The organism is Variovorax paradoxus (genome assembly GCF_902712855.1).
Taxonomy (GTDB): domain Bacteria; phylum Pseudomonadota; class Gammaproteobacteria; order Burkholderiales; family Burkholderiaceae_C; genus Variovorax; species Variovorax paradoxus_Q.
Genome location: NZ_LR743507.1, coordinates 1752327 through 1809633, shown reverse-complemented (window position 1 = coordinate 1809633; position 57307 = coordinate 1752327). Strand labels below are relative to the sequence as shown.

Here is a 57307-nt window from a genome sequence, read left to right as displayed (position 1 = left end):
TGACGAAGAAATAGCCGCCCACGTTGAGCACGGTGGGCAGCGCCACCGGCAGGTGAACGCGCCACAGCGTGCGCCAGAACGGCACGCCCATCGACTCGGACACCAGCTCGTACTCCCGGTCGAGCTGGCGCAGCGCGGTGAGCGAGGTCAGGTGCGCCACCGAGAAGAAGTGCGCCACGGTGCAGACCACCAGGATGGTCATGCTGCCGTAGATGGCGCGCAGCGGATTCGAGGGCGAGATGAAGAAGAAGATGTAGCCCACGCCCAGCACCAGCCCCGGCACCGCCAGCGGCAGGTTGGCCAGCAGGTTCAGCAGCTCGCGCAGCGGGCCGAAGTGGCGCGGCTTCTCGACGAGGTAGGCCGAGATGAAGGTGACGAACGCGCCGGCCACCGCCGCGCACACCGCCAGCCGCAGCGAGTTGAAGTAGCTGCCCCAGCCGCCGCCGTCCATGTTGCTGAAGTCGTAGTTCTTCAGCGAGGGTGTGAGCTTGTACGGCCAGTAGGTGGCCAGCGACGCGAACACCGCCATGCCGATCATCACCCCGATGGCGAGCGCCGTGAGCACGCAGAACGCGAGCAGCGCGCGGTCGCGCGACTTCACGGGCTCGGGCTGGTAGGGCGTCGCGCGCGCCGAGAGCGCAGCGGCCTGCCTGCTGCGCGCGCGCCGCTCGACCAGGAACGACAGCACCGCGGGAATGAGCAGCACTAGGCCGACGACCGCGCCCATCTGGAAGTTCTGCTGTCCCACCACCTGCTTGTAGATGTCGGTGGCGAGCACGCCGGTCTGGCCACCCACCACCTTCGGCACGCCGAAGTCGGTGATGACCAGCACGAACACCACCATTGCGGCCACGATCAGCCCGTAGCGCGACGACGGCAGCGTCACCGTGCGGAAGATGCGCCAGCGCGAGGCGCCCAGCGTCTGCGCGGCCTCGTACAGCCGGCCGTCGGACGTGGCCATGGCGGTGGTGAGGATCAGCAGCGCATGCGGCAGCGTCCAGAACACCGAGCCGAGCACGATGCCCAGCGGGCCGTAGATCGACGCCTCGCCCAGCAGCCCCTTGAACAGGCCCTGGTTGCCGAAGAGATACACGAGGCTGATGGCCGGCAGCAGCGACGGCGCGAGCAGCGGCACGAGCGCCACCGCGCGCAGCACGCCCTTGCCCGGCATGCACGACAGCGTGAGGCCATAGGCGTACACGTACGCAATGCCCGTGCAGATGACAGCGCTGATAGCGGCCAGCCCCAGGCTGTTGAAGGCCGATTGCACCAGCGCCGGGTTGTCGAGATAGCGCGCGAAGTTGGCCAGGCCCACGAACGCCCCCGCGCGGTCGAAGAAGCTCTGGCCGACCAGCGCGCCGACCGGCAGCGCGACGATCACGACCAGCAGCGCCACCATCAGCGCGACGGCTGCGCCGGTCAGCCAGCGCTCGCGGTCGAAGGCACTGCGTCTCGGCATCGTCACGGGCCGCGCGGCGATGGCGTCGGGTGTGCTGCTCATGCGGGAGCACCCATGGAACCGGCTTGGCCGGGCCGCCGGGTGCGCCCCCTCGAGGGGGGATCCGAAGCGACACGAAGTGCGCGGAGATTCGGGGGTGGGTTCATTTCACGCCAGGACCGACAGCGCGTTCAGCGGAAGCTGGATGTGCACCATGCTGCTCGGCACCAGCGGCTCGCTGCCGCCTCGCGCGTCTGCGGGCAGTTCGGCCTCGATCTCGATGCCCAGGGGCTCGCAGGCCAGCCGCGCCGAGGTGCGGTTGCCGAAGAACTCGGTATCGAGCAGGCGCGCGGCGAAGCTGTTGGTGCCCAGGTCGGTGCCGTAGCGCTTGACCACCACGTGCTCGGGGCGGATGCCCACTGTCGCCTGCGAGCCCACGCTGACATTGCCGGGCGCGCAGAACAGTTCGCTGTCGCGCACGCGCACCTTGCCGTCGGCCAGCACGGTGGCGGGCAGCATGTTCATGCGGCCGACGAAGCCGGCCACGAAGCGGGTGCGCGGCTGGCGGTACAGCTCGGCGGGCGTGCCGGCCTGCTCGATGCGGCCGTTGTGCATCAGCACCACGCGGTCGGCCATCGAGAGGGCCTCTTCCTGGTCGTGCGTGACCATGATGGTGACGATGCCCAGGCGCTTCTGCAGCGCGCGGATCTCGCTGCGCAGGCTGGCGCGCACCTGCGCGTCGAGCGCGGAGAGCGGCTCGTCGAGCAGCAGCAGCCGCGGGTTCGGGGCCAGTGCCCGCGCCAGTGCGATGCGCTGCTGCTGGCCGCCGGAGAGCTGCACCGGGTACTTATCGGCATGCGCCGCGAGCCCGACCAGGTCGAGCATCTCGCGCGAGCGCTTGGCCATCTCGCGGGCCAGCGCGCCCGTGGGATGCAGTCCGTAGGCGATGTTCTGCGCCGCCGTCAGGTTGGGGAACAGTGCATACGACTGGAACACCACGCCGAAGCCGCGCGCCGCGGGCGGCAGGCCCGCGATGTCCTGGCCGCCGAGCAGGATCTGGCCGCCGTCGGCACGCTCGATGCCGCAGACGATGCGCAGCAGCGTGGTCTTGCCGCAGCCCGAAGGGCCGAGCAGGCACACGAACTCGCCGGGCTCGATGTCCAGGTCGATGCCGTCGAGCACGCGCGTGGCGCCGAACGACTTGCCGATGCCGCGGAGGGAAAGAAAGCTGCTGCTCGTCATGGCCGGATACCGCTTCGTTTCAGTCGATCAGAGTGGCTTCTTCTCGGACTTGGACTCGTAGCGCTTGGACCATTCCGTCAGGATGCGGTCGCGGTTGGCAGCGGCCCAGGTGAAGTCGTTCTTGGCCAGCAGCTTCTCGACGTCGCCCGGCACGAACTCCAGCTTTTCCTGGATGCCCGGCAGCGCGAGCACGGCGAAGTTCTTCGCGTAGAGCTCGTTGGCCTGCTTCGTCACGGCCCAGTCGGCCAGCACCTTGGCGGCGTCCTGCTTCTTGCTGGTCTTGATGATCCCGGTGGCTTCCATGTCCCAGCCGAGGCCTTCCTTCGGCAGCACGATGTCGATGGGAGCGCCGTCGCGCTTGGTCTTGTTGGCGCGGTATTCGAAGGACATGCCCAGCGCGAATTCACCCGCACCGGCCTGGCGGCAGGGCTTGCTGCCCGACTGGCTGTAGATGCCGATGTTCTGGTGCAGCGCGTCCATGTACTTCCACGCCTTCTCTTCACCCATCATCTGGATCCATCCCGACACCATCAGGTAGCCCGTGCCCGATGCGGCCGGGTTGGGCATCGTGATCTGGCCCTTGTAGACCGGGTTCGTGAGGTCGGCCCAGCTCGTGGGCTTGGGCAGGTTCTTCTTGCTCGCTTCGGCGGTGTTGAAGCAGATGGCCGACGACCACACGTCCATGCCGACCCACTTGGGCGGGTTGGCCGGGTCGCGCATGGTGGCCTTCACGGCGTCGAGGCCCTTCGGCGCATACGGCTGCAGCATGCCTTCCTTGTCGAGCAGCATCAGCGATGTGGCGGCCAGGCCCCACACCACGTCGGCCTGCGGGTTGGCCTTTTCGGCCAGCAGCTTGGCGGTGACGATGCCGGTGGAATCGCGCACGAACTTCAGCTCGATGCTCGGGTTCTCCTTTTCGAAGGCGGCCTTGTAGGCCTGCACCTGGTCGGCCTCGAGCGCGGTGTAGACCAGCAGCTCGGTGCGGCCCTGGGCCGATGCGGCGAAGGCCAGCGAGAACAGGACGGCGGGCACGAGGGCGCGGCGGATTTGACGATGCAGCATGGTGGAGGTTCTCCTCGGGAGAAAGTAGGAATAGAGAGAGAGACAGGAAAAACGCGATGCCTGGAACCCCGGGCAAGGCAAGCGAAAGTACGCAGGCCCTGCTCGACGAATGGGGGCGATGCTGGCAGCGGCATGTGACAGGCATTTGTCAGATGCCGCAAAAAACCCCAAATCCACAAAACAGCGCCAGCCGCCGGCAGGGTCGTCATGCGCATGTCATCGCGCCCGGCCAGACTGCGCGGGCTATTGCCCGTTATTGCCCGCGCCTTTGCTCCGACCGCTGCGCTCCACGCCATGACCATCGACCTCGCCGAGATCGCCCGCCTGTTCGCCGAACGGGGCGGGGTCGCCTACGCGGGCGAGCCGGTGTCGCAGCTGGAGCACGCGCTGCAATGCGCCTGGCTCGCCGAACAGGCCGGCGCAAGCGATGCACTGGTGACCGCCGCGCTGCTGCACGACCTCGGCCACATGCTGATCGCCGAGCACCAGACGCTGTCGCGCTCGCCCACCGAACTGGGCATCGACGACCGCCACCAATACATTGCCCTGCCCCTGCTGCGCGGCGCCTTCGACGTCGAGGTACGCGAGCCGATCAGGCTGCACGTGGACGCCAAACGCTACCTGTGCGCCACGCGGCCCGGCTACTTCTCGAAGCTCTCTCCCGATTCGGTGCGCAGCCTCGCACTGCAGGGCGGCGTGATGGACGAAGCGGCGGCAACGCGATTCGCCGCGCATTCGTGGGCGGCCGATGCGGTGCGGCTGCGGCTGTGGGACGAAGAGGCCAAGGTCGAGGGCCTGGAAACGCCGCCGCTGGCGCATTTCCTGGCGACTGCGGCGCGGGTCATGCTCCCCTGACCGGACCCGGCCCCCGCCCCTGCCTCGCCCCTCTTTTCCTGCCGCCGGAACCGCGGCCGCTGGCCGCTTCAGGCCGGTTTAAGAAACATTTGTCTACTATGGCTTCCTCACGATGAATGGCGCTCGGGCGCCTGCGAGGAAAAACCGAATGTCTTCATCCGTCACCGCGCGTGCCGCCACCTTCGCGCAGGTACTGCGCCGCGTCTTCAGGCTGGCCGCGCCCTACTTCCGTTCCGAAGAGAAATGGCGCGCCCGCGCGATGCTGCTGGGCATCGTCGCGCTGAACCTGCTGTACGTGTACGTCGCCGTGCTGGGCAACCAGTGGTACGGCCGCTTCTACGACGCGCTGCAGAACAAGGACGCGGCGGTCTTCTGGCGTGAAGTGGGCGTGTTCGGATGGATCGCGTTCTTCAACATCGCGGTACAGGTGCTCAAGTTCTACGTGACGCAACTGCTGCAGCTGCGCTGGCGCACCTGGATGACGCGCGACTACCTCTCGCGCTGGATGGCCGACCGCACCTTCTATCACCTCGAGCTGGCACGCTACGCCGGCAACGACGGCCACGCGCCGGACAACCCCGACCAGCGTATCCAGGAGGACATGCAGCTGTTCACCGACTACACGATGACGCTGTCGATGGGCCTGCTGAATGCGGTAGTCACGCTGGTGAGCTTCGTCGGCATCCTGTGGACGCTGTCGGGCAGCTTCGACTTCTCCGTGGGCGGGAGCACCTACCAGATCGCAGGTGCGATGGTGTGGCTGGCAGTGGCCTATTGCGTGGTGGGCACGGTGATCACGCACTTCATCGGGCGGCCGCTGATCGGCATCAACTTCCGGCAGCAGCGCTTCGAAGCCGACTTCCGCCACCATCTGGTGCGGGTGCGCGAATACAGCGAAGCCATTGCGCTGGACAAGGGCGAGAAGGTCGAGCACGGCCAGCTCGACATGCGCTTCGGCAGCGTGCTGCGCAACTACCTGCAGCTCATCAAGCAGCAGAAGAACCTGATCACCTTCACCTCGTTCTTCGGGCAGGCGGCGGTGATCTTTCCGTTCCTGGTGGCGGCGCCGCGCTTCTTCAGCGGCGCCATCCATCTGGGCCAGCTGATGCAGATCTCATCGGCCTTCGGCAAGGTGCAGGACTCGCTGAGCTGGTTCGTCGACAACTACGACCGCGTGGCCATCTGGCGCGCCACCACCGACCGCCTGACCAGCTTCGACGACGCGATGCGCGCGCACGCCAGGCAGTCGATGCCGATGGCCCGCGACGCGGGGGCCGAGCTGCGCACCGATGACCTCTCTGTGGCGCTGCCCGACGGCACCGCCCTGCTGAGCGGCGCCGCGCTGGCGGTGAAGCCCGGCGACAGCGTGCTGCTGCAGGGTCCTTCGGGCAGCGGCAAGTCGACGCTGTTCCGCTCGTTCGCCGGCATCTGGCCGTTCGCGCGCGGCCATGTGAAGGTGCCGGAGGACGCGATGTTCATGCCGCAGCGCCCCTACGTGCCCGACGGCAAGCTGCGCGACGCACTCACCTACCCCAACCCGGCCGCCGACTTCAGCGACGACCAGCTGCGCCAGGCCCTGAACGACGCCCTGCTTCCCGACCTGACGAGCCGGCTCGACGAGAGCGACGCCTGGAGCCAGAAGCTGTCGGGCGGCGAACAGCAGCGCCTCGCCATCGCGCGCGTGCTGCTGAAGAAGCCGGCGTGGCTGTTCGCCGACGAGATCACCAGCGCGCTCGATGCGCAAGCCGAAGGCGTGCTGTACAAGCGCCTCGCGGCCACGGTGCATGCCGCGGGCGGTGCGATGGTGTCGATCGCGCACCGCGCGGCGGTCGGCGACTTCCACAACCAGCGCTGGACGCTGGTGCCGCAGGCCGAAGGCGCCGGCGGTGGTGCGCGCTACCGGCTCAGCACCTCGGGCCCGTCGCCTCAGGCGGCCGCGACGTAGCGCTCCCAGCCCTTCCTGCGCAGGTCGCAGGCGGGGCATTCGCCGCAGCCGTAGCCCCAGGCCTGGCGATGCACGCGGTCGCCGAGGTAGCAGGTGTGGGTCTCTTCCACGATCAGCTCGACCAGCGGCTCGCCGCCCAGGCGATGGGCCAGCGTCCACGTCTCGGCCTTGTCGATCCACATCAGCGGCGTCTCGATGACCAGGCGGCGCTCCAGCCCGAGCGACAGCGCGAGCTGCATCGCCTTCATGGTGTCGTCGCGGCAGTCGGGGTAGCCGGAGAAATCCGTCTCGCACACGCCGGTCACGATCACCTGCAGCCCGCGGCGATAGGCCAGCGCACCGGCCAGCGTGAGGAACAGCAGGTTGCGGCCCGGCACGAAGGTGTTGGGCAGGCCGTCCGCCTGCATCGCGAACGCGACCTCCTCGGTCAGCGAGGAGCCGCCCAGCTGCGCCAGCGCGGCCAGCGTGAGCACGTGGTCTTCGCCCAGGCGCGGCGCCCACTCGGGAAAGCGCTCGCGCATCTTCGCGAGGACGGTGCCACGCACGTCGAGCTCGACGCGATGGCGCTGCCCGTAGTCGAAGCCCAGGGTTTCGACGCGCTGGTACTTGGAGAGCGCATCGGCGAGGCAGGTGGTCGAGTCCTGGCCGCCGGAGAACAGGACGAGGGCGGTGGTGTGCAGGGGCATAGCGGTCAGCGGCCCGGCCGCTGTAGTCCAAAGGCGCGATTTTCGCAGCCGCCGCCGGGGCTGCGGATACGATGCCTCGGATGAGCACCAAACACCTCGTCGCATGGGCCGTCACCTTCGTGGTGCTGCTGGTCATCGACATGATCTGGCTCGGCGTCGTGGCCAAGGGCATGTACCAGGAAGCGATGGGCGACCTGATGTCGCCGAACCCGCGCCTGGGCTTCGCGGCGGTGTTCTACCTGGCGTATCCGGTCGGACTGCTGGTGTTCGCGATCGTGCCCGGGCTCGATCAGCAAGGGGTGCTGCGCGCCGCGCTGCTCGGCGGCCTGTTCGGTCTCTTCTGCTATGCCACCTACGACCTCACCAACCTCGCGGTGGTGCGCAACTGGCCGCTCGCGCTGTCGTTCATCGACATCGCCTGGGGCGCGGTGGTGAGCGGCGTGGCGGCGGGCGCGGGCGCGGCGGCGCTGCGCTGGTTCGCCTCGCGTTGAACGCCGGCGCGGCGTTTCCTGCCCAGGGCGTGCTCACACTGCTTCTGGCGTCGCGAATTCGGGTTGGCCGGCCCGAAATGGTGTGAACACGCCCTAGAGGAAGCGCTCGAGCAGCTTGCGCGACGCGCGATCGAGTGCCTTCACGTCGGGAATCCTGAACTGCACCCCGTGCGTGCTCGCGATGAGAAGCGCACCGCCTTCGAGCCGGCGGATGTCCTCCTCGGCCTTGAGCACGAAGCTGGTGTCGCCGCGGTCGGTGCTGACGGTCCAGGTGCTGGGGACGCCGAAGCTGGACACCTTGTGCAGCTGCAGCAGCGTGGGCGCGAAGTCGCGCACCGCGAGTTCCTCCTGCAGCAGCGCCATGGCTGGCGCCGGCAGCCCGGCCATGTCGTCGATCCAGACCAGCTCGCGGCCTTCGCTGCCCACCAGCGACACGCCGCGGTCGGGCGCGCTCAGCGGAAAGGCGCGCACGGGCGTGACGCCCGCATGGCGCTCGCCCTGGGCGTCGGTCAGCACGAGGCGGCCGAAGCTGTCGCGCGCGAGTTCGAAGGATGGTGCCGTCGTTGACGCGGAGTCGATGTCGATCATGGAATTGCCCTTTCGCTGGACACCGTGGAACCGGCTCTGCAGGGCCACTGGTGTTGCCCCCGGCGGGGGGAAGGCGGAGCGACACGAAGCGCGCGCAGCCCGGGGGAGAGCTTTGTGCTTTTCATGCGTCCCCCGCCGGATGGGCTGCGTGGACGATGGGCAACGGCGCCTGCGCACCGGCGCGCTCGTCGGCCGCGCCTTCGCTCGCGTCGTCGGCCTGGCGCAGCTGCGCCTGATACAGCCGCCAGTAGGCGCCCTGCTTCTCCATGAGCTGGTCGTGCGGCCCGACCTCGACCACTTCGCCGCGGTCCATGACCACGAGCCGGTCGGCCTTGCGCAGCGTCGACAGGCGGTGCGCGATGGCGATGGTGGTGCGGCCCTGCACGAGGTTGTCCAGCGCCTTCTGGATCTCCTTCTCGGTCTCGGTGTCCACCGCCGAGGTGGCCTCGTCGAGGATCAGGATGCGCGGATCGATCAGCAGCGCGCGCGCGATGCTGATGCGCTGCCGCTCGCCGCCCGACAGGCCCTGCCCGCGCTCGCCCACCAGCGAGTCGTAGCCGTGGGGCAGCCGCAGGATGAAGTCGTGCGCATGCGCGGCGCGCGCGGCGGCCACGATCTCCTCGCGCGTGGCGTCGGGCTTGCCGTAGGCGATGTTCTGCGCGATGGTGCCGAAGAACAGGAACGGCTCCTGCAGCACCAGCCCCACGTGGCGGCGGTAGTCGGCCACGGCGAAGCGGCGGATGTCGGTGCCGTCGACCTTGATGGCGCCGTCGGTCACGTCGTAGAAGCGGCAGATCAGGTTGACCAGCGTGCTCTTGCCCGAGCCGCTGTGGCCCACCAGGCCGATCATCTCGCCGGGCTCGATGACCAGGTCGAGGTCGTGGATGACAGCACGCGAGCCGTAGCGGAATCCCAGCCCGCTCATCTCGATGCGGCCCTGCACGCGCTCCACCTTCACCGGGTTGGACGGCTCGGGCACGTTGCTCACGTGGTCGAGGATGTCGAAGATGCGCTTGGCGCCCGCCGCCGCCTTCTGCGTGACCGAGACGATGCGGCTCATGGAGTCCAGCCGCGTGTAGAAGCGGCCGATGTAGGCGATGAAGGCGGTGAGCACACCCACCGTGATGCTGCCGCGCGCCACCTGCCAGATGCCGAAGGCCCAGACCACGAGCAGGCCGATCTCGGTCAGCAGCGACACGGTCGGCGTGAACAGCGACCAGGTGCGGTTGAGCTTGTCGTTGACCTGCAGGTTGTAGGCGTTGGCCACGCGGAAGCGCTCGGCTTCGCGGCGCTCCTGCGCGAAGGCCTTGACCACGCGGATCCCGGGAATGGTGTCGGCCAGCACGTTCGTCACCTCGGACCAGACGCGATCGATCTTCTCGAAGCCGGTGCGCAGGCGGTCGCGCACCACGTGGATCATCCACGCGATGAACGGCAGCGGCACCAGCGTGACCACCGCCAGCAGCGGGTTGATGGAGACCAGGATGACCGCGGTCATGACGATCATCAGCACGTCGTTGGCGAAGTCGAGCGCGTGCAGCGACAGGAAGACGTTGATGCGGTCGGTCTCGGAGCCGATGCGCGCCATCAGGTCGCCGGTGCGCTTGCCGCCGAAATAGTCCAGCGGCAGGGTCAGCAGGTGCTCGTAGGTGGTGGTGCGCAGGTCGGCGCCGATGCGCTCGGACACCAGCGCCAGCAGGTAGGTACGCGCCCAGCCGAGCCCCCAGCCGACCAGCGCCGCGATCAGCAGGCCGCCCAGGTACAGGCCGACGCGCATGGTGTCGATCTTCTGGCCGTTCTGGAACGGGATCAGGATGTCGTCCATCAGCGGGATGGTCAGGTACGGCGGCACCAGCGTGGCGGCGGTGGAGATCAGGGTCAGTACAAACCCGAGGATCAGCTGCTTGCGGTACGGCCCCGCGAAACGGCCCAGGCGCAGCAGCACCCAGGTGGAGGGCGGCGTCTGGATTTCGCCGTCGATCGCGCCGTCTTCGCCATCCGCCGGGTCGATGGCGGCCGAAGTCTCCTTGGCGACACCGGACGTTCGCTGTCCGAACAACTTGAGCAGGCGCAACGCGGCGACCTGCCCGCCGAGCGTGTAGCGCCAGCGGCCCAGCTGGCCCGCAGGCCCCGTCAGATCGAGGGTTCCGACGCCCGAATGGTCGGAAAGACGCAGTTCCAGCGCCGGATCGGTCAGTGGCCACTCACGCCATTCCCCGCCCGGCGCCAGTGAAATCAGCCTCCGGTCAGTGAGCGCGACCAAGCCGCTGGCGAAGCGAAGTTGGTCGTCGAGGTCAACCGTCAGTGTTACCAGAACGTTTTCCGCGACTGCGAGACGGTTTTTCAGCAGTGCTGAAGCCGCCTCGGTTTCGCCCTCCCGGGTGCCGACAGGATCGTGATGTTGCATTGTGTTTCTTTGACTCTTGCCCGTCGCGGGCCGCATGGACCGCGTCATGGCGCCCTTCGTCGGGCGCCGATTCTGACCGATCGCCATGGGCGCGCTTGAAGGCGCCGCGGTGCTCGGCCAAAGCACATCGAACGTTTGCATGACCCGTTTCGACGACATCCAACTGCTGCGCATCAACTATTTGCGCGGCCCCAATCTCTGGACCTACCGTCCGGTGCTCGAAGTCTGGCTCGACCTGGGTCAACTGGAAGACTACCCCTCCAACAAGATCGACGGTTTCACCGACCGCCTGACGGGCCTGCTGCCGGCGCTCATCGAGCACCACTGCGGCGTGGGCGAGCGCGGCGGGTTCATCCAGCGCCTGACCGAAGGCACCTGGTCGGGCCACGTGCTGGAGCATGTCGTCATCGAGCTGCTGAACCTGGCCGGCATGCCGACCGGCTTCGGGCAGACCCGCAGCACCTCGGAGCACGGCGTCTACCGCATGGTGTTCCGCGCGCGTGACGAGCAGGTCGCCCGCGTGGCGCTGGCGGAAGGCCACCGCCTGCTGATGGCCGCGATCAACAACGACCCGTTCACCGCTGCCGACGTGCAGAAGGCCGTCGACGCGGTCAAGGCCAAGGTGGAAGACTGCTACCTCGGCCCGAGCACCGCAGCCATCGTGGCCGCCGCCACCGACCGCGGCATCCCGCACATGCGCCTGAACAGCGGCAACCTCGTGCAACTGGGCTACGGCGCCAACCAGCAGCGCATCTGGACCGCCGAGACCGACTACACCAGCGCCATCGGCGAATCGATCGCCAGCGACAAGGAACTCACCAAGTCGCTGCTCGCGAGCTGCGGCGTGCCGGTGCCCGAGGGCCAGGTGGTGGAGAGCGCCGAGGAAGCCTGGGAAGCCGCCGAGGACATCGGCGTGCCGGTGGTCGTGAAGCCGTCCGACGCCAACCACGGCCGCGGCGTGTCGCTCGAACTGACCACGCGCGAGGAAGTCATGGCGGCCTACGCGGTGGCCGAGCCCGAAGGCAGCGACGTGATGGTCGAGCGCTTCATCCGCGGCCACGAGCACCGCCTGCTGGTGGTGGGCGGCGAGGTGGTCGCCGCCGCGCGCGGCGAGATCATCACCGTGACCGGCGACGGCCAGGCCACGGTGCGCGAGCTGATCGACAAGCAGCTCAACAGCGACCCGCGCCGCGGCGCCGAAGAGGAATTTCCGCTCGACGTGATCGTGCTGGACACCGACGCCAAGCTGCAGCTCGAGCTCAAGCGCCAGGAACTCGACGGCAACGCCGTGCCGGCCGCCGGCCGCGTGGTGACGATCCAGCGCAACGGCAACATGGCCAACGACTGCACCGACCAGGTCCATCCCGAAGTCGCGCACGCCGCCGTGCTGGCCGCGCGCGTGGTGGGCCTCGACATCGCGGGCATCGACCTCGTGGCGCAGGACATCTCGAAGCCGCTGGGCCCGCAGGGCGGCGCCATCGTCGAAGTCAACGCCGGCCCCGGCCTGCTGATGCACCTGAAGCCGGCTGTCGGTTCGCCGCGCCCGGTGGGCCGCGCCATCTGCGACCACCTGTTCCCGAACGACGCGCCCGGCCGCATTCCCGTGGTGGGCGTGGCCGGCTCGCGCGACACCGCCGTGCTGGCGCGCCTCGTGGCCTGGCTCATCAACCTGGGCGGGCGCCACACCGGCCTGGCCTGCCGCGACGGCCTGTTCCTGGAACGCCGCCGCGTCGACGCGCGCGACAGCGCCAACTGGGACGCCGGCCACCGCCTGCTGGTCAACCGTGCCGTGCAGGCCGTGGTGATCGAGAACGGCGCCGAGACCATCCTGCGCGACGGCCTGCCCTACGACCGCTGCGAAGTCGGCATCGTCACCGACCTCGACGGTTTCGAGGCGCTGGGCGACTACGACATCACCGAGAGCGACCAGATGGTCAAGGTGCTGCGCACGCAGGTCGACGTGGTGCTGTCCGAAGGCACCGCCGTGCTGAACGCCGCCGACGCGCGCGTGGCCGGCCTCGCGCCGCTGTGCGACGGTGCCGTCATCGTGTATGCGGCCGACCCGCAGGCACCCGCGCTCACCGCGCACCAGTCCGCCGGCGGCAAGGCCGTGCTCGTGCGCCAGGACCGCGTGGTGCTGGCCAACGGCAGCAGCGAATCGTTCCTGCCCGGCCTGGGCCGCCTGACCGTGTGGCGCGCCACCCATGCCGGCGTGAGCCTCGAGAGCCTGCTGGCCGCCGTGGCCGCCGCCTGGGCCATGGGCATTCCGCTGAACCTGATCGGTGCCGGCGTCGAAGCCTTTGAAGCCGACCTGCACGCAGCCCTCGCCTCGCTGCAGCTGTCGCAAACGCAGCCCCTTCAACCCCAGCTGGCCTGAACCGCCTCGCCAGTCCGCACGCACGCAGCCGCACGCCGCCCATGAAAGTCACCCGCACCCGAGCCCTTCGCGGCCCCAACCTCTGGAGCCGCCACACCGCCATCGAGGCCGTGGTCGCCTGCCAGGGCGACGAGAACGCCGTCAGCAAGCTCGAAGGTTTCGAAGACCGCCTTCGCGCGCGCTTCCCGACCATCGGCGAACTGCACCCGATGGTGCTCGGCCAGCCGCTGGCGCTGGCGCACGTGCTCGAGAACGCCGCCGTCGCGCTGCAGGCCCAGGCCGGCTGCGCCGTCAACTTCGGCCACACCTCTGCCACCCTGGAAGAGGGCGTCTACCAGGTCGTGTTCCAGTACAGCGAGGAGGCCGTGGGCCGGCGCGCCCTCGAACTGGCCGACGAGCTCATCGCCGCCGCACACGCCGACACCCCCTTCGATGCCGAAGCCGCCATCACCGAACTGCGGGACCTCGACGAATCCGAGCGCCTGGGCCCGAGCACCGGCTCCATCGTCGATGCGGCCGTGGCGCGCGGCATTCCGTACCGCCGCCTCACGCGCGGCAGCCTGGTGCAGTTCGGCTGGGGATCGAAGCAGCGGCGCATCCAGGCGGCCGAAGTCGACAGCACCAGCGGCGTGGCCGAGTCGATCGCGCAGGACAAGGAACTCACCAAGCAGCTGCTCAATGCCGCCGGCGTGCCGGTGCCGCTGGGCCGCCCCGTGACCGACGCCGAGGACGGCTGGGCCGCCGCCAACGAGATCGGCCTGCCCGTGGTCGTGAAACCGCAGGACGGCAACCAAGGCAAGGGCGTCACCGTGAACATCAACACGCGCGAGGAGCTGTTCGCGGCCCACGCGTCGGCCGCCGCGTACGGCGAGGTGATGGTCGAGAAATTCCTGCCCGGCTTCGACTTCCGCCTGCTGGTGGTGGGCGACCGCCTGGTGGCCGCCGCGCGCCGCGATCCGCCGCAGGTGATCGGCGACGGCAGCCTCACCGTGCGCCAGCTGGTCGACACCGTGAACCTCGACCCGCGCCGCGGCGAGGGCCATGCCACTTCGCTCACCAAGATCCGCCTGGACGACATCGCCATCGGCCGGCTCGAATCGCAGGGCCTCACGCCCGACAGCGTGCCTGCGCTGGGCCAGCGCGTGGTGCTGCGCAACAACGCGAACCTGTCGACCGGCGGCACCGCCACCGACGTGACCGACACCGTGCACCCCGAAGTGGCGGCGCGCGCGGTGGACGCGGCGCAGATGGTCGGCCTGCACATCTGCGGCGTCGACATGGTGTGCGAGAACGTGCTGCGTCCGCTCGAGGAGCAGCACGGCGGCGTGGTCGAAGTGAACGCCGCGCCCGGCCTGCGCATGCACATCTCGCCCTCGTTCGGCCGCGGCCGTGCGGTCGGCGAGGCGGTGATGGACACCCTGTTCGCGCACGGCGACGACGGCCGCATCCCGGTGGTCGCGGTCACCGGCACCAACGGCAAGACCACCACCGCGCGCCTCATCAACCACCTGCTCGCATCGAGCGGCCTGCGCACCGGCATGACCAACACCGACGGCGTGTACGTCGACGGCCGCCAGACCGACAGCGGCGACTGCAGCGGCCCGAAGAGCGCGCGCAACGTGCTGATGCACCCCGACGTCGACGCCGCCGTGTTCGAAGTGGCGCGCGGCGGCATCCTGCGCGAAGGCCTCGGCTTCGACCGCTGCCAGGTGGCCGTGGTCACCAATATCGGCAGCGGCGACCACCTGGGACTGAACTACATCACGACGGTGGAAGACCTCGCCGTGCTGAAGCGCGTGATCGTGCGCAACGTGTCCGCCGACGGCTACGCCGTGCTCAACGCCGCCGACCCGAATGTTGCCGCCATGGCCGCGGGTTGCCCCGGCCACGTGATCTTCTTCACCGCCGACCGCATGCACCCGGTCATGGCCACGCACCGCGCGCAGGGCAAGCGCACCGTGTACGTCGACCAGGACACGCTGGTGGCCGCCGAAGGCTCCTGGCGCGAACGCATCGCGCTGCGCGACGTGCCCATCACGCGCGGCGGCGCCATCGGCTTCCAGGTCGACAACGTGATGGCCTCGGTGGCCGCGGCATGGGCCGTGGGCCTCGACTGGGACACCATCCGCAGCGGCCTCGCCAGCTTCATGAACGACGCGGCCGGCGTGCCGGGCCGCTTCAACGTCATGGACTACCGCGGTGCCACCGTGATCGCCGACTACGGCCACAACACCGATGCCATGAAGGCGCTGGTGTCGGCCGTGGACACCATGCCGGCACGCAAGCGCTCGGTGGTCATCAGCGGCGCGGGCGACCGGCGCGACTCCGACATCCGCGACCAGACCGCCATCCTCGGCCAGGCCTTCGACGACGTGATCCTCTACCAGGACGCAGCCCAGCGCGGCCGCGCCGACGGCGAAGTGATGGCGCTGCTGCGCCAGGGCCTGCAGGGTGCGGCGCGCACGCGCTACATCGACGAGATCCGCGGCGAGTTCGTGGCCATCGACACGGCACTGGCGCGCCTGCAGCCGGGCGACCTCTCGCTGATCCTGGTCGACCAGGTCGAGGAAGCGCTCGCTCACCTCGCGCAGCGCATCGCGGCGGGGTAGAAGGGCTCGCCCCCAGGCTGCGCGCACTTCGTGTCGCTACTCCTTCCCCCTACCGGGGGCAACACCGGAGGCCCGGCAGAGCCGGTTCCTCGGTGTTCCTGAGCTCGCCCCCAGGCTGCGCGCACTTCGTGTCGCTTCGCCTTCCCCCTGCCGGGGGCAACACCGGAGGCCCGGCAAAGCCGGTTCCTCGGTGTTCCTGAACTCGCCCCCAGGCTGCGCGCACTTCGTGTCGCTTCGCCTTCCCCCTGCCGGGGGCAACACCGGAGGCCCGGCAAAGCCGGTTCCTCGGTGTTTCTGGAACGGGAACATGGGACGGCAGCCGTAGGCGGGGCTGGGGTTGCGGGATACGTCCGACATGGAACGGCGAGTACGGCACGGTCGAAGGGTGCGGCTGTCCCACAGGGGCGCAGCCCCGGCCGGCACCACACTGTGGCTCCAGTCGCGCACCTCGGAGGGCGCGGCGTCTCGTCACCAGACCAGGAGCCCGCATGACAACAACAGTCCGTTCCGTTCTTTCCACCGCTGCACTTTGCGCGGCAGGCAGCTTCATCGTCTTCGGCGCGCAGACCGCAGGCGCACAGGCACCGGGTTCCGAAGCCCGCATGCAGAAGGAACGCGCCACCTGCGACGGCGTGCAGCAAGACCGTGCCGCATGCCTGCGCGAAGCTGGCGCCGCCCGCCAGGAAGCGGGCCGCAACGGCCTCACCACGCCGAGCCCGGCGCGCGGACAGGTCAATTCGCTGGCCCGTTGCAGCGAGCAGCCAGGACCCGACCAGCCCGAGTGCGAAGCGCGCATCAAGGGCGGCGCACGCACCACCACCGAGGGCAGCGTGATGGGCGGCGGCGTCATCCGCGAAACCGTCACGCCCCTGCCGGCACAGCCCGCGCGCTGAGCCGGGCCATCGACTTCATCTTTTTTCCGGTCACGCCAAGGAGCCAACCATGAAAAGCCAGACACGTTCGATGATCTTCGCCCTGCTTGCCATCGGCAGCGTGGCCAGCGCCACGGTCGCATCCGCCGCGGGCCCGCGCCGGGGCGACGGCGGCGGCATCTACCAGCAGGAACTCGCCGTCTGCGGCCACAACCAGCAAGACCGTGCCGCGTGCATCCGCGAAGCCGGTGCCGCCCGTCAGGAAGCCGCGCGCGGCGGCCTGACCAGCGCACCCGACTACCGCGCCAATGCGCTCGCACGTTGCGGCCTGCAGCAACCGGCCGACCGCGCCGACTGCGAGGCCCGCGTGCTCGGCGGCGCGGGCAACACCCGTGCGGCCGTGGACGGCAGCGTGATGGGCGGGGGCGTGATCCGCGAGTCGGTCACGACCACCGTCATGCCGGCACCGGTCGTGATGCCCGGGCCCGCCGTCGTGATGCCGCCCCCGGTGCCCCGCCCGATCGAGCGCGCGCCCGCGCCGATGATCGCGCCCATGCCTGCACCGATCCGCTGAGCCGGCTCCGCCGCAACGGCATGGCAGGTAGCGCCTGCCATGCCTCGCGCAAAGCCTGCCGGCGGGCCTCGGCCATGCCCTTGACTGTCACACGACTGTCATAAAAGGCCTGCGCGTGCTAGCTATAGTTCTCGGTCCCTGCCTACCGAGGAACACTTCCCAATGAATGCCATCAAGGTCGCTCGCCGATTCATCGAAACGGACCCGGCCAACGAATCGGCCAAGATCCTGGCCCAACTCGTGTTGGCGCTCGAGTCCGAACGCAGCTTCGAGCTGGTCACCCTGTACAGCCTGGACTACAAGAGCTTCCAGCTCGCCATGGACATCCTGAAGGAATGGCGGCTCGACCGCTACTACGCCAGCAAGTCCAAGCTGTTCGACCTGTCGCTGCAGGTCTCAGAACTCGAGAAGAGCTGATACCCGACACGGGATGGCTGTCACCCCTGGGCACGCAAGGTGCTCAGACCAGCATCCCGCCAGACACCTCGATGCGCTGGGCATTCACCCAGCGATTCCCCTCTCCGAGCAAGCCCGCGATCGCACCGCCGATGTCGTCGGGCTTGCCTGCGCGCCCGAGCGCCGTGAAGCCGGCAACCATCGCGTTGACCTGCGGGTTGTCGCGCACCATGCCGCCGCTGAAGTCCGTCTCGATGGCGCCCGGTGCGATCGTATTCGCGGCGATGCCGCGCGCGCCGAGCTCCTTGGCGAGGTAGCGCGTCAGCGTTTCCACGGCGCCCTTCATCGATGCGTAGGCCGAGGCCCCGGCCATGGCGAAGCGCGTGAGACCCGTCGACACGTTCACGATGCGCCCGCCGTCGTTGATCAGCGGCAGCATCTTCTGCGTGAGGAAGTACGTGCCCTTGAAGTGGATGTTGTAGAGCGTGTCGAACTGCTCCTCCGTCATGTCCTCGAAGTTCACATGCAGGCCGACGCCGGCGTTGTTCACCAGGAAGTCGAAGCGCTCGCGCTGCCACGTGGCCGCGAGCGCCGCCTTCACCGCCTGTGCAAAGGCCGCGAAGGTCTTGCTGTCGCCCACGTCGAGCCGCAGCGCGACGGCCCGCCGCCCCATCGCCTCGATGTCCGACACCACCGCCTGCGCGCTGGCTTCGTTCGACACGTAGGTCAGGATCACGTCGACGCCGTCGGCCGCGAGCGCCAGCGCGGCGCTGCGGCCGAGGCCGCGGCTGCCGCCGGTAATGAGTGCGATGCGCGGAGTGCCGGGGGTGGTGGATGCGGTCATTGGAAGTCCTCGGTTGGTTGATGGGACGACTTTAAAAATTACCGCCTGCAAGATAAATACCGTCTTCCGGAGCACACTGTCGCCCCCAAACAGGACAATCCGCCGCCATGAACATCGAAGAACTGCGCATCTTCTCGAGGGTGGCCGAACTCGCGAGCTTCAGCCGTGCCGCCGACCAGCTCGGCCTGACGCGCGCGCGCACCTCGGTGGCGGTGCAGCAGCTCGAAGACCGGCTCGGTACGCGGCTGCTGCAGCGAACCACCCGCAGCGTGCGCCTCACCGAAGACGGCCAGCGCTTCCTCGAGCGCTGCAAGGACTACCTGGCGGAAGGCGAGCAGCTGGCCGGCATGTTTCGCGCCGGCGCCGGCGGCCTGACCGGCAGGTTGCGCATCGACCTGCCCGCGACCGTGGCGCGCGACATCGTCATTCCGCGCCTGCCCGAATTCCTCGCGCTGCACCCCGCGCTGGAAATCGGCATCAGCACCACCGACCGCCATGTCGACCTGGTGAACGAGGGCTTCGACTGCGTGCTGCGCGTGGGCGTGCTGGGCGACTCCGAACTGGTCGCGCGGCCCCTTGGCTTCATGCGCATGGCCAATGCCGCGAGCCCGGCCTACCTGCAGGCGCACGGCACGCCGCGCACGCTGGCCGATCTCGCCTCGCACCGCATCGTGCACTTCGCGCAGACCCTCTCGCCGAACGACGCGGGCTGGGAATACTTCGATGCGGCCCAGGGCCGCTACCGCATGCAGCCGATGCGCTCCCTGGTCACGGTGAACGGCACCGACGCGTACAACGCGGCGGCCATCGCGGGGCTCGGTCTCATCCAGGCTCCGGTCGGCGGCCTGCGGCCCTGCTTTGCCGAGGGCTCGCTGGTGCAGGTGATGCCGGCGTTCACCGCGCGCCCCATGCCGGTGTCGCTGGTGTACGTCAACCGGCGGCAGCTCGCGCCGCGCGTGCTCGCTGTGATGAACTGGCTGACCGAACTGCTCGCACCCTACTTCGTCGCCGACAGCGAGCTCGCGCTCCCGGCTACCGACCCCAGCGCAGCACCAGCGGGTCGAGCCGCTTCGCCGTCTCGATCAGCCCGGCGCGCGTCTCGGGGTGCATCGCCGGCAGCGGATGCCGGGGCGCCTCGCAGGCGATCACGCCGCCCTCCTTCATGAGCGACTTGCAGGCCAGCAGGCCGGCCTGCCGGTTCTCGTAGTTGATGAGCGGCAGCCACTGCTGATAGAGCGCGAAGGCCTTGTCGCGGTCGCCCGCGCGGTGCGCCTCGATGATCGGCCGGATGCCGTCGGGGTAGCCGCCGCCGGTCATCGATCCTGTCGCACCGGCATCGAGGTCGGGCATCAGCGTGATGGCTTCCTCGCCGTCCCACGGCCCTTCGATGGCATCGCCGCCGAGGCGGATCAGCTCGCGCAGCTTCGACGCCGCGCCGGGCGTCTCGATCTTGAAATACGCGACCTGCTCGATCTCTTTGGCCATGCGTGCGAGGAACGGCGCCGACAGCACCGTGCCGCTGGCCGGTGCGTCCTGGATCATGATGGGGATGCTCACCGCGTCCGACAGCCGCGCATAGAACTCGTAGATCTGCGGCTCCGGCACGCGAAAGGTTGCTCCGTGGTACGGCGGCATCACCATCAGCATCGCCGCGCCCATGTCCTGCGCGCGGCGGCTGCGTTCGGCGCAGACCTTGGTGCTGTAGTGCGTGGTCGTCACGATCACCGGCACGCGGCCCTTGACGTGTTCGAGGATGCTGCGCGTCAGCACCTCTCGCTCGTCATCGGACAGCACGAACTGCTCCGAGAAATTCGCGAGGATGCAGAGGCCATCGGAACCCGCATCGATCATGAAGTCGACGCAGCGCTTCTGGCTCTCGATGTCGAGCGCGCCCTGTTCGGTGAAGGTGGTCGGCACCACCGGGAAGATGCCGCGGTATCTGGGGGTCATGGCTTCAATGAATCAGTCATCAGTGTGAATGGCGGGGAACGGCCGCGCCGCGGCAGCCGACGAGAAAGTCGAAGTCGCAGCCTTCGTCGGCCTGCAGCACGTGGTTGACGTAGAGCTTCTGGTAGCCACCGCCGCGTGTGCTCATGGGCTGTGCATCGGTGCTCGACAGCGACGCGAGGCGCGATGCGAGCTCTTCGTCGCTGATGTCCAGATGCAGCCGGCCCGCATCGCAATCGAGCTCGATCCAGTCACCGTCGCGCACCGCCGCCAGCGGCCCGCCGTCGGCGGCTTCGGGTGCGACGTGCAGCACCACCGTGCCGTAGGCCGTGCCGCTCATGCGCGCATCGGAGATGCGCACCATGTCCTTCACGCCCTGGCGCAGCAGCTTCGGCGGCAGCCCCATGTTGCCGACCTCGGCCATGCCGGGGTAGCCCTTGGGGCCGCAGTTCTTCAGCACCATCACGCAGCTCGCGTCGATGTCGAGGTCCTCGTCGACGATGCGTTCCTTGTAGTGCTCGAGGTTCTCGAACACCACGGCGCGTCCGCGGTGCTTCAGCAACTCGGGCGTTGCGGCCGAGGGCTTGAGTACCGCGCCGCGCGGCGAGAGGTTGCCGCGCAGGATGCGGATGCCGCCGTCGGCAATGAGCGGGTTGTCCAGCGGGCGGATCACCTCGTCGTCGAAGCTCGGCGCCTCGCGCACGTTGTCCCAGATCGACTGGCCGTTGACGGTGAGCGCATCCGGGTGCGGCAGCAGGCCGTTCTCGCCGAGCCGGCGCAGCACGGCGGGCAATCCGCCTGCGTAATAGAACTCTTCCATGAGGAAGCGGCCCGAAGGCATCAGGTCGACGATGGTCGGGGTATGGCTGCCGATGCGCGTCCAGTCTTCCAGCTCCAGCTCGACGCCGATGCGCCCCGCGATGGCCTTCAGGTGGATCACCGCATTGGTCGATCCGCCGATGGCCGCGTTCACGCGGATGGCGTTCTCGAAGGCTTCGCGCGTGAGGATCTTCGAGAGCGTGAGCCCCTCCTGTGCCATCTGCACCGCGCGCATGCCCGACATCTGCGCGAGCACGTAGCGCCGCGCGTCCACTGCCGGAATCGCCGCGTTGTGCGGCAGCGAAGTGCCCAGCGCCTCGGCCATGCAGGCCATCGTCGAGGCCGTACCCATGGTGTTGCAGGTGCCCGCCGAACGCGACATGCCGCCCTCGGCCGAAAGGAACTGGTGCAGGTTGATCTCGCCGGCCTTCAGCGATTCGTGCAGCTGCCACACGGCCGTGCCCGAGCCGATGTTCCTGCCCTCGAGCTTCCCGTTGAGCATCGGTCCGCCGGTCACCACGATGGCCGGGATGTCGCAGCTCGCCGCGCCCATCAGCAGCGCGGGCGTGGTCTTGTCGCAACCGGTGAGCAGCACCACCGCATCGACCGGGTTGCCGCGGATGGCTTCCTCCACGTCCATGCTCGCGAGGTTGCGCGTGAGCATCGCGGTGGGGCGCAGGTTCGACTCGCCGTTGGAGAACACGGGGAACTCCACCGGGAAGCCGCCCGCTTCCGAGATGCCGCGCTTCACGTGCTCGGCGATCTTTCGGAAGTGCGCGTTGCACGGCGTGAGTTCCGACCAGGTGTTGCAGATGCCGATGATCGGGCGGCCGTCGAACTCGTGGTCCGGAATGCCCTGGTTCTTCATCCAGCTGCGGTACATGAAGCCGTTCTTGTCGGCCGAGCCGAACCATTCGGTCGAGCGCAGTTTCTTTGTCATTTGGGAGGTCAGCGGCGCGGGGCGCGCGAGGTGAAGAAGCGTTGCAGCAGGCAGAAGACGAACAGCAGCGCACCCACGACGATGCGGGTCCACCACGAGCTCAGCGTGCCGTCGAAGGAAATGAGGGTCTGGATGATCCCGAGCATCAGCACGCCGAACAGCGTGCCCGCCACGTAGCCCACGCCGCCGGTGAGCAGCGTGCCGCCGATCACCACGGCGGCGATGGCGTCGAGCTCCAGCCCCACCGCGTGCAGGCCGTAGCCCGAGAGCATGTAGAAGGTGAAGATCACGCCCGCCAGCGCCGAGCAGAAACCCGAGAGCGTGTACACGCCGATGAGCGTGCGCCGCACCGGCAGGCCCATCAGCATCGCCGAATGCTCGCTGCCGCCGATGGCATACACCGCGCGGCCGAACGGCGTGCAGTGCGCGATGAACACCGCCGCCAGCAGCACCGCCACCGCGATCACCGCGCTGATCGACACCGAGGCCTCGCCCCAGATCGGGATGCGGATCTGCGAGACCTCCGAGTAGAACTCGTTGGTGATGCTGATCGAGTCGATGCTGATGAGATAGCACAGCCCGCGCGCAAGGAACATGCCCGCCAGCGTGACGATGAAGGGCTGCAGCCGGTAGCGTTCGATGAGCAGTCCCATGAACGCGCCGAAGGCCGTGCCCATCGCCAGCACCAGCGGGATCACGATGGCGGGGCTCCAGCCGTGCTTCTCGACCAGCGAGGCCGACACCATGGTCGTGAGCGCGATCACCGAGCCCACCGACAGGTCGATGCCGCCCGACAGGATCACGAAGGTCATGCCCACGGCAACGACGATGAGGAACGCGTTGTCGATCAGCAGGTTGAGGAACACCTGCGCCGAGAAGAAGCCGTCGTAGAACACCGAGCCCAGCGTGGCCACGAGAACGAACAGCGAGATGGTCGCCGCCAGCGGCAGGTACTTCGGGTTGAGGCCTTTCCTGCCCCCTCGTCCGCGTGCGGCAGAGGACTGGGGCGAGGCTGTCGTATCCATCACCGCGCTCATGCCTTCGCCCCTTCATGCGCGGGCCGCTGCACCAGGGTCCGCACTTGAGCCCTGAACTCCGGCGACTGCAGCAGCATCACCGCGAACACCACGCCCGCCTTCACCACGAGGTTGATCTCCGGCGGCACGCCCAGCGAATAGATCGCATACGTCAGCGTCTGGATGATCAGCGCGCCGATCACGCTGCCCACCAGGCTGAAGCGGCCGCCGGTCAGCGCCGTGCCACCCAGCGTCACAGCGAGGATCGCGTCGAGCTCGATGAGCTGGCCCGCGTTGTTGCCGTCCGCGCTCTTCACGTTGGAGCTGATCAGCAGCCCCGCCACGCCGGCGCACGCGCCGCAGAACGCATAGGCACCCACGATGAGCCGCCGGGCCTGCACGCCGGCCACGCGCGCCGCGGTCGGGTTGATGCCCACCGCCTGGATGAACAGCCCCAGCGCCGTGCGCGTGATCGCGAGGTAGAGCACCGCGAACACCGCCGCCGCGATGAACAGCGAGAAGGGCAGCCCCAGCAGGTAGCCGCTGCCGAGGAAGAAGAAGGGCTTGTAGTAGATCGTGATGATCTGCCCGTCGGCAATGAGCTGCGCGATGCCGCGGCCGGCCACCATCAGGATCAGCGTCGCGATGATCGGCTGCATGCCCACCCTGGCCACCAGCAGGCCGTTCCACAGCCCGCACAGCAGCGCGATGCCGATGGCCGCGAGGATCGCGAGCGACATCGGGAAGCGGCTCACGTCGTTGGCCACCGAGCCGCCGATCATCCAGGCCGCGAGCGAGGCCGCGATGGCCACCACGGCCCCCACCGAGATGTCGATGCCGCGCGTGGCGATCACCAGCGTCATGCCGAGCGACACCAGCACCAGCGGCGCCGCGCGGTTGAGGATGTCGACGAGGCTGCCGTACAGATGCCCGTCGCGCCATTCGAGGCGCAGGAAGCTGGCGTTGAAGGCGGTGTTGATGGCCAGCAGCAACAGCAATGTGACGATGGGCCAGGCCAGGCGGTGGCTCATGAGGGACGAGAAGCGGTTCATGTCGGCGTGCTCTCGATGCGGGAGACACCGCGGAACCGGCTTTGCCGGGCCGCAGGTGTCGCCCCCGGAAGGGGGTTGGCGAAGCGACACGAAGTGCGCGAAGACTGGGGGAGAGTCATGTTGCAGCGATCATTTCGTACACCTCGTCCTCGGAAGAGCCCCCCGGCAGCTCCCCCACCTTCTTCCGATCGCGCAGCACCACGATGCGGTGCGCCACGCGCACCACCTCGCTCATCTCCGACGAGATGAAGACCACCGCCATGCCCGCCTTCGCAAGCCGCAATATCTCTTCCATGATTTCCTGCTTGGCTGCCACGTCGATGCCGCGCGTGGGCTCGTCCAGGATCAGCAGGCGCGGTTCAGTCGCGAGCCAGCGCGCGATCATCGCCTTCTGCTGGTTGCCGCCCGACAGCAGCCCGATGGGCGTCTCGACGCTCGCGGTCTTGATGCCCAGCGACTTCACGAAGCGCTCGGCCATCTCCGTCTGCTCGGCATGCGACAGAAAGCGCTTGGCACCGAGGCGCGCCTGCAGCGCCAGCGCGATGTTCTCGCGCACCGACAGTTCCGCGACGATGCCGTCGGTCTTGCGTTCCTCGGGGCACAGCGCGAGGCCTTCGCGGATGGCATCCGCAGGGTTCGAGAAGCCGACGGAGCGCCCGTCGACCTTGAGCACGCCGCGGTCCGGTGTCTCGAGGCCGAACAGCAGGCGCGCGAGTTCCGTGCGGCCCGCGCCCAGCAGTCCCGCAATGCCGACGACCTCGCCGGCGCGCACGCGCAGGTCGGTCGCCTGCAACTGGCCGGCCTGCCCCAGTCCTTCGGCCTGCAGCAACGCCGGCGCCGCTTCATCGAATGCGGGCAAGACCGCCGGCCGCGCAGACTGCGCCGCCAGTTCGCGCCCGAGCATCGCGGCAATCAGCGCCTGCGGCCCCAGGTCCGCTGCACGCCATTCGCCGATCCAGCCGCCGTTGCGCAGCACCGTGATGCGGTCCGAGACCGCGTACATCTGGTTGAGGAAGTGCGTCACGAAGACGATGGCCAGCCCTTCGCCACGCAGGCGCCGCAGCACTTCGAAGAGCTTTTCCACCTCGTCGTCGTCCAGGCTCGAGGTCGGCTCGTCGAGGATCAGCACCTTCGAGGACACGCCGAGCGCGCGCGCGATCGCCACCATCTGCTGCACCGCCACCGAGTAGCTCGACAGCAGCCGCGTCACGTCGATGTCCAGGCCGATGCGCGCCAGCAGTTCCTCGGCGCGCCGGTTCACAGCCGCCCAGTCGATGCGGAATCCCTGCGCCAGGCCACAGCGCGGATAGCGGCCCGCGAACACGTTCTCGGCCACCGACAGGTTCGGGCACAGGTTCACTTCCTGGTAGACCGTGCTGATGCCCAGCTTCTGCGCGTCGAGCGGCGAAGCCGGGTGAATCGGCAGGCCGTCCAGGGCGATCTCGCCTCCGCTGGAAGGCAGCACGCCCGTCAGCACCTTGATGAGCGTCGACTTGCCCGCGCCGTTCTGCCCCATCAGCGCATGGATCTCGCCGGGGTACAGGTTCAGCTGCACATCGCGCAGCACCGGAATGCCGCCGAACTGCTTGTGGATGCCCCGCAGCGCGAGCACGGGAGGGCTGGTGGTGTCCGTCATGCGCTGCTACTTGTTCTTGTTGTAGACGTCGATGAACACCGCCGCCAGCAGCACCAGGCCCTTGATGACCTGCTGGTAGTCGATGCCGATGCCCAGGATCGACATGCCGTTGTTCATCACGCCCATGATGAAGGCGCCGATCACCGCGCCCATCACCTTGCCCACGCCGCCCGAGGCAGAGGCGCCGCCGATGAAGCAGGCCGCGATCACGTCGAGCTCGAAGCCCAGCCCGGCCTTGGGCGTGGCGGTATTGAGCCGCGCCGCGAACACCAGCCCGGCCAGCGCCGCGAGCGCACCCATGTTCACGAAGGTAAGGAACGCGAGCCGCTGCGTCTTCACGCCCGACAGCCGCGCCGCCTTCTCGTTGCCGCCCAGCGCATAGATGCGCCGCCCGATGGTGGTGCGGTTGGTGACGAAGTCGTACGCCACGATCAGCACGGCCATCACGATGAGCACGTTGGGCAGGCCCTTGTAGGTCGACAGCAGGTAGCTGAAGAACAGGATGATGGCCGCGAAGAACAGGTTCTTCACCAGGAAGAAGGCATACGGTTCCTGCTCCATGCCGTGCGCCGCCAGCCTGGCGCGGCCGCGCAGCTTGAAGAACACCAGCGCCGCGGCGGCCAGTGCGCCGACGACCAGCGAAGTGGTGCGCAGCCCGCCAGCCGCAGCGCCGCCCAGCGGATCGGGAATGAAGCCCGAGCTCAGCCGCTGGAAGGCTTCCGGAAACGGACCCACCGACTGCCCCGCGAGCAGCGCCAGCGTGAGCCCCTTGAACACCAGCATGCCCGCGAGCGTGACGATGAACGACGGGATCTTCCGGAACGCCACGAACCAGCCCTGCGCCGCGCCGATGGCCGCGCCCGCCCCGATGCTCACGATGGCCGTGGGGACGAAGTGCCACTCGTACTCCACCATCAGCACCGCCGCCAGCGCGCCGATGAAGCCGCACACCGAGCCCACCGACAGGTCGATGTGCCCGGCCACGATCACCAGCAGCATGCCCAGCGCCATGATGACCACGTAGCTGTTCTGCAGCAGCAGGTTGGTGAGGTTCAGCGGACGCAGCAGCGTGCCGTCGGTCAGCACCTGGAACAGCACCATGATCGCGACCAGCGAGATCAGCATGCCGTACTCGCGCAGGTTGTTCTTCAGGAACCCCGCGTGCAGCTTCGGCGGTGTGACCGCCACGTGGGTGGAGACGACGTCAGGCCGGGACATGCACGCTGCTCCCCGCACTCACGATGGCATGCATGATCCGCTCCTGCGAGGCCTCGGCCGCCGGGAATTCGGCGACGAAGCGCCCTTCGTTCATCACGTAGATGCGGTCGCACATGCCGAGCAGTTCCGGCAGTTCCGAAGAGATCATGAGAATGCCTTTGCCCTCGCTCGCGAGCTGGTCGATGATGGTGTAGATCTCGTACTTGGCGCCCACGTCGATCCCTCGCGTGGGCTCGTCCAGGATCAGCAGCTCGGGCTTCGTGAAGAGCCACTTGCTCAGCACCACCTTCTGCTGGTTGCCGCCCGAAAGGTTCACCACCGGCTGCTCGACGCCCGAGCAGCGGATGTTGAGCGCCTTGCGGTATTCGTTGGCCACCTTGAACTCGCGGCCGGTGTCGATCACCGACGACTCGGCCACCGCGCCGAGGTTGGCCAGGCTGATGTTCTTGCGGATGTCTTCCTCCAGCACCAGCCCGAGGCCCTTGCGGTCCTCGGTCACGTAGGCAATGCCGTGGTCGATGGCCTTGCGCACGGTGCTCACATCCACCGGCTTTCCATGCATGGACACCGAGCCGCTGATGCGTTGGCCGTACGACCTGCCGAACACGCTCATGGCCAGCTCGGTGCGGCCCGCGCCCATCAGGCCTGCAATGCCGACGATCTCGCCGCGGCGCACGTGGAGGCCCACGCCCTTGATCTGCTCGCGGTCGGCGTGCAGCGCGTGGTGCACGCGCCAGTCGCGCACCTCGAACACGGTGTCGCCGATCTTCGGCGAGCGCTGCGGATAGCGGTGCGCCATGTCGCGCCCCACCATGCCACGGATGATGCGGTCCTCGCCGATCGGCTGCGTGCGGCAGTCGATGGTTTCCACCGTCGCGCCATCGCGCAGCACGGTCACCGAATCGGCCACCTTGGCGATCTCGTTGAGCTTGTGCGAGATGAGGATCGACGCGATCCCCTGGCGCTTGAGCTCCAGCAGCAGCTCGAGCAGTGCGTCGCTGTCCTTCTCGTTCAGGCTCGCGGTGGGCTCGTCGAGGATCAGCAGCTTCACCTCCTTGGCCAGCGCCTTCGCTATTTCCACCAGCTGCTGCTTGCCCACGCCCAGGTCGGTCACCAGCGTGGTCGGCGGCTCCTTCAGGCCCACCTTGGCCAGCAGCTCGCGCGTCTTCGCATAGGCGGCGAACCAGTCGATCACGCCGCCGCTGGCGATCTCGTTGCCCAGGAAGATGTTCTCCGCGATAGACAGCAGCGGCACCAGCGCGAGCTCCTGGTGGATGATGATGATGCCGAGCTTCTCGCTGTCGGCGATGCCGCGGAAGCGCCGCACCTCGCCCTCGAAGCGGATCTCGCCCTCGTACGAGTCGCACGGGTACACGCCGCTCAACACCTTCATGAGCGTCGACTTGCCCGCGCCGTTCTCGCCGACCACCGCGTGGATCTCCCCGGCGCGCACGCCGAGGTTGACGTTGCTCAGCGCCTTCACGCCGGGAAAGGTCTTGGTGATGCCGCGCATCTCGAGGATGACGCCGGCACCGTCGCTGCTGCCGTCCATGCTCACTTGATCTGGCTTTCCTTGTAGTAGCCGCTGTCCACCAGCACCGTCTTCCAGTTCGACGCGTCCACGCTCACCGGCTTCAGCAGGTACGAGGGCACCACCTTGATGCCGTTGTTGTAGGTCTTGGTGTCGTTCACCTCGGGCGTCTTGCCGGAGAGCATCGCGTCCACCATGGCCACCGTCACCTTGGCCAGCTCGCGCGTGTCCTTGAACACGGTGGAGGTCTGCTCCTTGCGCAGGATCGACTTGACCGAGGGCACCTCGGCGTCCTGGCCCGACACGACGGGCATCGGCTGCGAGCCGGAGCCGTAGCCCACGCCCTTGAGCGACGACAGGATGCCGATCGACAGGCCGTCGTAGGGCGACAGCACCGCGTCGACGCGGTCCTTGGTGTAGAAGGCCGACAGCAGGTTGTCCATGCGCGCCTGCGCCACCGCGCCGTCCCAGCGCAGCGTGCCGACCTTGTCCATGCCCATCTGCTTGCTGCGCACCACGAGCTTGCCGCTCTTGATGTACGGGTCGAGCACCGACAGCGCGCCGTTGTAGAAGAAGAAGGCGTTGTTGTCGTCAGGGGAGCCGCCGAACAGCTCGATGTTGAACGGACCCTTGCCACCCTTCAGGTCGAGCGCCTTCTCGATCGACTGCGCCTGCAGCACGCCGACCTGGAAGTTGTCGAAGGTGGCGTAGTAGTCGACGTTCTTCGAGCCCTTGATGAGCCGGTCGTACGCGATGACCTTCACGCCCTTGTCGGCCGCCTTCTGCAGCACATCGGACAGCGTGGTGCCGTCGATGGCCGCGATCACCAGCACCTTCGAGCCCTTGGTCACCATGTTCTCGATCTGCGCGAGCTGGTTCGGAATGTCGTCGTCGGCGTACTGCAGGTCGGTCTTGTAGCCCTTCTCCTTGAAGTACTTGACCATGTTGGCGCCGTCGGCGATCCAGCGCGCCGACGACTTGGTCGGCATGGAGATGGCGATCAGGCCCTTGTCCTGCGCGTGGGCCAACGGCGCGAAGCCGACGATGGCCAGTGCCGCGCCTGCCAGCGAGGCCTTGAGGAAGTTGCGTTTCATGATGCGATGAACTCCGTTTGTCTTTGGTGGGGCGCGGTCTCTTTCAAGGGACACCGCGGAACCGGCTCCGCCGGGCCGCAGGTGTCGCCCCCGGCGAGGGGGTTGGCGAAGCGACACGAAGTGCGCGCAGCCTGGGGGTGTACTCAGTACTTTCGGTTAGGGAATTCCTTGGCGGCCACTTCCATCGGGAAGATGCTTTCCACCGTGACGATGCGCTTGGGCAGCGTCTTGCCGTCCTTGATGTCCTTCACCGCCTGCATGAGCTGCGGGCCGAGCAGCGGGCTGCATTCGACCGACACGTTGAGCTTGCCGGCGATCATGGCTTCGAAGGCGCCCTTCACCCCGTCGATCGAGATGATGGTGATGTCCTTGGCCGGCTTCAGGCCCGCCTCCTCGATAGCCTGGATCGCGCCGATGGCCATGTCGTCGTTGTGCGCGTAGAGCACGTTGATCTTCTTGCCCTCGGCCTTCAGGAAGGCTTCCATCACTTCCTTGCCCTTGGCGCGCGTGAAGTCGCCGGTCTGCGAGCGGATGATCTTGAACTTCGGGTCGGCCTTGATGATTTCCTCGAAGCCCTTCTTGCGGTCGATGGCGGGCGCCGAGCCCACGGTGCCCTGCAGCTCGACGATGTTCACCTCGCCCTTCTGGTCCTTCATCTTCTCGACCAGCCAGCGGCCGGCCTTGCGGCCTTCCTCGGTGAAGTCGGAGCCCATGAAGGTCACGTAGAGCGAGTCGTCCTTGGTGTTGACGGAGCGGTCGGTCAGCACCACCGGAATCTTCGCGGCCTTGGCCTCGCGCAGCACCGTCTCCCAGCCCGACTCGACCACCGGCGAGAACGCGATCACATCGACCTTCTGCGCGATGTACGAGCGGATGGCCTTGATCTGGTTCTCCTGCTTCTGCTGCGCGTCGGAGAACTTCAGCTCGATGCCCGCGTCCTTGGCGGACGACTTGATCGACTCGGTGTTGGCGGTGCGCCATTCGCTTTCGGCGCCGACCTGCGCGAAGCCCAGCACGAGCTTCTTCTGCGCAAGGGCGGACACGGGCAGCAGGCCGCTCAGGGCGGCAGCGGCGAGCGCGGTGTTGAGGGTGCGGCGATTCATGGTCATGGGATGTCTCCTTCTGTTGACTTGCTTGTTGGGAACCGTTCGAGAACCGTTGGCTGCGGGTCAGGCCAGCATGTAGCCGGTCTTCACCGTCGTGTAGAACTCCGCGGCGTGGCGCCCTTGTTCGCGCGGCCCGTAGCCCGACCCCTTGCGGCCGCCGAAGGGCACGTGGAAGTCCACCCCCGCGGTCGGCAGATTGACCATCGTCATGCCGACCACGGCATGGCGCCTGAAGTGCATGGCATGCTTCAGCGAGTTGGTGCAGATGCCCGCGCACAGGCCGAAGGGCGTGTCGTTGCACAGCGCCAGCGCCTCGTCGTAGTCGCCGGCGCGCAGCACGCAGGCCAGCGGGCCGAAGATTTCCTCGCGCGCGATGCGGTGCTCCGGCCTGGCCAGGAACAGCGCGGGGCTCATGTAGTGGCCGGCGGTGGCGCGCTGCAGCGCCTCGCCGCCCCACACGTGCTCCGCGCCCTCCTCGCGCGCGATGCCGACCCACGCCAGGTTCTGCGCCAGGCGTTCCTCGTCGGCCACCGGGCCGATGTCCATGCCGCGCTCCAGCGCATGGCCGATCTTCAGCTCCTTCAGGCGCTGGCGCAGCTTCGCGACGAAGGCGTCGTGCACCGCGGCCTCGACGATGAGCCGGCTCGATGCGGTGCACCGCTGCCCGGCCGAGAAGTAGGCGCCCTGCACCGCGCAGTCGACCGCGCGGTCGAGGTCGGCGTCGGCCAGCACCACCAGCGCGTTCTTGCCGCCGGTTTCCAACTGCACCTTGGCGCGGCGCGAGGCCGCCGCCTGCAGCACGCGCTCGCCGTTGGCGGCCGAACCCGTGAAGCTCAGCGCATCGACGAGCGCGCTGTCGACCAACGCCTGCCCCACCTCGCGGCCGCTGCCCATCACGAGATTGAAGGCGCCGGCCGGCAGGGCGGCGCGGCTGATGATCTCGGCCAGCGCCCAGCCGCAGGCCGGCACGAGCTCGGCCGGCTTGAACACCACGCTGTTGCCGTGGGCCAGCGCGGGCGCGATCTTCCAGGCCGGAATGACGAAAGGCGAGTTCCACGGCGTGATGAGCCCGACCACGCCGACCGGCTCTCGCGTAACGTCGACCTGCACGCCCGCGCGCACCGAGGCGATGTTCTCGCCACCGCCGCCGCCCGCCCCGCCACGAAGCGCCTCACCCGCGAAGAACTTGAAGACCTGGCCGGCACGCGCGACCTCGGCCACCGCCTCGGGCAGTGTCTTGCCCTCTTCGCGCGCCAGCAGCAGGCCCAGGTCGTCCTTGCGGGCGAGCAGCTCGGCGCCGATGCGGTCGAGCACGTCGGCGCGCCGCTGCGGCGTGCTGTGGCTCCAGTGCGGAAAGGCCTCGGTGGCCGCCCGGATGGCGAACTCGGCCTGGCGGCGATCCGCCCGTGCGTACTCGGCCACCACTTCGCTGGTGTCCGAGGGATTGGCGCTCACACCGGTGGTCGCGCTGGTTTCCCAGCGGCCATTGATGTACTGCCGCACGTTCTGATGGATCTCGCCGTGAATCACCGTGGCGTGGCCCTTGTCTCTGTTGTTCTGGATGTGCAGGCAGTCTAGAAAGTGTTTTGATATCGATCCAATCGTTTTTTGCGCAAAATGCATATCGATCGCCACATTCTGGAAAACCCGATCAGACATTGGTTCCAAGAGAAATGACCAACTACAACCACTGGTTCATCCGCGCGCGCCTCAAGACCCGCCAGCTCCTGCTGCTGGTGGCGCTGGCCGAGGAAGGCAACATCCATCGCGCCGCGCAGGTGCTCAACATGACGCAGCCGGCAGCCTCCAAGCTGCTGAAGGACCTGGAGGACGTGCTGGAGGTGCCGCTGTTCGAGCGGCTGCCGCGCGGCATGCGCCCGACCTGGTACGGCGAGACGATGATCCGTCACGCGCGCGTGGCCCTCGCCAGCCTGAACCAGGCGCACGACGAGCTCACCGCGCTGAAGTCCGGCCGCTTCGGGCAGGTGAACGTGGGTGCCATCACCGCGCCGGGCCTCACGCTGATGCCGCCGGCCGTGGCCATGGTGAAGCGCGAGCAGCCCGACCTGCGCGTGTCGTTGGAGATCGAGACCAGCCCGGTGCTGATCGAGCGGCTCGAGCAGGGCAAGCTCGACATCCTGGTGGCGCGGCTGTTCGCCGAGCACGACAAGTCGCAGCTGCGCTACGAGGCGCTGACCGAGGAACCGGTGTGTGCGCTGGTGCGGCCCGGCCATGCGCTGCTGGGGGTGAGCGGCCTCACGCTGCGCGACGTGGTGAGCGCGGGCTGGATCGTGCCGCCCGCGGGGAGCGTGCTGCGCCACCGCTTCGAGCTGATGTTCCAGGAGGAAGGCCTCGCGCCGCCGACCAACACCATCGAGAGTTCGGCGCTGCTCTTCATCACGCGCATGCTGCAGCAGAGCGACATGGTGGCGGTGCTGGCAACCGACGTGGCGCGCTACTACGCCGCGCACGGCATCGTGTCGCTGCTGCCGCTGGACATGCCCTGCCACATGGACGCCTTCGGCATCATCACGCGCACCGACCGGCTGCTGTCACCCGCCGCCAAGGTCATGATGAAAGCGCTGAAGACCGCCAGCATGAGCGTCTATGGACGCAAGCTCGAGATCGACTGAGCCCGCTCGTCCGGATTCATTCGGGGAATGCCGCGGAACCGGCTCTGCCGGGCCGCAGGCATTGCCCCCGGCGAGGGGGTTGGCGAAGCGACACGAAGTGCGCGGAGCCTGGGGGAGTACCTGCTAGCGCGGAACCGGCTCTGCCGGGCCGCAGGCATTGCCCCCGGCGAGGGGGTTGGCGAAGCGACACGAAGTGCGCGCAGCCTGGGGGAGTACCTGCTAGCGCGGAACCGGCTCTGCCGGGCCGCAGGCATTGCCCCCGGCGAGGGGGTTGGCGAAGCGACACGAAGTGCGCGCAGCCTGGGGGAGTGCCGGCGTCACGTCCAGCCGGCGTCGACCGTGAACTCCTGCGCGGTGCACATCTTCGCGTCGTCCGATGCGAGGAACAGCACCATGCGCGCGATGTCTTCCGGCATCAGCTTGTCGGGCAGGCACTGGTTGCGCTTGAGTGCCTTCTCGCCCTCCTCGTCGAGCCACAGCTTCACCTGCCGATCGGTCATCACCCAACCGGGCGACACGGTGTTGATGCGGATGCGGTCGCGGCCCAGATCGACCGCGAGGCCGCGCGTGAGGCCGTTCACCGACGACTTCGCGATCGCATAGCAGGGATAGCCCGAGCCCTTGGTCTGCCAGCCCGTGGACCCGAGGTTGACCACCGAGCCGAAGCCCAACCGCTTCATGCCCGGCACCACCGACTGGATCGCGAACAGCGCCGGCCGCTCGTTGATGGCCATGCGGTTGTCGTAGTAGTCGGGCGTGACCGACTCGAGCGTGTGGCGGTCGTCGCTGGCCACGTTGTTGACCAGCACCGCGAAGTCGCCGAGCGCGGCGGCGGCGTCGGCAATGGCTTTCTGCAGCGCGCCGATGTCGCGCACGTCGCAGGCGCGCCACCATGGCGCGGCGTGTCCGGCCTTTTCGATCTGCTGCGCGAGCGCGGCGCTGGCGTCTTCGGCGATGTCGACGAAGGCCACGCGCGAGCCTTGCGCCGCGAACGCCGACACGATGGCCGCACCGATGCCGCTGCCGCCGCCGGTGACGAACACCGTGCGGCCCTCGAGGCTGGGATGGATGGAAAGCTGGGGGGAATTCAAGACATGTCTCCGGGATGGCGAAAGAAGCTCGGAAAGGCCAACGATTGACATTGCAAATTGAATATCAATCGATGCCGATATTTTTAACTTCGGTTATCAATATGCCTTGATACGATCCGCCGCGTCAAGGAGACATGACGAGAACAACCCGACAAGAAGGAGACCCACCATGAACAGACCGGAGACAGACAATTCGATGCCGCTCGCGGCCCCCACGGTCGACGGCCCGCTCGAATGCATCTGGCCGGCCGGTGCGAATCTCGGCGAAGGCACGTTGTGGTCCGAGCGCGAACAGGCGCTGTACTGGATCGACATCCTCACGCCGCGCCTGTTCCGCCACGACCCCGCGACCGGCGCGCAACGCACCTGGACCTTCGGCGAGGAGATCACCGCCATCGCCGAGCGCGCCACCGAGCCGGGCCTGTTCGTGACGTTGCGCCGCGGCTTCGCGCTGGTCGACACCGCCGCGCCCGGCGACGCTGCCAGGTCGCGCTACCTGCACCAGCCCGAACCCGAACGCACCGGCAACCGCTTCAACGACGGCAAGTGCGACGCGCGCGGCCGTTTCTGGGCCGGCAGCATGGACTTCGACTGCAAGGCGCCCACCGGCGCGCTCTACCGCTACGACGCCGACGGCCGCTGCACGAAGCACGACGACGGCTTCGAGGTGACCAACGGCCCGACATGGTCGGCCGACGGCCGCACCATGTACTTCAACAACACGGTGCTCGGCAACCTGTATGCCTACGACTTCGACATGGAAGCGGGCACCGTGTCGAACCGCCGCGTGTGGCACCGCTTTCACGCGCCGGACGGCCTGCCCGACGGCATGACCACCGACGCCGCGGGCCGGCTCTGGATCGCGCACTGGGGCGGCGCCTGCGTCACCTGCCACGACCCGGTGAGCGCGGCGGAGCTGTGCCGCATCGCGGTGCCTGCGAGCCACGTCACCGACTGCGCCTTCGGCGACGCCGACCTGCGCACGCTCTACATCACGACCGCGCGCAACGGGCTCACGCCCGCGCAGCAGGCGGCCGAGCCGCTGGCCGGCGGGCTCTTCAAGGTGCGCATCGACAGCCCGGGCGTGCCGGCGTCGCTGTTCGCCGGCTGAAGACATCGCAGCGGCGCGCGCCGCCCGCAACGCGATGGCTCAGGCGATCAGGCCGAAGCGGTGCTCCGTCGCGCTCTGGAAGCGCTCGCCGGGGCGCAGCACGGTGCTCGGAAATTCCGGCTGGTTCGGCGAGTCCGGAAAGTGCTGCGTCTCGAGGCAGAGGCCATCTCCCTGGCGCAGGCTGGCGCCCGCGCTGCCGAACAGGCTTCCATCGAGGAAGTTGCCCGAATAGAACTGCACGCCCGGCTGGCTGGTGTGCACTTCCATCGCGCGGCCCGAGGCCTCGTGCTCCAGGCGCGCGGCGAGCGCGAGGCCCTGTGCCGCATCGCCGCGGTCGAGCACCCAGTTGTGGTCGTAGCCGTGCGCGCGCATCAGTTGCTCGTGGCCCTCGCGGATGCGCTCGCCGATGCGTGTGGGCGTGCGGAAGTCGAAGGGGGTGGAGGCCACGTCGGCCAGCCCGAGCGGAATCAGCGTGTCGTCCACCGGGCAGTAGCGGCTGGCCGCCAGCATCAGCCGGTGGTCGAGCACCGAACCGCTGCCGGCGAGGTTGAAATAGTCGTGGTGGCTCAGGTTGAGCACGGTGGGCCGGTCGGTGACGGCGCTGTAGTCGATGCGCCAGCTGTTCGATGCGGCAGCCAGCGTGTAGCGCAGCGTGAGCCGCACCTCGCCCGGGTAGCCCTCCTCCCCGTCGGCGCTGGTGTAGCGCAGCTCGATGGCCACGTCGCCGCCAGCGTCCTGCGCCGACAGCGGCACGATGTCCCAGTAGCGCTTGCCGAAGCCGGTGGCGCCGCCGTGCAGCGAATTCACGCCGTTGTTCAGACCGAGCTGGTGCGCCGTGCCGTCGAGCGTGAAGCGGCCGCGCGCGATGCGGTTCGCATAGCGTCCCACCACCGTGCCAAGGTGCGGATGCGGCTTCAGGTACTCGGCCAGCGAGGGCAGCCCGAGCACCACGCTCGTGCTGCGCCCGTGACGGTCGGGCACGCGCAGCGCGGTGACGATGCCGCCGAGGTTGATGGCGCTCAGGCTGAGGCCCCGGCCGTTGTCGAGGGTGTACTCGGTGACGGGGCGGCCGTCGGGCATGTGGCCGTACTCGCGCGTGGTGATGGGGCTGGTGCTCATGGGTCTCCTGGAACGGTCTTCGTGTGGTGTGGATTCGTGCCGGGCCGCGGTGTCGCGTCTGCGCCTGCTACTGCAACGCCGCTTCGCGCGCGCACTGCGAAGCGGTGAGCAGGCCGATGCCGTCGGTCAGGTCGTGGTACAGCGGCGGCTCCGCCGCATGCGCCTGCACCTCGACGCGGTGGCCCGCCCTGGCGACGGCATCGCCGAAGCGCTCCTGCAGCGCGAAGGGCGTGTTGCGGTCCTCGCGGCTGCCGATCAGCACGATGCGGCGCGCCGGGTCGCGCGCGATGCCCGCGACATGGTCGAGCGGATCGTAGAACTGCGTGCTGCCGGTGGTGTCGGTGCGCCCGCCTCTCGACAGGCCCAGCATGCGCGCGCGCTCCAGCAGGCCGTAGGCGCCCGAGGTGAGCACCGCGCAGGCGATGCGCGTGCGGCCCATGGTCAGCAGCGCGGCGCCGGCGGTGGCGCCGCCGCTGTGGCCGAGGATCACGATGCGCTGGATGCGGTGGCGCTGCATCAGCGCGTCGAGCGCCGCATCGAGCGCGTGGAACTCGACCGGCTCGCGCCGCCTGCGGTGGTCGCCCGACGAGCCGTAGGTGCCGGGCCGCGCCACGAAGATCCACGGCACGCCGGCACGGTCGCGATTGCGCTGCGCGTCGACGGTGCGCAGCGCTTCGGTGTTGCCCGGGATGCGCGTGGGCGCCTGGTTCATCACGCCATCGCGGTCGCCCGAGAACTGCACGATGGCGACGCGTGCGCCGTCGATGTCGCCGCTCGCGAAGTAGCGGATGCAGGCCGGGCCCTCGGCGGGCTGCACCCAGAGGTAGCCGCGCCGGTCGGGGCAGCCGGCGCGGTCGGCCGGCTGGTTCCAGTGCAGCACCTCGTCGTTGCCGGCGGCGAAGGGCCGCGGCACGTCGGGCCCGGTGCGCTGGGCGCAGGCGGTCTGCACCAGCGCGAGCACCACGAGGACGCAGCGCGTGTGCCGCAGGAGGAAGGCCGCGGCGCTCATAGCTGCTGCAGCAGGCCGGGGATGTGGCCGAAGTCCGACCGGTCGCGATCGCCTTTCACCAGCACGAGGTCGCCGTCGCGCAGGATGCCGCCGAGGTAGCCCGCGAGCTGCGCCGCGTCGTCGAAGTGCGGGCCGAGCAGCCCGACGGGCATCTCCTCGCGCAGCCAGCGCATCTCGTCGCCGTGCGTCACCAGATGCTCGATGCCCGACGCGAGCACCGGCGCGGCCAGGCTGCGGTGCATGGCCTCGGCCTCGCTGGCGAGATTGACGATGCGCCCGAGCACGCCGATCCTGCGCACCACCGGACCGTTCGGCGCGCGCTGGTAGGTGCGCACGAATTCCATGGCGTTGCGCATCGACATGACCTCGGCATTCCAGCTGTCGTCGATCAGCGTGGCCTGCACGCCGGCCCGGGTGCGCAGCGCGCGCACCTGCATCACCGATGCGGGCAGCCGCACCTGCGGCATGCGCGCGCAGGCGGCCTCTGCATCGAAGCCCATGGCCATCAGCGCAGCGAAGGCCAATGCCGAATTGCGCACCAGGCCCGCGCTGTCGACCGGAAACACGTATTCGTGCGTGCGCCCCGGCACGGCGATGCGCACGCGGCATCCGCCGCCGGGCTCGGGGCGGGTGTCGAGCACGCGCACGTTGGCGTCCGGCCCGGGGCCCACCACCCAGATGGCGCCCGCGGTGCAGGCCGCGGCGTCCACCACCTGCCGCAGGCAGGCGATGTGGTCGGGCACGATGGCCACGCCGCCGGGCTCCAGCCCCAGGAAGATGCGCGACTTGTACGCGGCCGTGAGCGCCAGCGTGGACGTTCTGCCGGTCTGCGACAGGCCGATCTCGGTGATGAGCGCCACGTGCGGCCGCGCCATCAGCGAGATCGGGCCGCGGTCCATCCACAGGCCGCTCTGCGCCATCTCGAGGATGCACACGTCGGCGTCGGGCGCCAGGCCGGCGAGGGTGGCCGGCACGCCCACGCGCGAGTTGTAGTTGCCGACGGTGGCATGCACGCGCGCGCGCGCCGGCAGCAGGTCGCGCAGCATGGCAATGGTGGACGACTTGCCGACCGTGCCGGTCACGCCCACCACGTACCCGCGGAAGCGCTCGCGCGCGGCGGCGCCCAGGGCGATCATGGCGGCGATCGGGTCCGGCACCTGCAGCAGCGGGAAGGCCGGGTCGAGGCCTTCGACCGGATGCGCCACCACCGCACCGGCCAGCGCGCCGTGCAGCTCGGGCAGCTGCTGGTGGCTGTCCCATCGGTCGGTGCGCGGCTTGCTGTAGTTCTCGTGCGCGGCCAGCGTGCGGACGTCCGAGGCGATGAACAGCGCCGGCGCGGGCAGCAGGCCCATGTGGATCGGGCCGCGCACCACCGAATTGGCGAGCCAGCCGGGCGGCGGTTCGACCAGCCAGTGCCCGCCCGTCGCCTGCTGGAGCTGCTCGGCGGTCCAGGCCGGTGCGGCGGCCCTGCCGGCGCCGGGCCGGTCGGCCGAGAGCACGGGCGCCGCACGCTCGGGCAGCGGCGTGGGCAGCGCGGGCACGCGCAGGCCGCACCACAGCGCCAGGCGGCGGGGCGGCGGCTCCGCCATGCCGGGCGACGCGGTGCGCACGCGCACCTCGAGCTGCAGCACGTCGCTGCTCAGCAGGCCGGCGCGCGGCGGACGCAGGGCGTACCGGTCCCGGTAGATGCGACCCGGCTCCCAGCGGCTGGTGGGCCACATCCAGTCGCAAGGGTCGTGGTCCATGCCCGCGCCCCATGCGGGCATGCGGGTGCTGCGCATGGGCAGCGCGCGGAATTGGATGCGCAGGTCCTGCGCCACCGGTGCATCGGCCGACCAGAAGGATTCGACCCACAGCAGACGCCGCCCGGCGATCTGCCGGGGCGAGCAGCGCAGGCCCAGGAGCCGCAGCGGCCCCAGCTGCAGCGGCTCGATGCGCGCATCCCCCGGCACCGCGTCGACCGTCCATTCGGGCCGGGGTGCCGGCGCCGGGCCGACGACCGGGGCCGGGCGCGCTCGAGAGGCGGGGCGATGCACGGGCAACGGGGGCCGTTCGGGCGGCGACAGGCGCACCGCGCAGCGTCCTTCCGGCAGCAGCGTCGTCGCGGTGCCGAGCGCGAGGCATTGCGCGGCGAAGCGCTCGGCCAGTGCCCTGGCCTCGTCGCCTTCGCGCTGCCGCGAGAAGCCGAAGCCGACGCCGATGGGGGTGAACACCACTTCGTCGACGCCGCGCGGTCCCAGCGTGAGCAAGAACACGCCGCTGTCGCCGAGATCGTCGCGCACCGAGTCGAACAGCAGGTCGCCCGCGTCGTGCAGGATGGGCCGGCCGCGATAGACCTCGATGCCCTGCAGCACGTGGGCGGAAGTGCCGAGCACCGCGTCGGCGCCCGCGTCGACGATGGCGTGGCCGACGGCGATCTCGGCCTTCGAAGGCTCGGTCTCGAGGTTGTCGCCCCAGTGCACCGCCACCAGCACCACGTCGGCCTCGCGGCGTGCGGCCTCGATGCGCGGAGTCAGCGTGGCGGTCCACGCGGCGGGCCTGTCCAGCGCAAGCCATGCCGCACCAGGGCGCTCCTCGCTCGCAGCGAAGCTCGGCTGCGTGGCGTCGAGCGAGAACAGCGCCACGCGCACGCCGCCCGCAAGGCCGAACGCGGGGCGCAGCGCGGCCTCCAGCGTGCGGCCGGTGCCGGCATGCGCGATGCCCGCGGCGTCGAGCAGCGCGTGCTGCTCCATGAGCGCCTCGGGGCCGTAGTCGCCGCTGTGGTTGTTCGCGGTGGCCACCATGCCGATGCCGGCTTCGGTGAGCACCGCCAGCATCTCGGGCCGCGCGCGGTAGTAGTACGGCGCGGACTCGTTCTTGTCCACGCCCTGCTCGCCCGCGGTCGCCACCACGCATTCGAGATTGACGATGCGCAGGTCGGCCTCGCGCAGCGCGGGAATGCCGCCGAGCATCGCGTGCGCGCCGCCCAGTTCGTGCAGGCGGTAGTGCTGGCGGCGCGACAGATTCACGTCGCCGCCCCAGGCCACCACCCCGGTGCCGGCCGGCGTCGCAACGGCAACCGCCGGCTGCGCCTCGCGCTCCTTCAGCATCCGGTGGTACGCCACGTACCCCGACAGGTAGTGCTCCACGTCGTCGATGCGCACGCGGAAGCTGTGGTGCTTGATGAAGAACGACCCGGCGATGCGCGCCGGGTTCCGGAAGAACATCGCCAGCTCGGGCCAGAAGTGGCCGTTGGCGAGGTAGCGCGCGCGGTACTCCAGCGCGCGGTCGAACTTGTCGCGGTCGAGCCCGTCCAGCAGCGGGCGCAGCGCGGGGTCGGCCTCCAGCCGCAGCACCATCTCGCGCGCGGCCATCATCAGCTCGAGCAGCGTGGGAAAGGTGGTGATGCGCTCGAGCACGAAGTCGAGGTAGCCCGACACGTTCTGCAGGCCGAAGCGGTAGTAGCGCGTTTCGCTGCGGTAGCGCGTGAGCTCGTTGACGCAATAGCTGAGCCAGTGGTCGTGCGCGCGCCAGTGCTCGGCGGCAATGAAGTGCTCGAAGGCCTTCTCGACCATCGCCAGCCAGCGCGCGTCGCGCGTGAGGCCGTACAGCCGCATCAGCCCGAAGGCGGCCTCGCCGTCGTAGTAGATGACGCGGAACTTCGCCTTCACGTCGAGCCCCGGTGCATTCAGCACGTGCACGAAGCTGCCGGTCTGCGGGTCCTGCATGTGGCGGATGCCGAGCGCGAGCTGCTCCATGAGCGCCAGGTGCGCGCGGTCGCCGGTGAGTTCGGTGTACTTCACCAGCGCGAGCAGGCACACCGCGTTGCCGCCGAGCTTGATCTCGTTGCCGATGTCCAGCAGGTAGGCCGCGCGCGTGCCGTCCGGCAGGTTGGCGGGCCGGATCAGCGTGCCGGTCAGGAAGGCCAGCGAGCGGTCGATGGCCGACCTGAGCGCGTCGCTGCGCGTGAGCTCCCAGGCCTCGAGCATCGCGTAGGTCGAGCTGGCATGGCGCAGCGTGTTGTAGGTGGGAATGGCGCGGTCGAAGCACGGGAACCAGCCGTAGTGGAACTCGCCCGTGGGTTTCACCTGCTCCGCAAGGTAGGTGGCGGCGTGGTCGACCATCGCATGCACCTGGCGCACATTCCAGTCGTGCAGCGCGCGAAAACCCGCCGACGGCCCTTCGGCCGCGACCGGCCACGCGCCGTGGGCGTCGACGTACACGGCGCGCGTGGTGAAGCACCACGCGGGGGCGTCGTCGTCCGCCGGAAAGTCGATCTCGCGCCCGAACCGGCGCTTGCTGTGCAGCCGCATGTTGCCGGCGTTGGGCTCGGCATGGTCGACCTCGCCGTTGTAGAGGACGGCGCTGCCGTGCATTTCCTGTGCGAGCAGCGCGACCTCGAAGCGCGCGTCGAGCGCGATGCCGAGGTTGAAGTAGTTGCGCCTGGAGTGCGCCAGCTTCGCCTTGAGCGCGCCCCAGGTCATGGGAGTGACCCGGTCGACCAGTTCGGCACGCAGGCGCTGCGGCGGCCGGGCGGCGCGGCGGGCCTGCGAATCGGCGGCGCTGGCGGCGGCCTGCCATGCGGCCTCGATGTCGGCGCCGTTGCCGGAGACGACGCGGGCGCGGCTGCCGTCTTCGCCGAGCGCGATCAGCACGACGAAGCCCGCCTCGGCCGTTGCGGGCGCGGAGCCCGTCAAGGCACCCGATGAGTCCGACAGGGCTTGCCTGGCGCGGCGCAGGAGATCGGAAAAGGAAGTGGGCTCTTGGTTCATGCAGCGGCGAATGATGACAGCGAGCACGGGGCCGTGCCACCCCCGGAACCCAGGGTTTTCGGCCCCGGACGATGCCGCTGCCCCGCGCCCGCGCGAACCTCCGGCGGCGCGGGTGGGTTGCGGCTCAGGCCCAGGCTTCCATCACTGCGCTGCGCACCGCCTCGGCCGCCACCGTCCGCCTGCCGCCGGCCGGCGCCACCCAGCACAGCCACGTGTGCGAGCGCCAACCTTTCCAGATGGCCAGTTCGCCGTTGCGCTCGCCCTGCTCTGCGTAGTCGCTGCGCAGCAGTCCCGCGCCCATGCCGCTGGCGACCATGCTGCGGATGGCGCTCTCGCCATCGGCGGTGCGGCCCTGGCGGTATTCGCGGCCGGCACCGGCAAAGAGCCTGTCGAGGTGCACGCGCAGGATGCACGAGGGCGGCGTGCCGACCCACGGCATCTCGGTGAGCTGTTCCATCGACAGGTCGGGTTGCGCCTCGGCCACCGGCAGCGGCAGGGTCACCACCAGGTCGACCGCGCTGAGCCGGACCAGCTCCAGGCCGTCGACTTCCGGGCTGTCGCTGAGCACGTAGGCGCAGTCGAGTTCGCCGCGCTGCACCGCGGCGAGCGTCTCGAACGAGAGCCCCTGCCTGAGCTGCAGCGTGACCTGCGGATGGCGCTCGGCCAGCGTCACCAGCACTTCGCCAAGGCGCAGCGCGACCGGATCGACCACCGTGCCGAAGCGCACCACGCCCTGCGCGGCGCCGCGCAGCTGCTCGGCGGCCGAACGCATGCGCGTGGCCGAGGCCAGGGTGCGCTCGGCCTCCTCGAGCAGGCTGACGCCGGCCTCGGTGAGCGACATGCCGCGCGGCGTGCGCTCGAACAGCTTCACGCCGAGTTCGTCTTCCAGCGCCTTGAGCTGCGCGCTGACGGCGGGCGCGCTGGTGAACACGCGCTCGGCCGCACGGGTCAGGCTGCCTTCGCTGGCGATGGCGACGAAGGTCTTGAGTTGGTACAGCTCCATGCAGCGGATTGTGAGCTTGCGGGCCGCCGGAGTCCGTTCGCTTTTTTGGAGGTCCCCGTCCAAAGATGCGAATGGCAATCGCAGGCGCCAGCGCCGATTCTCGGGACATCGGCCGACCGGCCCTTTCCTTCCGTTCCAAGAGGTTCCTTCCATGAATTCGACGTCTTCCCGCCAGCGCCTGCCGGGCATCGCCGCACTGCTGTTCGCCACCTCCGGGTGGGGTTCCCTGTTCCTCGTGAGCAAGGGCGTGCTCCACCATGTCGAACCCGTGTGGTTCACGCTGGTCCGCTACACGCTGTCCGCATCGCTGTTCCTGCTGCTGTTGCTGCCGCGCGGCGCAGCGCCCTGGCGCAAGCTGCGCCGGCATGCCGCCACGCTGGCGCTGCGCGGCGCCGCCGGCTTCGGTGTGTTCAGCGTGATGCTGCTGGTCGGGCTGGCGCATTCGGTGCCCTCGCACGGCGCGGTGATCATCGCCACCACGCCGATGACCACGCAGCTGGTGCGCTGGGCGCTCGACGGCGTGCGCCCCTCGCGCGGGGCGCTGCTCGCCACCGCGCTGGCACTGCTGGGCGTGGCGATCGTCTCGGGTCTGCTGTGGGGCCATGGTGCCAGCGGCGGCTCCACGCTGTTCGGCGACGCCATCGCCTACGGCGGCACGCTGGGCTGGGTCTGGTACACGCGCGGCGCCGCGCGACTGCCAGAGCTCGACGTGATCGAGTACACCGCGCTCACGGTGCTGGCCTCGTGGCCGGTGCTGCTGGTCGCCGCGGTCGGCGCCAGCCTGCTCGGCTGGTCGGCGACGCCCACCGCGGAAGGCCTGCGCCTGTCGTGGCAGGCGATGCTGTTCGTGGGCGCGGTGCCCTCGGCCGCCTCGGTGCTGGCCTTCAACTACGGCGTGCGCACGCTCGGCGCCGTCACGGGCACGGCGTTCCTGAACTTCGTGCCGGTGTCGGCGCTGCTGATGAGTGCCGCGCTCGGCAGGATGCCCACCGCGAACGAGGTGGTGGGCATGGCGATGGTGGTGGCGGCGCTGCTGATCCATACCGCGCTGAACCGCAGGGCCAACGCGGCGCCCGCGGCAAGGATCGCGCAGACCCCGCAGAATCCGCCGACCTACCGCACCTGTGGAGCCACACCATCTTGAGCAACGACAACCGCGAGCCCACGCCCAGGCCCCGCCTGTTCGAACCGCTGCAGCTCGGCAGCCTGCAGATCGCCAACCGCATCGTGATCGCGCCGATGTGCCAGTACTCCGCCACCGACGGCACGCCGGGCGACTGGCACATGATCCACCTCGGCCACCTGGCGCTGTCGGGCGCGGGACTGCTGATCATCGAGGCGACGGCGGTGGAGGCCGAAGGCCGCATCTCGCCGGGCGACCTGGGCCTGTACTCCGACGAGAACGAGCAGGGCCTGGCGCGCGTGCTGCAGGCGATGCGCGCGCATTCGCCCGTCGCGATCGCCATGCAGCTCGGCCACGCCGGGCGCAAGGCATCGAGCCGCGCGCCATGGCAGGGCGGCAAGCAGATCCGCCCCGATGAGCCCGGCGGCTGGAAGGCGTCTGCGCCCTCCGCCGTGCCGCATGCGCCGGGCGAGGACGTGCCGGTTGCGCTCGATGCCGCCGGCCTGGTGCGCGTGCGCGATGCCTTCGTGGCGGCGGCACACCGCGCGGCGCGGCTGGGGCTCGACGGCCTCGAGATCCATGCGGCGCACGGCTACCTGCTGCACCAGTTCCTGTCGCCCATTGCGAACCACCGCACCGACGAATACGGCGGCAGCCTGGAGAACCGCATGCGCTTTCCGCTCGAGGTGTTCGACGCGGTGCGCGCGGCGTTCCCGGCCGGGCGGCCGGTGTGGGTGCGCGTGTCGGCCAGCGACTGGGTGCCGGGCGGCTGGGACCTCGACAGCACCGTGGCGTTCTCGAAGGCACTGGCCGCGCGCGGCTGCGCGGCCATCCATGTGTCGAGCGGCGGCGTGTCGCCGCAGCAGGCGATCACGCTGGGTGCGGGCTACCAGGTGCCGTTCGCCGAGCGCGTGAAGGCCGAGGTCGGGCTGCCGACCATCGCGGTGGGCCTCATCACCGAGCCGCGGCACGCAGAGGCCATCATTGCCGGCGGCCAGGCCGATGCGGTGTCGCTGGCCCGCGCGATCCTCTACGACCCACGCTGGCCCTGGCACGCCGCGGCCGAACTGGGCGCGCAGGTGACTGCGCCCGAACAGTACTGGCGCTCGCAGCCGCGCGAGTTCAAGGACCTGTTCGAGAACGCGAGCTTCGGCGCACGCTGAACGCGCGGCGTGGCGGCAGCGCTTGCGCGGCCGTTGCCCTTAACATCCGGCCGGCATCGCATGCCGGCCGGCATGCGCGCAGCCCCGAACTTCCTTCCGACGCGCATGAAACCACCCGCCGCCGCCCCGAACGCCACGCCGCTGGAAGCCCTGGGCATGGTGGCCCTGTGCTTCGGCTGGTTCATCGCCGGCTCGCTGTGGTCGGTCAGCGCGGGCTTCAGGAGCGGCACGATCAGCGATGCGTCGCTGATCGGCCTCGTGGGCTTCGAGATCTTCGTGGGGCCGATCGCGCTGCTGATCCTGCGCAGCCGCGGCCATGCGATGCGCGACCTGCTGCCGTCGCCCTCGTGGCGGGGCTGCGGCGTGGGTGCGTTGCTCTACGTCGCGTGCGTGGTGGCCAGTGCCGTCGCGCTGTCGCCTTTTGCTGCCGATGCGGCGCAACCGATCGACCGCATGATGGAAACGGCCCGCCCCTCGCTGGCGGTGGTCGTCACGCTGGCGGTGGTCAACGGGTTGTACGAAGAGGTCTTCCTGCTGGGCTACCTGCAGCGGTGCTTTCGCCACCAGGGCGCCTCGTTCGCGCTGGGGCTGAGCCTGCTGGTGCGGGTGCTCTATCACCTGTACCAGGGGCCGCACGGCGCGCTGTCGGTGGCGGTGGCCGGGCTGGTGTTCGGCGTCTTCTACCTTCGCACCGGATGGCTCTGGCCGGTGGTGTTCGCGCACATGCTCGCGGACGCCATTCCCTTTCTTTGAAGCTCGAGGCACTGAAGGCGCCCGGCTTGCCGGGCGTGGGCGCATCACAGGCGCATCACTGGCGAATCACTGGCGAATCAGCCCGCCAGCTCCCGGTAGAAGAAGGTGGTGGCGCACGGTTCGCCGTGCGGCAGCAGCGCGAAGCCGGGGATGCTGCCCACGCGCGTCCAGCCCACGCGCGCATAGAGCCGCTCGGCCTCCGCGCTCGAGGTGTCGAGCACGAGCAGCGTCTTGCCGTGGTCGCGCGCGGCCGCCTCGGCCGCTTGCATCAGCAGCGCGCCGAGGCCGCGGCGCCGCGCTCGGCGGTGCACCAGCATCTTGGCGACCTCGGCGCGGTGCGGCTGGTTCTCGGGCTGCGACAGCATCACCTGCACGGTGCCCACGATGCCTTCGCCGTCCTCAGCCACGAGCAGCACGCGCTCGCCGCGGGCCGCGCCATCGGCCACGCCGCGCCAGAAGGCGCGGGCGCGCTCCGGCGCCAGCGGCTGCATGAAGCTCACCGACGCGCCGCCCTCGACGCAGTCGACCAGCACCGCGGCGAGCGCGTCGATGTCGGCATCGTCGGCTGCATCGAGAAGGCGGATGCGCGTGGCATCGGCGGCGGGCGTGGGGTTCGTTTCCTTCATTTCCATCATCTCCATCAGTTCCGGGAAGGCAGCGTCGCGATCACGACGGCGTAGCGCGTGGGCTTGCGCGAGGGGTTGTGGTAGCTCATGGGCCGGTCGAGCACCATCGCGAGGCAGTCGCCGGTCTCGAGGTGGTGGTGGTCGTCGCCGAGGGTGATGTCGATGACGCCGTCGAGCACCCACACCTGCTGGTGCACGACAGGCTCGCGCGCCGTGGTCTCGTAGGCCACCCGGGCCCCGGGCGGAAACAGCACCTCGACGACCTGGATCGGCGACGAGCCGCCGCCCGGCGACACATTGCGCCGCAGGTAGCCGGAATGCGGATCGCGCCACTGCGGCTGGTCGGCGGCGCGGGCCACCGGGTCGGCCGCGGGCGCGGGCGCGTCGAACAGCGAGGCGAGCGACACGCCGAGGCCGGTCGCGAGCTTCTCGAGCACCACCGCCGTCGGGCTGCTCTCGCCGCGCTCGATCAGCGAGATCATCGAGCGGCTGACGCCGCAATGCGTGGCAAGCGCGTCGAGCGACAAGCCACGCGCGGCGCGCAGGTCGCGCACGCGCTGTGCGATGCGGTCGTTCAGGGAGGCCGAGGGTGGCGCGTCGATTTCCTTCATATTGGAGGAAATGTCCATTAAAAGGGAAATTGGGTCAAGCAGGCCCGCGCGGGTGGATTGCTCGCATGTGCGGACGACCGGCGTGATCACTAGAGATTTATTCGTTTTTCTCTCCGTTTTTCGAACACATATTCGTCATTCATGGGGAGATCATCCAACTTGTCACCCGCACCACATCACATGCCTACCACCCCCGACGACCCGCTGCCCTCCACCTTCATGCATTTCGCAGACGGCCTGGCCGACCCCACGCCGCTGCGCCAGGCAGTGACCGCTGCGTATCGCCGGCCCGAACCCGAAGCGTTGCCGCCGCTGCTGGCGCAGGCCCGCCTGCCGGCCGCCGAGGCCGCGACGGCCCACGAACTCGCGCACCGCATCGCCCTGCAGCTGCGCCATCGAAAGAACGCGAGCGGACGCGCCGGCCTGGTGCAGGGGCTGCTGCAGGAATACGCGCTCTCGTCGCAGGAAGGCGTGGCCCTGATGTGCCTGGCCGAGGCGCTGCTGCGCATTCCCGACGCCGACACGCGCGACGCGCTCATCCGCGACAAGATCGCGCACGGCCAGTGGCAGTCGCACGCGGGGCGCAGCCCGTCGGTGTTCGTCAACGCCGCCACCTGGGGACTGCTGCTCACCGGCAAGCTGGTGGCCACGCACAGCGAGGCCGGCCTGTCGGCGGTGCTCACGCGGCTCATCGGCAAGGGCGGCGAACCGCTCATCCGCAAGGGCGTGGACATGGCGATGCGCATGATGGGCGAGCAGTTCGTCACCGGCGAGACCATCGCGCAGGCGCTGGGCCACGCGCGAGAGCTCGAAGCGCAAGGGTTCCGCTATTCGTACGACATGCTCGGCGAAGCGGCGCTCACCGCCGCGGACGCGCAGCGCTACCGCGCGGCCTACGAGGAAGCGATCCACGCCATCGGCAAGGCCTCGGCCGGACGCGGCGTGTACGAGGGGCCGGGCATCTCGATCAAGCTCTCGGCCCTGCACCCGCGCTACAGCCGTGCGCAGCATGCGCGCGCGATGGCCGAGCTGTACCCCGTGCTGCGCAAACTGACGCTGCTGGCGCAGCAGTACGACATCGGCCTGAACATCGACGCGGAAGAAGCCGACCGGCTCGAGCTGTCGCTCGACCTGCTGGAGCGCCTGTGCTTCGAGCCGGCGCTCGCGGGCTGGCACGGCATCGGCTTCGTGATCCAGGCCTACCAGAAACGCTGCCCGTTCGTGATCGACTTCGTGGTCGACCTGGCCCGCCGCAGCCGCCACCGGCTGATGGTGCGGCTGGTGAAAGGCGCCTACTGGGACAGCGAGATCAAGCGCGCGCAGGTCGATGGACTCCACGGCTATCCGGTGTACACGCGCAAGGCCTATACCGACGTGTCGTACCTGGCGTGCGCGCGCAAGCTGCTCGATGCGCCCGGCGAGGTGTACCCGCAGTTCGCCACGCACAACGCGCACACGCTGGCCGCGATCTACACGATGGCCGACCCCGCGCGCTACACGCCGGGTCAGTACGAGTTCCAGTGCCTGCACGGCATGGGCGAGCCGCTGTACGAGCAGGTGGTGGGTCCGCTGCAGCGGCCGTGCCGCATCTACGCGCCGGTGGGCACGCACGAGACGCTGCTGGCCTACCTCGTGCGGCGCCTGCTGGAGAACGGCGCCAACACCTCGTTCGTGAACCGCATCGCCGACCTCGCGATCGATATCGATGCGCTGGTGGAAGATCCCGTCGCCACGGTGGAACGCATGGCGGCGAACGAGGGCGCGCCGGGCCTGCCGCACCCTGCCATCGCGCTGCCTGCCGCGCTGTATGGCGGGCAGCGCGTCAACTCGCGCGGGCTCGACCTGTCGAACGACGACAGCCTGCGCGCGCTGGGCCGCGCGCTGCAGGACAGCGCGCATGCCGGCTGGCGTGCTCCGCCGCTGCTGGCGCGGGCCGTCGGCGGCGAGGCGAATCCCTGGGCCGACGTGCGCAACCCTGCGGACCTGCGCGACGTCGTCGGCCAGGTGCAGGAAGCCACGCTGGCCGATGTCGAGGCGGCCGTTGCGCACGCGCAGGGCGTTGCCGCCGCATGGGCCGCCACGCCGCCGGCCGAACGCGCCGCGCTGCTGGAGCGCGCGGCCGACCTGCTGGAGGCACGCACGCCGCAGTTGCTCGGACTGCTGGCGCGCGAAGCCGGCAAGACGTATACCAACGCGATCGCCGAGGTGCGCGAGGCTGTCGACTTCCTGCGCTTCTATGCAGCGCAGGCGCGCAGTGATTTCTCGAACGACACGCACCGCCCGGTCGGCCCGATGGTGTGCATCAGCCCCTGGAACTTTCCGCTCGCCATCTTCACCGGCCAGGTGGCCGCGGCCCTGGCGGCGGGCAACCCGGTGCTGGCCAAACCCGCAGAGCAGACGCCGCTGGTGGCCGCCGAGGCGGTTCGCGCGTTGTGGGAAGCCGGCGTGCCGCATGCCGCCGTGCAACTGCTGCCCGGCAGCGGCGAGACCGTGGGCGCCGCGCTCGTGGCCGATGCCCGCGTGCAGGGCGTGATGTTCACCGGCTCGACCGAAGTGGCGCGCCTGCTGCAGAAGACGCTCTCGCAGCGCCTGGGTTCCGGCGGCGCGCCGGTGCCGCTGATCGCGGAGACCGGCGGCCAGAACGCGATGATCGTCGACTCGTCCGCGCTGGTGGAACAGGTCGTGGTCGATGTGATGTCTTCCGCCTTCGACAGCGCCGGCCAGCGCTGCTCTGCGCTGCGCGTGCTGTGCGTGCAGGAAGAGGCCGCCGACCGGCTGTTCGCGATGCTCCAGGGCGCGATGGCGGAGGCCTGCATCGGCAACCCGGCGCGGCTGGCCGTGGACGTGGGTCCGGTGATCGACGCCGAGGCGCGCGATGGCATTGAGCGCCACATCGCGGCCATGCGCGCCAAGGGCCGCAGGGTGTATCGCCAGGGCCGCGAATACGCACACGACACGCGCCACGGCACCTACGTGATGCCGACGCTGATCGAGCTCGACAGCATCGCCGAGCTGCAGCGCGAAGTGTTCGGTCCTGTGCTGCACCTGGTGCGCTACCGCCGCCGCGACCTCGGCGCGCTGATCGGCCAGATCAACGGCACCGGCTACGGCCTCACCCTCGGCGTCCATACGCGCATCGACGAGACCATCGCGCAGGTGGTGGCGCACGCCAAGGCAGGGAACGTGTACGTGAACCGCAATATCGTCGGCGCAGTGGTCGGCGTGCAGCCCTTCGGCGGCGAAGGGCTGTCGGGCACCGGGCCGAAGGCGGGCGGGCCGCTGTACATGCTGCGCATGCTGTCGCAGCGTCCGGACGATGCGATGGCGCGCGCGACGGTCGAAGCCGATGCGACGCCGCGGCCCGCGCTGTCGGCCCTGTCGCGCTGGGCGGGAGCCAACGGCCGCGCCGCGCTCGCAGCGCAATGTTCACGCTTCGCCTTGCAGTCGCGCTCCGGCGCCTCGCGCACGCTGGCCGGACCGACCGGCGAGCGCAACGTCTACACGCTGGCGCCACGCGAAGCGGTGCTGTGCCTGGCCGGCAGCGAAGCCGACCGGCTTGTGCAGCTTGCCGCGGTGCTGTCCGTGGGCAGCACCGCGATCTGGCCGGCCGATGGCGCCGCGCAGGCGCTGCGTGCGACGCTGCCGGCCGAGGTACAGCATGGCGTGGCGCTCGCGAGCGACTGGGGTTCGGACACCGTCGTGTTCGATGCAGCGCTGCATCACGGCAACGCCGGCGGCCTCGCCGAAGTGATGCAGCGGCTCGCGGCGCGACCGGGACCGATCGTGGGCGTGCGCGCCTTCGCGCCGGGCGAGGCCGGCATTCCGCTCGAGAGCCTGGTGGTGGAGCGCGCGCTGAGCATCAACACCGCCGCGGCCGGCGGCAACGCGAGCCTGATGACGATCGGCTGAACGGCGCGAGCCGGCCGGCGCCAGCTACCTGTCGAACGCCGGATCGACCGGCACGCGGTAGCCGTTGACCAGCCGGTTGGTCTCGTTGGCCATGCCGACCACCGCCATGAGCTCGGCGAACATCGCGGGCGTCATGCCGGCCTTCTCCGCGCCCGCGTGGTGGCTCGCGATGCAATAGGTGCAGCTGTTGGTGACGCTCACCGCGAGGTACACCATTTCCTTCACCACCGGGTCGAGCGCACCCGGTGCCATCACTTCCTTCAGGCTGCCCCAGGTGCGCCTGAGCGTGGCCGGATCGTTGGCGAGGTACTTCCAGAAGTTGTTGACGTCGGGCACATTGCGCGAGGTCTTGATGTCGTCGTACACGGCCTTGACTTCGTCGGAGGCGGCTGCGTACTCGATGGGCTGGGGCTTCATGGGGTCTCCTTGGGACGGCGGCGGGGTGCAGGCGCAATGCGCCTGCCGGTGTGCCTGGGAAACCGATTGTCGCGAAGCCCCCTCGCCTTCGCTTACTCCACCGTGACGCTCTTCGCCAGGTTCCGCGGCTTGTCCACGTCGGTGCCGCGCGCGCAGGCCGTGTGGTACGACAGCAGCTGCAGCGGCACGACGTGCAGGATCGGCGAGAGCGCGCCGTAGTGCTCGGGCATGCGGATCACGTGCAGGCCTTCGCTGCTCTTGATCTGCGTGTCGCCGTCGGCCAGCACGTAGAGCACGCCGCCGCGCGCGCGCACTTCCTGCAGGTTGCTCTTGAGCTTCTCGAGCAGCGCGTCGTTCGGCGCCACGGCCACCACGGGCATCTCGCTGGTGACGAGCGCGAGCGGACCGTGCTTGAGTTCGCCGGCAGCATAGGCCTCGGCGTGGATGTAGGTCACTTCCTTGAGCTTGAGCGCGCCTTCCAGCGCAATCGGGTAGTGCAGGCCGCGGCCCAGGAACAGCGCGTTGTCCTTGCGCGCGAAGTCCTCGGCCCAGCCGATGATCTGCGGCTCGAGCGCAAGCACCGACTGCAGCGCGACCGGCAGGTGGCGCATTTCCTTCAGGTAGCGCGTCTCCTCTTCGGCGCTCAGCCGGCCCTTGGCCTGCGCAATGGCCAGCGTGAGCAGGAACAGGCCGGCCAGTTGCGTGGTGAAGGCCTTGGTCGAGGCCACGCCGATCTCCACGCCGGCGCGCGTGATGTACGCCAGCTTGCACTCGCGCACCATGGCGCTGGTGGCGACGTTGCAGATGGTCAGCGTCTGCTCCATGCCCAATGAGCGCGCATGCTTCAGCGCGGCCAGCGTGTCGGCCGTTTCGCCCGACTGGCTGATGGTGACGACCAGCGTCTTCGGATCGGGCACGGAGTCGCGGTAGCGGTATTCGCTGGCGATCTCGACCTGGGTGGAGATCCTGGCGATGCCTTCGAGCCAGTACTTGGCGGTGCAGCCGCTGTAGTAGCTGGTGCCGCACGCGAGGATGAGGATCTTGTCGATGTCCTGGAACACGCGGTGGGCGCTGGCACCGGTCGCGCCGTCCTGCCCGACGCCGTCGAACAGCTCGGGCACGATGCCCTCGACGCCTTCGAGCGTGTCGCCGATGGCGCGCGGCTGCTCGAAGATTTCCTTCTGCATGTAGTGGCGGTACGGGCCGAGTTCGGCCGCGCCGCTGTGGGCGAGCACGGTGCGCACCTGGCGAGTGACCGGCTTGTGGCTCCTGTCGACGATCCAGTACTTGCCGGGCTGCAGGTCGACCACGTCGCCCTCTTCCAGATAGATGATCTGGTCGGTCACGCCGGCCAGGGCCATGGCGTCGCTGGCCAGGAAGTTCTCGGTGCCGTCCTTGCCGGCGCCGAGGATCAGCGGCGAGCCGGCGCGTGCGCCCACCACGCGGTGCGGTTCGTCGCGGCAGATCACGGCGATGGCGTAGGCGCCGTGCAGCTGCAGCACGGCGGCCTTGACGGCTTCGAACAGGTCGCCGTCGTACAGGCTGTCGACCAGGTGGGCGATGACCTCGGTGTCGGTCTGGCTCTCGAACGCGTAGCCCTTGGCTTCGAGCGCGGCCCGCAGCGTTTCGTGGTTTTCGATGATGCCGTTGTGCACCAGCGCGATGCGGCCGGGGCGCGTGCCGGCCGCGTCGACGCCGGGACCATGGCTGAAGTGCGGATGCGCGTTGTGCACGGCGGGCGCGCCGTGCGTGGCCCAGCGCGTGTGGGCGATGCCGGTCAGGCCTTCGACCTTGTCGTCCTGCACCTGCGCCACGAGGTCCGCCACGCGCGAGGTGGTGCGCGTGCGCGTCAGGCCGCCGGCATGGACCGCGACGCCGCACGAGTCATAGCCGCGGTATTCGAGCCGCTGGAGGCCCTGGACCAGGACCGGAACAATGTTGCGATGGGACGCTGCCCCGACGATGCCGCACATGGTGGACTGCCTTTGAATGAAGAGGAGGCTCGATGGTAGGAAGAAGTGAAGGAAATATGTTTTCCAAATTCGATTGATTTCGGACTTTTATTTCTTCTATTCATTGATATGGATTTTTCTTCCATAATTTATCCATATATGGAATCAATCTCCCTCGATTCAACGGACCTGCGGCTGCTCGACGCACTGCAGCGCGACGCCTCGCAAACCAACCAGCGTCTGGCGGCCGACGTCGGCATCTCGCCACCGACCTGCCTGCGCCGCATGCAGCGCCTGCGGGAGATCGGCCTGATCGAGCGGCAGGTGGCGCTGCTGTCGCCCGACCGGCTCGCCGCGGTGCTCGGGCACGGGCTGCAGGCGGTGGTGGAAATCTCGCTGGACCGGCAGGACGCCGCATCGCTCGACGCCTTCGAAACGCGCGTGATCGCCGACGACGCGGTGCAGCAGTGCTGGCGCGTGTCGCCCGGCCCCGACTTCGTGCTGGTCGTGGCCGCGCGCGACATGCCGGACTACGGCGCCCTCGCGCAGCGCCTGTTCACGGCCGATGCGAACGTGCGCAACGTGAAGGCCTTCTTCAGCCTCAAGCGCGCGAAGTTCGAGCCCCGCGTGCCGCTGGGATGAAGCTTTCGCACCCCTTCACGAACCGCCGCGAAACACCGCGGAACCGGCTGTGCCGGGTCGCCGGTGTTGCCCCCGGCGGGGGCAGGCGAAGCGACACGAAGTGCACGAAGGCGGGGGCGAGTCGAGAACACCGCGGAACCGGCTTTGCCGGGCCGCAGGTGTTGCCCCCGGTAGGGGGTTGGCGAAGCGACACGAAGTGCGCGCAGCCTGGGGGCGAGCTGCGTGCAGCGCGCTATTTTTTCTTTTGCGGACGCTTCCAGTTGGGAAAGCTCACCTGCCTGCCGCGCGCGACGGTGAGCGCGCCCGGCTCGGTCGACTTGTTGACGGTCGAGCCGCCGCCGATGGTTCCGCCCGCACCGATGGTGATGGGAGCCACCAGCACGCAGTTGCTGCCCACGTGCACGTCGTCGCCGATCACGGTGCGATGCTTGTTCGCGCCGTCGTAGTTGGCGGTGATGCTGCCGGCGCCGTAGTTCACGCGCTCGCCGACGGTGGCGTCGCCCAGGTAGGCCAGGTGATTGGCCTTGGCGCCCGCGGCCAGCGTGGAGTTCTTGACCTCGACGAAGTTGCCGATGTGCACCTCGGCGCCCAGTTGCGCGCCGGGCCGCAGCCGCGCGAACGGCCCGATGAGCGCGCCCGCGCCCACCGTCACGCCGGCCTTCTCGCCCTCGATGTGCGTGAAGGGATGGATCACCGCGCCGGCCTCGATGCGCGCGTTGGCAATGACGCAGTTCGCGCCGATGCGCACGCCCTCGCCCAGCGACACCGCACCTTCGAAGATGCAGTTGACGTCGATCTCGACGTCGGCGCCGCAATCGAGCGTGCCGCGCAGGTCGAAGCGCGCCGGATCGGCCAGCCGCACGCCCTGCGCCATCAGCGCATCCGCCTGGCGCAGCTGCCAGGCGCGCTCGAGCGCCGCGAGCTGGGCCGGGCTGTTGATGCCGGCGACCTGCAGCGCGTCGGTGGTGACGTGCGCGACCACGGGCACGCCGTCGGCCGCCGCCAGCTTGACCACGTCGGTCAGGTAGTACTCGCCCTGCGTGTTGCGGTTGTCGAGTCGCGCGAGCCAGCCCTTGAGCAGGCGCGCCGGCACGGCCATCACGCCGCTGTAGATCTCGCGCACGCCGCGCTGCGCCTCGGTGGCGTCCTTGTGCTCGACCACGGCGGTGACGTCGCCACCGGCACTCGAGCGGATGACACGCCCGTAGCCGCTCGGATCGTCGAATTCGATGGTCAGCAGCGCGAGCCGCTCGCCCGCGCTGGCCGCGACGAGCGCGCGCAGCGTGTCTTCGCCGATCAGCGGCACGTCGCCCGACAGCACGACCACGGTGCCGTCGTCGGCCAGCAGCGGCGCGGCCTGCTGCACCGCGTGGCCGGTGCCGAGCTGCGGCTCCTGGCGCGCGAAGCGAAGACCGGTGCCCGGCACTGCGCCGGCCATGGCGGCCTCGACGTCCGCCGCGCCATGGCCCGTCACGACAACGACGTTGCGCGCGCCGATGCGCGCGGCGGTGCCGGCCACGTGGCCCAGCAATGCGCGGCCGCCCAATCGATGCAACACTTTGGGCAACCTGCTTTTCATGCGCGTGCCCTTGCCGGCCGCCATGATGACGACGTCGACCGGCCCCAGGTTGTCTTGTTGCGGAGTCTGATTCATGCGTTTTTCTTCCCGAATTCGTTGCGCGAGCGTGGCGCGGATTATCGGCGTGCTGCTGCTGGCCGCTGCCCTGGGGGCTTGCAGCGCGATCAGGCTGGCCTACAACAACCTGCCCACCGTGAGCTACTGGTGGCTCGACGCCTACCTGGATTTCGACAGCACGCAGAACCCGAAGGTGCGCGACGAACTCGCGCAGCTGCTGGCCTGGCACCGCCAGAACGAACTGCCCCGCCTCGCGACGCTGCTGCAGGACGCGCAGGCGCTGGCGCCGGGCGAGATCACGCCGGCGCAGGTCTGCGCCATGGCCGACCGGATCCGCGAGCGGCTGCTGGCGGTGGCCGAGCATGCCGAACCGGCCGGCACCGACCTGGCGCTCAGTCTCGCCAGCTCGCAACTGCTGCAGCTGGAACGCAAGTACGCGAAGAACAACGCCGAGTACCGCAAGGACTGGCTCGACCGCACGCCGGAACAGGTGCAGGAGAAGCGCTACGACCAGTTCCTCGACCGCACCGAGGACTTCTACGGCCGGCTGACCGCGGAGCAGCGCGATCTCCTGAAGCAGCAGGTAGCGCAGTCGGTGTTCGACCCGAAGCTGGCCGACGCCGAGCGCCGCAAGCGCCAACAGGAAGCGCTGGCGTTGCTGCGCGGCTTCGTGGCGCGCAAGCCGGCGCCGGCCGAGGCGCAAGCGGCGCTGCATGGCTATATCCTGCGCATAGCCGATCCGCCGCCGGGACCCTGGCGCGACCAGCAGCAGGCACTGCTGCAGGAAGGCTGCCGCAACACGGCCGCGCTGCACAACGGCGCGAGCGCCAGCCAGCGCGCGCAGGCGGTGCGTCGGCTGCAGGCCTACGAGAACGACCTGCGCGAACTGGCGGCGACGCCTTGAACGGGGGCGATCCGGCGCGGCTCAGATCAGCGGCGTGGGCCGCATCGGGCGCTCGAAGTAGTCGCCCAGCGTTTCGAGCGCATGCGGCTCCATGATGCGCAGCCAGCCG

44 protein-coding genes and 1 pseudogene (2 of these 45 only partly in view) are annotated in these 57307 nt (G+C 69.3%); 17 read left to right on the top strand and 28 right to left on the bottom strand.

Features of this window, described 5'->3' with window-relative positions; genetic code table 11:
* The 3 genes from AACL56_RS08035 to AACL56_RS08025 form a co-directional block, all read right to left on the bottom strand.
* A protein-coding gene (locus AACL56_RS08035) for a putative 2-aminoethylphosphonate ABC transporter permease subunit (RefSeq protein ID WP_339089302.1) crosses the window boundary here: on the bottom strand, positions 1-1501 show its 5' portion. 215 nt of this gene lie to the left of the window's left edge; 1501 of the gene's 1716 nt are visible here — the first part of the coding sequence; its start codon is at positions 1499-1501; its stop codon lies off the left edge, out of view.
* Between the two features lie 105 nt (positions 1502-1606).
* Positions 1607-2680 (bottom strand): ABC transporter ATP-binding protein, encoded by a 1074-nt coding sequence (locus tag AACL56_RS08030; protein ID WP_339089301.1) that lies wholly within the window; start codon positions 2678-2680, stop codon positions 1607-1609.
* Between the two features lie 27 nt (positions 2681-2707).
* Entirely contained in the window at positions 2708-3742 is a 1035-nt protein-coding gene (locus tag AACL56_RS08025; RefSeq protein ID WP_339089300.1) for a putative 2-aminoethylphosphonate ABC transporter substrate-binding protein, read from the bottom strand.
* Between the two features lie 294 nt (positions 3743-4036).
* Here AACL56_RS08025 and AACL56_RS08020 point away from each other — a divergent pair, with 294 nt between their 5' ends.
* Both AACL56_RS08020 and AACL56_RS08015 read left to right on the top strand, forming a co-directional pair.
* Complete coding sequence (locus AACL56_RS08020; protein ID WP_339089299.1) at positions 4037-4597, top strand: phosphonate degradation HD-domain oxygenase; 561 nt, start codon at positions 4037-4039, stop codon at positions 4595-4597.
* Positions 4598-4745: 148 nt separating this feature from the next.
* A complete protein-coding gene (locus AACL56_RS08015; protein WP_339089298.1) occupies positions 4746-6542 on the top strand; it encodes an ABC transporter ATP-binding protein/permease in 1797 nt (598 codons plus the stop codon).
* Here the strand turns inward: AACL56_RS08015 and queC are convergent.
* Complete coding sequence (gene queC / locus AACL56_RS08010; protein ID WP_339089297.1) at positions 6524-7228, bottom strand: 7-cyano-7-deazaguanine synthase QueC; 705 nt, start codon at positions 7226-7228, stop codon at positions 6524-6526. The genes AACL56_RS08015 and queC overlap by 19 nt on opposite strands.
* An 80-nt stretch (positions 7229-7308) precedes the next feature.
* Between queC and AACL56_RS08005 the strand changes: the two genes are divergently transcribed.
* A complete protein-coding gene (locus AACL56_RS08005) occupies positions 7309-7719 on the top strand; it encodes a DUF2177 family protein (protein WP_339089296.1) in 411 nt (136 codons plus the stop codon).
* A gap of 93 nt (positions 7720-7812) precedes the next feature.
* Here AACL56_RS08005 and AACL56_RS08000 read toward each other — a convergent pair whose 3' ends face one another.
* Positions 7813-8307 carry a DUF1854 domain-containing protein gene (locus AACL56_RS08000; protein ID WP_339089295.1) on the bottom strand — a complete coding sequence of 165 codons (495 nt, stop codon included), beginning with the start codon at positions 8305-8307 and terminating at the stop codon, positions 7813-7815.
* A gap of 121 nt (positions 8308-8428) precedes the next feature.
* Positions 8429-10714, bottom strand: coding sequence for an ABC transporter ATP-binding protein (locus AACL56_RS07995; RefSeq protein ID WP_339089294.1), 2286 nt, complete (start codon positions 10712-10714; stop codon positions 8429-8431).
* A gap of 139 nt (positions 10715-10853) precedes the next feature.
* On the opposite strand from AACL56_RS07995, the gene cphA (AACL56_RS07990) reads away from it, so the two are divergent.
* The 5 genes from cphA (AACL56_RS07990) (at position 10854) to AACL56_RS07970 (ending at position 17563) form a co-directional block, all read left to right on the top strand.
* Complete coding sequence (gene cphA / locus AACL56_RS07990; protein ID WP_339089293.1) at positions 10854-13091, top strand: cyanophycin synthetase; 2238 nt, start codon at positions 10854-10856, stop codon at positions 13089-13091.
* Positions 13092-13132: 41 nt separating this feature from the next.
* Complete coding sequence (gene cphA / locus AACL56_RS07985) at positions 13133-15700, top strand: cyanophycin synthetase (protein ID WP_339089292.1); 2568 nt, start codon at positions 13133-13135, stop codon at positions 15698-15700.
* 488 nt (positions 15701-16188) lie between these two features.
* Positions 16189-16593: a hypothetical protein gene (locus AACL56_RS07980; RefSeq protein ID WP_339089291.1), complete on the top strand. Its 405-nt coding sequence runs from the start codon at positions 16189-16191 to the stop codon at positions 16591-16593.
* Positions 16594-16642: 49 nt separating this feature from the next.
* Complete coding sequence (locus tag AACL56_RS07975) at positions 16643-17146, top strand: hypothetical protein (protein WP_339089290.1); 504 nt, start codon at positions 16643-16645, stop codon at positions 17144-17146.
* 162 nt (positions 17147-17308) lie between these two features.
* On the top strand, positions 17309-17563 hold the full coding sequence (locus tag AACL56_RS07970) for a hypothetical protein (protein ID WP_339089289.1): 255 nt from the start codon (positions 17309-17311) through the stop codon (positions 17561-17563).
* A gap of 43 nt (positions 17564-17606) precedes the next feature.
* On the opposite strand, the gene AACL56_RS07965 is transcribed toward AACL56_RS07970, so the two are convergent.
* Positions 17607-18386, bottom strand: coding sequence for an SDR family NAD(P)-dependent oxidoreductase (locus AACL56_RS07965; RefSeq protein ID WP_339089288.1), 780 nt, complete (start codon positions 18384-18386; stop codon positions 17607-17609).
* A gap of 107 nt (positions 18387-18493) precedes the next feature.
* On the opposite strand from AACL56_RS07965, the pseudogene AACL56_RS07960 reads away from it, so the two are divergent.
* Positions 18494-19387, top strand: a pseudogene (locus AACL56_RS07960) (LysR family transcriptional regulator); the annotation flags it as partial.
* A 31-nt stretch (positions 19388-19418) separates the two neighbouring features.
* Here the strand turns inward: AACL56_RS07960 and AACL56_RS07955 are convergent.
* The 10 genes from AACL56_RS07955 to AACL56_RS07910 all read right to left on the bottom strand — a co-directional run bounded on the left by AACL56_RS07955 (position 19419) and on the right by AACL56_RS07910 (position 32275).
* Entirely contained in the window at positions 19419-20336 is a 918-nt protein-coding gene (locus tag AACL56_RS07955) for a dihydrodipicolinate synthase family protein (protein ID WP_339089287.1), read from the bottom strand.
* A 19-nt stretch (positions 20337-20355) separates the two neighbouring features.
* Positions 20356-22092 (bottom strand): IlvD/Edd family dehydratase, encoded by a 1737-nt coding sequence (locus tag AACL56_RS07950; RefSeq protein WP_339089286.1) that lies wholly within the window; start codon positions 22090-22092, stop codon positions 20356-20358.
* 8 nt (positions 22093-22100) lie between these two features.
* Complete coding sequence (gene yjfF / locus AACL56_RS07945; protein WP_339089285.1) at positions 22101-23129, bottom strand: galactofuranose ABC transporter, permease protein YjfF; 1029 nt, start codon at positions 23127-23129, stop codon at positions 22101-22103.
* On the bottom strand, positions 23126-24160 hold the full coding sequence (locus tag AACL56_RS07940; protein ID WP_339089284.1) for an ABC transporter permease: 1035 nt from the start codon (positions 24158-24160) through the stop codon (positions 23126-23128). The genes yjfF and AACL56_RS07940 overlap by 4 nt, the downstream gene beginning before the upstream one ends.
* A 115-nt stretch (positions 24161-24275) precedes the next feature.
* Positions 24276-25796: a sugar ABC transporter ATP-binding protein gene (locus AACL56_RS07935; protein ID WP_339089283.1), complete on the bottom strand. Its 1521-nt coding sequence runs from the start codon at positions 25794-25796 to the stop codon at positions 24276-24278.
* A gap of 6 nt (positions 25797-25802) precedes the next feature.
* A complete protein-coding gene (mmsB, locus tag AACL56_RS07930) occupies positions 25803-27014 on the bottom strand; it encodes a multiple monosaccharide ABC transporter permease (RefSeq protein ID WP_339089282.1) in 1212 nt (403 codons plus the stop codon).
* Positions 27001-28566, bottom strand: a complete 1566-nt coding sequence (mmsA, locus tag AACL56_RS07925; RefSeq protein ID WP_339092824.1) for a multiple monosaccharide ABC transporter ATP-binding protein — start codon at positions 28564-28566, stop codon at positions 27001-27003. Before mmsA ends, mmsB begins: the two co-directional genes overlap by 14 nt.
* A gap of 2 nt (positions 28567-28568) precedes the next feature.
* Complete coding sequence (gene chvE / locus AACL56_RS07920) at positions 28569-29639, bottom strand: multiple monosaccharide ABC transporter substrate-binding protein (RefSeq protein ID WP_339089280.1); 1071 nt, start codon at positions 29637-29639, stop codon at positions 28569-28571.
* A gap of 143 nt (positions 29640-29782) precedes the next feature.
* Positions 29783-30748, bottom strand: a complete 966-nt coding sequence (locus AACL56_RS07915) for an ABC transporter substrate-binding protein (RefSeq protein ID WP_093125683.1) — start codon at positions 30746-30748, stop codon at positions 29783-29785.
* A gap of 60 nt (positions 30749-30808) precedes the next feature.
* Complete coding sequence (locus tag AACL56_RS07910) at positions 30809-32275, bottom strand: aldehyde dehydrogenase family protein (protein WP_339089278.1); 1467 nt, start codon at positions 32273-32275, stop codon at positions 30809-30811.
* A 143-nt stretch (positions 32276-32418) separates the two neighbouring features.
* Between AACL56_RS07910 and AACL56_RS07905 the strand changes: the two genes are divergently transcribed.
* Complete coding sequence (locus AACL56_RS07905; protein WP_339089276.1) at positions 32419-33378, top strand: LysR family transcriptional regulator; 960 nt, start codon at positions 32419-32421, stop codon at positions 33376-33378.
* 317 nt (positions 33379-33695) lie between these two features.
* Here the strand turns inward: AACL56_RS07905 and AACL56_RS07900 are convergent, their stop codons facing one another.
* Positions 33696-34520: an SDR family NAD(P)-dependent oxidoreductase gene (locus AACL56_RS07900; RefSeq protein ID WP_425336996.1), complete on the bottom strand. Its 825-nt coding sequence runs from the start codon at positions 34518-34520 to the stop codon at positions 33696-33698.
* A 118-nt stretch (positions 34521-34638) separates the two neighbouring features.
* On the opposite strand from AACL56_RS07900, the gene AACL56_RS07895 reads away from it, so the two are divergent.
* Positions 34639-35580: an SMP-30/gluconolactonase/LRE family protein gene (locus tag AACL56_RS07895; RefSeq protein ID WP_339089273.1), complete on the top strand. Its 942-nt coding sequence runs from the start codon at positions 34639-34641 to the stop codon at positions 35578-35580.
* A gap of 39 nt (positions 35581-35619) precedes the next feature.
* Here AACL56_RS07895 and AACL56_RS07890 read toward each other — a convergent pair whose 3' ends face one another.
* The 4 genes from AACL56_RS07890 to AACL56_RS07875 form a co-directional block, all read right to left on the bottom strand.
* Positions 35620-36699, bottom strand: a complete 1080-nt coding sequence (locus AACL56_RS07890) for an aldose epimerase family protein (protein ID WP_339089272.1) — start codon at positions 36697-36699, stop codon at positions 35620-35622.
* Between the two features lie 67 nt (positions 36700-36766).
* A complete protein-coding gene (locus AACL56_RS07885) occupies positions 36767-37708 on the bottom strand; it encodes an alpha/beta hydrolase family protein (RefSeq protein ID WP_339089271.1) in 942 nt (313 codons plus the stop codon).
* Entirely contained in the window at positions 37705-42459 is a 4755-nt protein-coding gene (locus AACL56_RS07880) for a CapA family protein (protein ID WP_339089270.1), read from the bottom strand. Before AACL56_RS07880 ends, AACL56_RS07885 begins: the two co-directional genes overlap by 4 nt.
* A 124-nt stretch (positions 42460-42583) precedes the next feature.
* The gene (locus tag AACL56_RS07875; protein ID WP_339089269.1) at positions 42584-43462 is read right to left on the bottom strand and encodes a LysR family transcriptional regulator; all 879 of its coding nucleotides are present in this window, start codon (positions 43460-43462) and stop codon (positions 42584-42586) included.
* A gap of 151 nt (positions 43463-43613) precedes the next feature.
* Between AACL56_RS07875 and AACL56_RS07870 the strand changes: the two genes are divergently transcribed.
* From AACL56_RS07870 to AACL56_RS07860, 3 genes are all read left to right on the top strand, one after another.
* A complete protein-coding gene (locus AACL56_RS07870) occupies positions 43614-44606 on the top strand; it encodes a DMT family transporter (protein ID WP_339089268.1) in 993 nt (330 codons plus the stop codon).
* Positions 44603-45748, top strand: a complete 1146-nt coding sequence (locus AACL56_RS07865; RefSeq protein WP_339089267.1) for an NADH:flavin oxidoreductase/NADH oxidase — start codon at positions 44603-44605, stop codon at positions 45746-45748. Before AACL56_RS07870 ends, AACL56_RS07865 begins: the two co-directional genes overlap by 4 nt.
* 105 nt (positions 45749-45853) lie before the next feature.
* Entirely contained in the window at positions 45854-46501 is a 648-nt protein-coding gene (locus AACL56_RS07860) for a CPBP family intramembrane glutamic endopeptidase (RefSeq protein ID WP_339089266.1), read from the top strand.
* A 77-nt stretch (positions 46502-46578) separates the two neighbouring features.
* Here AACL56_RS07860 and AACL56_RS07855 read toward each other — a convergent pair whose 3' ends face one another.
* Positions 46579-47133 carry a GNAT family N-acetyltransferase gene (locus AACL56_RS07855; RefSeq protein ID WP_425337052.1) on the bottom strand — a complete coding sequence of 185 codons (555 nt, stop codon included), beginning with the start codon at positions 47131-47133 and terminating at the stop codon, positions 46579-46581.
* An 8-nt stretch (positions 47134-47141) separates the two neighbouring features.
* Positions 47142-47756, bottom strand: a complete 615-nt coding sequence (locus AACL56_RS07850) for a helix-turn-helix domain-containing protein (protein WP_339089264.1) — start codon at positions 47754-47756, stop codon at positions 47142-47144.
* Between the two features lie 162 nt (positions 47757-47918).
* Between AACL56_RS07850 and putA the strand changes: the two genes are divergently transcribed.
* Entirely contained in the window at positions 47919-51647 is a 3729-nt protein-coding gene (putA, locus tag AACL56_RS07845) for a trifunctional transcriptional regulator/proline dehydrogenase/L-glutamate gamma-semialdehyde dehydrogenase (protein WP_425336995.1), read from the top strand.
* A 24-nt stretch (positions 51648-51671) separates the two neighbouring features.
* Here putA and AACL56_RS07840 read toward each other — a convergent pair whose 3' ends face one another.
* Complete coding sequence (locus tag AACL56_RS07840; protein WP_339089262.1) at positions 51672-52064, bottom strand: carboxymuconolactone decarboxylase family protein; 393 nt, start codon at positions 52062-52064, stop codon at positions 51672-51674.
* Between the two features lie 92 nt (positions 52065-52156).
* Positions 52157-54037 carry a glutamine--fructose-6-phosphate transaminase (isomerizing) gene (gene glmS / locus AACL56_RS07835; protein WP_339089261.1) on the bottom strand — a complete coding sequence of 627 codons (1881 nt, stop codon included), beginning with the start codon at positions 54035-54037 and terminating at the stop codon, positions 52157-52159.
* Positions 54038-54175: 138 nt separating this feature from the next.
* Here glmS and AACL56_RS07830 point away from each other — a divergent pair, with 138 nt between their 5' ends.
* Positions 54176-54658: an Lrp/AsnC family transcriptional regulator gene (locus AACL56_RS07830; RefSeq protein ID WP_339089260.1), complete on the top strand. Its 483-nt coding sequence runs from the start codon at positions 54176-54178 to the stop codon at positions 54656-54658.
* 232 nt (positions 54659-54890) lie between these two features.
* On the opposite strand, the gene glmU is transcribed toward AACL56_RS07830, so the two are convergent.
* On the bottom strand, positions 54891-56312 hold the full coding sequence (gene glmU, locus AACL56_RS07825) for a bifunctional UDP-N-acetylglucosamine diphosphorylase/glucosamine-1-phosphate N-acetyltransferase GlmU (protein WP_339089258.1): 1422 nt from the start codon (positions 56310-56312) through the stop codon (positions 54891-54893).
* On the opposite strand from glmU, the gene AACL56_RS07820 reads away from it, so the two are divergent.
* Entirely contained in the window at positions 56311-57198 is an 888-nt protein-coding gene (locus AACL56_RS07820) for a DUF6279 family lipoprotein (RefSeq protein ID WP_339089257.1), read from the top strand. The genes glmU and AACL56_RS07820 overlap by 2 nt on opposite strands.
* Positions 57199-57219: 21 nt before the next feature.
* Here AACL56_RS07820 and AACL56_RS07815 read toward each other — a convergent pair whose 3' ends face one another.
* Positions 57220-57307: the final stretch of a Crp/Fnr family transcriptional regulator gene (locus AACL56_RS07815; RefSeq protein WP_339089256.1), read on the bottom strand. Its footprint extends 683 nt past the window's final position; only the last 88 of its 771 coding nucleotides appear in the window; its start codon lies beyond the right edge, outside the window — the gene reads right to left on this strand; it ends in the stop codon at positions 57220-57222.

Bases quoted from the DNA above. Each gene is read 5' to 3' on its own strand.
- AACL56_RS08005 (WP_339089296.1), top strand. From the start codon at position 7,309: ATGAGCACCAAACACCTCGTCGCATGGGCCGTCACCTTCGTGGTGCTG.
- cphA (WP_339089293.1), top strand. From the start codon at position 10,854: ATGACCCGTTTCGACGACATCCAACTGCTGCGCATCAACTATTTGCGC.
- AACL56_RS07970 (WP_339089289.1), top strand. From the start codon at position 17,309: ATGAATGCCATCAAGGTCGCTCGCCGATTCATCGAAACGGACCCGGCC.
- AACL56_RS07965 (WP_339089288.1), bottom strand. From the start codon at position 18,386: ATGACCGCATCCACCACCCCCGGCACTCCGCGCATCGCACTCATTACC.
- putA (WP_425336995.1), top strand. From the start codon at position 47,919: ATGCCTACCACCCCCGACGACCCGCTGCCCTCCACCTTCATGCATTTC.
- mmsB (WP_339089282.1), bottom strand. From the start codon at position 27,014: ATGTCCCGGCCTGACGTCGTCTCCACCCACGTGGCGGTCACACCGCCG.
- queC (WP_339089297.1), bottom strand. From the start codon at position 7,228: ATGCCCCTGCACACCACCGCCCTCGTCCTGTTCTCCGGCGGCCAGGAC.
- AACL56_RS07850 (WP_339089264.1), bottom strand. From the start codon at position 47,756: ATGGACATTTCCTCCAATATGAAGGAAATCGACGCGCCACCCTCGGCC.
- AACL56_RS08025 (WP_339089300.1), bottom strand. From the start codon at position 3,742: ATGCTGCATCGTCAAATCCGCCGCGCCCTCGTGCCCGCCGTCCTGTTC.
- cphA (WP_339089292.1), top strand. From the start codon at position 13,133: ATGAAAGTCACCCGCACCCGAGCCCTTCGCGGCCCCAACCTCTGGAGC.
- AACL56_RS07840 (WP_339089262.1), bottom strand. From the start codon at position 52,064: ATGAAGCCCCAGCCCATCGAGTACGCAGCCGCCTCCGACGAAGTCAAG.
- AACL56_RS07980 (WP_339089291.1), top strand. From the start codon at position 16,189: ATGACAACAACAGTCCGTTCCGTTCTTTCCACCGCTGCACTTTGCGCG.
- AACL56_RS07905 (WP_339089276.1), top strand. From the start codon at position 32,419: ATGACCAACTACAACCACTGGTTCATCCGCGCGCGCCTCAAGACCCGC.
- AACL56_RS07870 (WP_339089268.1), top strand. From the start codon at position 43,614: ATGAATTCGACGTCTTCCCGCCAGCGCCTGCCGGGCATCGCCGCACTG.
- AACL56_RS07950 (WP_339089286.1), bottom strand. From the start codon at position 22,092: ATGACAAAGAAACTGCGCTCGACCGAATGGTTCGGCTCGGCCGACAAG.
- AACL56_RS07880 (WP_339089270.1), bottom strand. From the start codon at position 42,459: ATGAACCAAGAGCCCACTTCCTTTTCCGATCTCCTGCGCCGCGCCAGG.
- AACL56_RS07855 (WP_425337052.1), bottom strand. From the start codon at position 47,133: ATGGAAATGAAGGAAACGAACCCCACGCCCGCCGCCGATGCCACGCGC.
- AACL56_RS08030 (WP_339089301.1), bottom strand. From the start codon at position 2,680: ATGACGAGCAGCAGCTTTCTTTCCCTCCGCGGCATCGGCAAGTCGTTC.
- AACL56_RS07995 (WP_339089294.1), bottom strand. From the start codon at position 10,714: ATGCAACATCACGATCCTGTCGGCACCCGGGAGGGCGAAACCGAGGCG.
- AACL56_RS07830 (WP_339089260.1), top strand. From the start codon at position 54,176: ATGGAATCAATCTCCCTCGATTCAACGGACCTGCGGCTGCTCGACGCA.
- AACL56_RS08020 (WP_339089299.1), top strand. From the start codon at position 4,037: ATGACCATCGACCTCGCCGAGATCGCCCGCCTGTTCGCCGAACGGGGC.
- AACL56_RS07915 (WP_093125683.1), bottom strand. From the start codon at position 30,748: ATGACCATGAATCGCCGCACCCTCAACACCGCGCTCGCCGCTGCCGCC.
- glmU (WP_339089258.1), bottom strand. From the start codon at position 56,312: ATGAATCAGACTCCGCAACAAGACAACCTGGGGCCGGTCGACGTCGTC.
- AACL56_RS07955 (WP_339089287.1), bottom strand. From the start codon at position 20,336: ATGACCCCCAGATACCGCGGCATCTTCCCGGTGGTGCCGACCACCTTC.
- AACL56_RS07875 (WP_339089269.1), bottom strand. From the start codon at position 43,462: ATGGAGCTGTACCAACTCAAGACCTTCGTCGCCATCGCCAGCGAAGGC.
- AACL56_RS07935 (WP_339089283.1), bottom strand. From the start codon at position 25,796: ATGACGGACACCACCAGCCCTCCCGTGCTCGCGCTGCGGGGCATCCAC.
- yjfF (WP_339089285.1), bottom strand. From the start codon at position 23,129: ATGAGCGCGGTGATGGATACGACAGCCTCGCCCCAGTCCTCTGCCGCA.
- AACL56_RS08015 (WP_339089298.1), top strand. From the start codon at position 4,746: ATGTCTTCATCCGTCACCGCGCGTGCCGCCACCTTCGCGCAGGTACTG.
- AACL56_RS07975 (WP_339089290.1), top strand. From the start codon at position 16,643: ATGAAAAGCCAGACACGTTCGATGATCTTCGCCCTGCTTGCCATCGGC.
- mmsA (WP_339092824.1), bottom strand. From the start codon at position 28,566: ATGGACGGCAGCAGCGACGGTGCCGGCGTCATCCTCGAGATGCGCGGC.
- AACL56_RS08000 (WP_339089295.1), bottom strand. From the start codon at position 8,307: ATGATCGACATCGACTCCGCGTCAACGACGGCACCATCCTTCGAACTC.
- AACL56_RS07885 (WP_339089271.1), bottom strand. From the start codon at position 37,708: ATGAGCGCCGCGGCCTTCCTCCTGCGGCACACGCGCTGCGTCCTCGTG.
- AACL56_RS07900 (WP_425336996.1), bottom strand. From the start codon at position 34,520: ATGTCAATCGTTGGCCTTTCCGAGCTTCTTTCGCCATCCCGGAGACAT.
- chvE (WP_339089280.1), bottom strand. From the start codon at position 29,639: ATGAAACGCAACTTCCTCAAGGCCTCGCTGGCAGGCGCGGCACTGGCC.
- AACL56_RS07890 (WP_339089272.1), bottom strand. From the start codon at position 36,699: ATGAGCACCAGCCCCATCACCACGCGCGAGTACGGCCACATGCCCGAC.
- AACL56_RS07820 (WP_339089257.1), top strand. From the start codon at position 56,311: ATGCGTTTTTCTTCCCGAATTCGTTGCGCGAGCGTGGCGCGGATTATC.
- AACL56_RS07860 (WP_339089266.1), top strand. From the start codon at position 45,854: ATGAAACCACCCGCCGCCGCCCCGAACGCCACGCCGCTGGAAGCCCTG.
- AACL56_RS07895 (WP_339089273.1), top strand. From the start codon at position 34,639: ATGAACAGACCGGAGACAGACAATTCGATGCCGCTCGCGGCCCCCACG.
- AACL56_RS07940 (WP_339089284.1), bottom strand. From the start codon at position 24,160: ATGAACCGCTTCTCGTCCCTCATGAGCCACCGCCTGGCCTGGCCCATC.
- glmS (WP_339089261.1), bottom strand. From the start codon at position 54,037: ATGTGCGGCATCGTCGGGGCAGCGTCCCATCGCAACATTGTTCCGGTC.